Raw genomic sequence first — 54,667 nt, 5'->3', positions numbered from 1 at the left:
ACGTTGTAGTCGTAGTCCCAGGATGTGCGCTGCTCGATGTTCGAGACCACGAGTCCACCGCTCACGTTGGGCACCCAGTAGGCGAACTTCAGCGGCTCGTGCGTCGAGGCCGGGTCGAACGGGGACGTCTGCTCGGTCATGGATTCTCCGGTGGGTGGCGACGCGGCGAGCGCCGGAATCGGATGGGTTCCCGGGAACCTTCCGCCCGTACCCGGCGCGGTGTCAATCGATGTGACCGCGTGTGTCCCGCCGTGACGCCAAGTGTCCATGCATGACGGGTGACGCGCTCAGTTCGCGTCATAAACACCGCTCGCGCGGAGCGAGCGACTACCAAAGGGGGCAACCCGCACGATCCACCGACGAGAGGCGACGACATGACGCGGCACCCGGACCCCGCACTGCAGGACGAGCTTTCGCTCGGCACGGACTACGACGCACTCGCGGAGCGGTTCCGACCGCTGTTCGCCCAGATCGCGACGACGGCGGTGGAGCGCGAGAACGAGCGTCGCCTGCCGCGCGAGGAGATCCGGCTGCTCACCGACGCCGGTTTCGGCGCCGTGCGGGTACCGCGCAAATACGGCGGAGCCGGGGCATCCCTCCCTCAGCTGATCGAACTGCTCACCGAACTCGCGGCCGCCGACTCCAACATCCCGCAGGCCCTGCGCGGCCACTTCGCGTACGTCGAGGACCGCCTCAACCAGCACGCCGTCGCGGACCAGTCGGTCTGGTTCACGAGATTCGTCTCGGGCGAGATCGCCGGGAACGCGTGGACTGAGATCGGCGAGGTCGCGGTGGGCGAGGTGAACACGAAGGTCACGCGCAGAGGCGACGACCTCGTCGTCAACGGCACGAAGTTCTACAGCACCGGCAGCATCTTCGCCGATTGGCTCGACGTGTACGCCGAGTACGAGGGCGTCCCCGTGATCGCGATCGTGCGCGCCGATCAACCCGGCGTGATCGTGCACGACGACTGGGACGGCTTCGGGCAGCGCACGACCGGCAGCGGCACGACGATCATCGACGACGCTCGTGTCGAGCCCGAGGACATCACGGTCTTCTCCGAACGCTTCCGCTACCAGACGGCCTTCTACCAGCTCGTCCATCTCGCCACGCAGGCGGGCATCGTCGAGGCCGCCGCCCGAGAGGTCGCGGCGCACGCGCGCAGCCGCACCCGCGTCTTCAGCCACGGCTCCGCCGGCACCTGGGCTCAGGATCCGCTCGTGCAGCAGACCGTCGGGGTCGCAACCGCTCAGGGGTTCGCGGCGCGGGCCGTCGCCGTGCGGACCGCGGAATCCGCCCAGGCCGCCTACCTCGCACGCTTCGCGGGCGACGCCGACGCCGAGGAACGGGCGAATCAGCGCGCCGAGCTCGAGTCGGCCGAGGGGCAGATCGTCCTCACGCCCCTTTCCCTCGAGGCGACGAGCACGGTCCTCAATGCGCTGAGCGCGTCCGCCGTCTCCGAGACGAAGCGCCTCGATCGGTTCTGGCGAAACGCTCGCGCCGTGTCATCCCACAACCCGGTCATCTTCAAACAGCGCATCGTCGGCGACTGGGCGATCAACGGAACCCCGGTGCCGTACGTGTGGGCCATCGGGCAACAGCGCACACCGAGCTCGCTCATCACAGATTGATAACAGGAATCCCTTGCCACCGTTATCTCGTCGTTATACAGTCATTGCCAGGTAGTTGTTTTGCTGTGGCAGCTACCGACATGTGATTGCAGGACACTCTTGGTGCAAAGGGACAAGGGCCGGCTGGATGCCTCTCCAGCCGGCCCTTACTGCGTGACAAGTCAGACGATGCCGCTCCGGCGACGTCGCATCGTCAGGACGACGCCGAGGGCGAGCAGAGCCGTTCCGACGCTTCCCGCGATCCACAACGGAGCACTCTGACCGCCGGCCGCGGCCAACTCCTCATCGCCGATCGCGGCGGGCCCGCCGCGATCGATCGTGACCGCAGCCCAGCCGACGAGGTCTCCGGCTGCATCGACCACGGCGACGCGATGCGTCCCCGCCTCGAGGCCGCTCGGCAGGGCGAAGGTCGCGGAACCCGCGGCATCCGCCGTCGCCTGTCCGAGGGCTGTCGGAGTCGAGTAGATGAAGCCGTAGTACGTCTGCTCCGCCGTGAGTCCGGAGACGACGATCCGATTACCGCGGACGGATGCCTCGATCTCCCCCTCCGCCGCGGCGGGCAGGTCGTCACCGTTCGCGGCGGGCGCGCTCGGTGCGCCGCCGGTTGCGGGCGGAGTGGGCTCCGGAGCAGGGGTCGGCTGCGGAGCCGGCGTGGGCTCGGGGTCCGGCGTCGGCTCGGGGTCCGGGGTCGGCTCGGGGTCGGGCGTCGGCTCAGGATCCGGAGTGGGCTCGCTGCCACCCTTGCCGATCACGACGGAACCGTCGGCGCGCACGGTCACCTCGGCCGCCATCGCGGCGGCGAGGTTCATCCGCTGCCAGCTCTCCTGCTCACCGACGTCGAGCGGGTTGCCCGAGTCGATCGCGGTCAGCGCGAGCACCTGACGGCGCTGTTCCGGCGTCAACTCCGGGTGAGCCGAGACGAGCAGCTCCTCCGCACCATCGGGCACCACGACGGGAACCCCCTTCGGACCGGTGGCCGGGAATCCGTAGCCCAGGTGCTCCTGGTAGTAGGCGAGCGCCTTGTCGGTCGACAGGTACGGGACGTCCTTCTCGATGCAGTTCGCGAGGGTGTCACCGCAGCCGCGCTCGAGGACGCCGCGCAGCTCGTCGGCGGCTTCGCCCACCAACGACCGCATCGCGGGGTCGGCGAGACGGAGCGCGATGATCTTCTGGCCCATCATCCGGCCGCTGATGACGTCGAGCGGGTAGTGCGCCCCCATCACGATGCGGTTGTTTCCGGCCTCGGCCGTGCGGGCCAGGATCTGCGGCGCGAGCTCGGGCAGCATCTCGGCGAGCGCCGTGCCCTGCCAGTACGCCTGCGATGTGTGACCCGACGGGAACGAGCCGCTCGTGGAACCCCACGCGTCGCCGCCCTCCTTGTCTCGATAGACGAGGTCCTTCGTCTTGTCGAGGCGGAGGTAGGGCCGGTCGTAGTCGAAGAAGTTCTTCGGCGGATTGCTCGATGACGTCGAGCCGAGCTTGCCGCCTGCCTTGCTGAGCAACCATGTGAGCTTGGGAAGCTCGCCGGCTGCCACCGCGTCGGCGTAGATCGCGCCGAGGTTCTCACCGAAGGCGTCGCCCATGCTGACGGACATGTCGTCGTACTGGTCGACGATGGCCCGCTGCACCTGGGCATCGGATGCGGTCCGGTTGATCTCGCTCGTCAGCGCGTCGTTGTAGTCCATGACGGCCGTGTTGCCGCCCGGGCCGCGGTCGGTGCGGAGGCCGTCGAAGACATCCATCATGCGGACCGACCAGTTGTCGGCGCTGGGCGCCTTCGCGTCACCGGTCGACGCGGCGGCGTCCGACGCGTAGGTCGCCGTCTTCTGTTGCTCGGTGAAGCCGGCGGCCGCGAACGCGGGTCCGGCGGTCAGGGTGCAGGCGACGAGGACGCCGAGTCCACCCATCGCCATCCCGGCACGAGTGCCTCGTCGTCTTGTCTGTCTCATCACGCTCACGGGCGCGCCTCGCTTCCATCGGGTGAGCCAGAATGCTTTCCTGCACACGGGAACGGCGCGTGACGTCCGGGTGACCACGAAGCGACGAACCGCGCTCGTCGTGCGGGCACGCGACGATACAGTGGACGCCATGACCGATCGACGCCTCGCCATCGCGGCATGGGAGAGCCTCTTCCGCGCGCAGCACGAGGTTTTGGCCGAGATCTCCCAGGACTTCGATGACGACGACCTCTCCAGCGCGGAGTACGACGTCCTCCTCACCGTGACCCGATGCGACGAGCACACGGCGCGACTTCGCGACGTCACCGCGAACATGCTGATCAGCCAGCCCAGCGTGTCCCGCCTCGTGGATCGGATGGTCGCTCGGGGTCTCGTCGCCAAATGCCCGGACCCTCAAGACGGTCGCGGCGCGATCCTCCGCGCCACGGAGAAGGGCGCGGCGACGTTCCGCCGCATGGCCACTGCTCACGGCCGCACGATCGCCGAGCGGATGTCGGTGCTCACCGACGACGAACTCGCCCAGCTCGAGAAGCTGACGGCGCGTCTGCGCGGAGTGTGACCGTAGACGAATCGCCCCGCATCCGACACGGGATGCGGGGCGATTCGTCAGAGCGGGAGCGCTCCGCCGATCACTGGTCGATCGGCTGCGGCTCGCTCTCGTGGGCCGCGATGGTCGGGGCCGACCCTTCGGCGACGACCTCGACCTTGCGCGGCTTGGCCTTCTCGCTCACCGGGATGGTGACCGTCAGGACGCCGTTGTTGTAGGTCGCGGTGATGGCGTCGGTGTCGATGCCCTGGCCGAGGTTCAACTGGCGCAGGAAGCTCGCGGTCTCGCGCTCGCGCGTGATCCACTTCACCCCGTCGGCAGCGCCCACCGTGCGCTCGGCGCGGATGGTGAGCAGCTGGCCGTCGACGTCGATGTCGACCGAGCCCGGGTCGATGCCCGGCAGGTCGGCATTCAGGACGTAGTGGTCGCCGTCGCGGTACAGGTCCATCGGCATCCGTCGCGGGCCGCGGCGCGTGTCGAAGAGGGTCGACGCGATGCGGTCGAGGTCACGGAACGGGTCGTAGGTTGCCATGATTCTCTCCTTCGATGTTGTTGTCTCAAAGTTGAGCCATAGCGGCTCAAGTAGGTTCAGATTAGCACTCTGCCCCACCGAGTGCCAACGGTTCTCGGACGGCGAACGCCCCCGGCGGCGACGGCCGTAGGCTGGCGACATGAGCGCCTCCGAGACCGCCCCCGAGCCCGCCGACCCGTTCCTCTGGCTGGAGGAGATCGACGGGCCCGAGGCCCGCGCTTGGGCAGCCGAACGGACCGCCGAGACCGAGGCGGCCTTTTCGAGCGACACCCGCAACGAGCTCGAGCGCCGCCTGACCGGCATCCTGCAGGACCCCGATCGACTCGTCGTCCCGAGCCGCCACGGCGATCTCATGTACGACCTGTGGCGGGATGCCGCGAACCCTCGCGGTCTGTGGCGACGGACATCTCGCACGGCCTTCGCGGCGGGTGAGCCGACGTGGGAGGTGCTGCTCGACGTCGATGCGCTCGGCCGGGAGGAGGGTGTCGCCTGGGCGTTCGCCGGGGCGGTTCACGGTCCCGCCGGCACCGGACGTGCGCTCGTGCGGCTGAGCCCGGACGGCGGCGACGCCACCGTCGTGCGCGAGTTCGACCTCGACGCGGGTCGCTTCGTCGACGACACCCCGTTCACCCTGGACGCCGAGAAGACGATGATCGCGTGGGTCGATCGCGACACCCTGCTCGTCGCCACCGCCCTGCACGGAGGCGGCGTAACCGACTCCGGGTATCCGATCAGCGCGCGCGCCTGGCGACGGGGTGAGTCCCTCGCAGACGCGCCGCCCATCGTGACGGGGGTCGCCTCGGACGTCGGCGTGTTCGCGCACGTCGATAGCACGGGCGGCACGGCGACGCCGATCGTGGTCATCGCGCACGACTTCTTCCACTCCGAAGCGTGGGTGTGGGACGGCGGCGAGCCGAGGCTCATCGCCGTGCCGCAGGATGCGAACGTGGATGTGCACGGCGACCTCGTCACTGTCCGGACCACGACCCCGTGGCGCATCGGCGACACGACGCATCCGTCGGGCACCCTCCTCATCGGACCGCTGGAGACCGTCACGGAAGGCGACGGGTCGGACCTGCGCGTCGCCTTCGCCCCGAACGACACGGCGGTGCTCGAGTCCTGGACCTGGACCCGCACGCGCCTCGTCCTGACGATCCTCGATCGCGTGCAGAGCCGGCTCGTGTCACTCGACCCTGAGACGCTCGTCGGTGTCGACCTCGACCTGGGCCTCGGCGACGCCGACCTCTTCAGCGCGAACATCGCCACCGCCGACGACGACGAGGACGACGAGCTGTGGGTGGTCGCTCGCGGCTTCCTCACTCCCCCGACGCTCCTCGTTCTCGAGCCGGGTGCGGAGCCGCGCGTCGTCGATCGCAGCCGCGCCACTTTCGATGCCTCCGGACTCGTCGCCGAGCAGCACTGGGCGACGTCGGCCGATGGTACGCGTGTGCCGTACTTCGAGGTCGGTCCCCGCGAGCGCTCCGGCGCCCTCCCCGTCCTCATGAACGGCTACGGCGGATTCGAGCACGCCCTGACCCCCGAGTACCCGACGATCGTCGGCCCCGCCTGGCTCGAGGCGGGACGCGTCTACGTCGTCGCGAACATCCGCGGCGGCGGCGAGTTCGGACCGGAGTGGCACCTCGCCGCCCTGCGCGAGAACCGCCACCGCGCCTATGAGGACTTCGCCGCTGTCGCCCGCGACCTCGTCGCGCGCGGCGTCTCGACGCCCGACCGCATCGCCTGCCACGGCCGCAGCAACGGCGGCCTGCTCGTCGGCAACATGCTGACGCAGTACCCCGATGACTTCGGCGCGATCGTCTGCGGCGTGCCTCTTCTCGACATGCGGCGGTACACACGGCTGTCGGCGGGTGCCAGTTGGATCGCGGAGTACGGCGACCCCGATGATCCCGCCGACTGGGAGTTCGTGAAGACGTTCTCGCCGTATCACCTCATCGAGCCCGGGCGGCGGTATCCGGCATCCCTCATCTACGCGGCCGCGAGCGACGACCGGGTCGGTCCCGTGCAGGCGCGCAAGATGGCGGCGCGGTTGGCGGACGAGACGGATGCCGAGGTGCACTACCTCGAGCCCATCGAGGGCGGACACTCCGGGGCCATCGACGCGGCGTCGACCGCCGCACTGCACGCGACGATCCACGCATTCCTCGACCGCACGGTGGCGCGCGCCGACTGAGGCCCGCACGCCCGCCCTCTACGCTGGGGGCGGGAGGTCCACCGCATGAGTACCATCGGGGCCGTCGAGGATGACCTCGCGGCGACGCTGTCGACCGTCGCCGAGCGCACGCGGGTCGACGATGCCGCGGCCGAGCGGATCCGTCAGCACCTCCCCGCGCTGCGGGCAGCGCTGTCCCGACGCGGGTCGACCGCGGACCTCGTCGACCTCGTGACGGCGGCGGTCGTCGCGGCGAACGGGCGCTCGCTCGACCTCAAGGTGCACGGCGAGCAGCGCGCCGCGAATGCCGTGCGCACCAGCTCGCGGTTCGCCTTCGGCGCGGCCTGCTATGCCGACCGGTACGCCGGGAACCTGGCCGGGCTCGGCGACGAGATCCCCGCGCTCCGCGAGCTCGGCGTGAGCGTTCTGCACGTGCAGTCGCCGTTCGCCCGCCGCGAGGACGGCACGATCGACCTCCGTCGCTGCGACCCCGGTCTCGGATCGATCGATCGCCTCTCCGACCTGGCGGGCCGGCTTCGGCTTTCAGGGATCTCGCTCGCGGTCGACGTCCCCGCGCGCGACGATCTCGCAAGCCTGGTCGACGATCTCCTCTTCCTCGCCGGGCGCGGTGTCGAGGTCTTCCTCCTCCCGCATCGCGACGCGGTGGACGTCGTCGCCGCCGTGCTGGCGATCGGTGCGCCGGGGGTCGATGTGCTCCCGGCATCCCCCGGTTCCGCTCCGCTCTGGCAGGCGCTCGCCACGGGCGACGCCGCGCCCCTGCAACGCGCGCTCGAGGCACGCGACGGCAGTCTCGACGTCGCCGCGGTGCGGGATGCGGACGCGGTGGTGTGGCGGACGGATGCCGCCGAGCTCACCGCGCGCTACACGGACGGCTCCTCGTTCGGCCGCGGCCTGCCGACGGCGGACGGAGTGGCAGGGACGACCGCGTCGCTCGCCGGGGTCGAGGCCGGCGACCCGCTCGGCGAAGCCCGCGTGATCCTCGCGCACGCGCTCGCATTGAGCGTGCCGGGTCTTCCCGTGCTGTGGCTTGGCGATGAGGTCGGGCAGCTGAACGACCCGACGTTCCGCGACGATCCGGAGCGTCGCGACGACTCGCGGTGGACGCACCGCGGTCAGAAGCCGCGTGATCGCTACGCGCAGCGGACGGATGCCGCCACCTCGGCCGGCCGCATCCACCGCGACCTCACGAAGCTCATCGCCGTCCGGCACACGACGCCCGAGTTCGACGGAACGCATCTGATCGGCTTCGGCGTACCCTCGGCATCCGTCATCGGGTATCAGCGTCCCGGGGACGGGTCGGTCGTGCTGGTGCTCGCGAACGTCGCCGCAGAGCCCGCGCACGTCCCCGCGGTGACGCTGTCGGGTTTCGCGCCCGCGGCGCTCGACCTGGTCGAGGGTGTCGAGATCGGAATCGACGAAGGGCTCACGCTGCCCGCTTGCGGATTCCGCTGGCTGCGCGTGAGCCCTGTCGCCTGAGTCCGGCGGAGGTCAGTCCTCGACGACCGTGACGGTGACCTCGATGTTGCCGCGCGTGGCGTTCGAGTAGGGGCACACCTGGTGTGCGGCGTCGGCGAGTGCCTGCGCCTGGTCGTGCGGGAGGTTCGGGATGACGACCTCGAGCTGCACGGCGAGGCCGAAGCCGCCCTCGCCGTTCGAGCCGATGCTGACGCGCGAGCCGACGCTGGTGTCCTCGAGGGCCACCTTCTGGGCGCGGGCGACGGACTGCAGGGCGCTGTGGAAGCAGGCGGCGTAGCCGGCGGCGAAGAACACCTCGGGGTTCGGGGCACCACCGGCGCCGCCCATCTCCTTGGGAACGCGGACGTCGGTGTCGACGAGACCGTCGACGGTGCGGACGTGTCCGTTGCGGCCGCCTCCGGTTGCGAGTGCTTCTGCGGTGTAGAGAGCTTCCATGATGTCCTTCGGGTCAGGAGGCGATTGCCTCGTCGGTGGTACGCATGACGCGGTTCAGGTCGTGGACCACGTCGAGCAGCATCCGCGCTTTCTCCTCGTCGAGTCCGGTGCAGCGCGCGATCTCCGCGCCGACAACGGACAGCTCCGAGCGGAGCGCACGGCCATCGTCCGTCAGCGAGACCTCCACGACACGGTCGTCGTGAGGGCTGCGCGAACGGGAGACGATGCCGCGCGCCTCGAGGCGCCGGATGAGCGGTGACAGGGTGCCCGAGTCGAGGAGAAGCTCTGCGCCCAGTTCCTTGACCGACCGGGGCTCCTTGTCGCCGAGAGCGACGATGACGAGGTACTGCGGATACGTCAGCTTCCACGGCGCGAGCACGCGCCGATACGCCTGCCCGAAGGCGTGGCTGGCCGAGTACACCCCGAAGCACACCATCTGGTCGATCGCTCGCATACCAATATGGTTGCACGCAATTGAGTTGTGCACAACTTAACCGAAGGTGAACGAACGCCATCGCCATACTGAGGACATGGGGACGACAGATGCCGCAATGGCCGACGCACACGAGCAGGCGGCGACCGTCGGCATCCGCCGTGCAGCTCGGCCGCTGCGATCCGCCCTTGAGCGCGACCCTCACGACGCGGACCTGAGAACCGCGCTGGTGTCGCTCTACCGCGCCAGCGGAGCGCGCGAGCAAGCCGGCCGATACTCCGTCGCCACGCCCGACGCGGACCCCGACGAGGTGTCCGCCTACCTGCGCTGGGCGATCGCTCAGGGAGCCGACGAGGCGCGCGTCCGGCGCCTCAGCCTCCTCGATGACAGCCAGCCGCTGCCGGACGGCTTCGTCGCGGATCTCGCGGCCGGCAGAGTGCGACGCACGCCCGCCGAAGCGTGGGATGCGCGGGGCGGTACCGCGATGTTCGTTTTCGGAGCGCTGATCGTCATCACGCTGGTTGCGACCTTTGCGGCCGTGATCTTCTGGGCACCGGCCGCGCCGTTCATCGCTCATCTCGGGTCACGCCTGTTCGCGCTGGCGTGGGCCGTCGCCTTCGCCTGCTTCACTGTCGCCGACACCCTCCGACACCTGAGGAAGGATGCCGCGTGGAAGGGCGTCGTGTCCGTGGTGCTGTTCGTCTTCGGCGCGGCGGGCCTGGTGAGCCTGTTCACCGGCGGGATCTGAATGACGCGCGTCGTTGTCTTCTCGGGCGGTGCGGATTACGCCGACCCGTGGCATCCGTTCGCCGAAACGAGTGCGATCGTGGCGGAGGTGCTCCGCGAGGAGGGTGACGTCGCGGTCGTCGACACGCTCGACGACCTCGACGCGCGAATCGACGCTGCGGACCTGCTCGTGATCAACGCCGGCGGCGGCACCGCGCCCCATCCTCTGGACGCGCGCCTCGCCAAAATTGTCGCGGGGTACCGCGGGCCGCTTCTCGTCCTGCACGTCGCGGCGACCCTGCTGCCGGAGTACGCGGCGTGGGAGGCGCGCCTCGGCGGACGCTGGGTGCGCGACGTGACCTTCCACCCCGAGCGCGGACCGCTGCGCGTGCGGCCCGTCTCGGCATCCGTGGCGGATCTCGCCGCCCTCGACACCGTCGACGAGGCGTACACGGCACTGCGGGTCTCCCCCGCGGCCGACGTCCTGCTCGTGCACGACGACGCCGACGGGGTCGCGCACCCGATCGCTTGGACGCACGAGAACGACGGATGCCGCGCCGCCTACAGCGCGCTCGGCCACGACGCCGAGGCTTACGGGTCGCCGCTTGCGCCGGAGGTTATCCGGCGGCTCACCCGCTGGCTGCTCGGCTGGCGGGTGGAGAACGAGAGATCATGAGCGTGAAGCAGGAGGCCGTGTACGACCGAGAGGGGCCACGTGATGTCAACAAATGACCGGCGAGCGCTCACCGCTTTCACCGCTTTGATGGTGTTCACCGTGATCGCGTTGCCCGGTTGCGCCTCTCATCTGCCTGCGCCAGGCGCAGTCCCTTCCCCTCGACACTCGGAGTGCGCGGTCGCCGAGAACCCCAATGGGGAGCCGCCGCCCGAGGGTTGTGTCGTCTACGACCCCGAGCAGAACATGGCCGACAACCAGCGCTGGCGTGATCGCGTCGCGATCTCGACTGACGCCCAAACCGCGGGAGATTCGTACGTCGAATCGGTCACGCGCGGCCTGACTGACCTGCGGAACTCCGGCACAGTCACCGCGGAGTCAGTCCAACAGGTCTTTCTTGACGAAGGGTTCTCCGCCCAATCCATTGCGACTCTCGGAGATTCGGGGAACGTAGGTTTCGGAGTGTCCGTCAGTTCCCCCACGAGCCACGAGTTCACCGCGTGCCTCTTTGGGGCGGTCGGACCGGACGGCGTCAGCGTTGATGTCGGCGGCCCCATCATGGACGGTGGCTGCCTCGAGGGCTTAGGAGGGCACTAGGTCGCTCAGCAGTCTCTCAACGGTCGCGCAGCGGGCTATCTCGGCCTATCCGGTGAGGGTTCCCCAGCGTACGTCGCCGTGAAGGAAGACGACGGTCTGATCGCCGCCATTCCATACATCGATCCATGTCGGCGACCCGTACTTGCCGGTGAATTGCGGCTTGCCGGCGGCAGCAGCCTTCGCGGCATCCGAGCGATCGGGCCACGACGGGGTACAACCGCCTCCTCCTCCGCAGCCGCATCCTTCAAATGCGACGCGGGCACCGAGGAGGACAAGCGAGGTTGCTTTGCTTGGAGTTACTTCGGCTTTCGCTCGCCGCAGGAGCACGCCCTCGGGAGTGAAGAAGTCACCATTGAGGTTGAAGGTGCCGAGCCGAACGGCAGCCCGCCTATCAACGGGGGCAGCGTCGAGCAATTCAGTCACATCGGTCGAATCCCGATTGAGCTTGCGCTTGCGACTCTTGGGCATTGCCCGATTTTTGCACGAAAGCCCTCAACCGGTCGTCATGAGGTCGTTGTGCTGGTCGAAGCCTTCGCAGAGGCCTGATGTTCGTCTCGAGTAGCCCGCCCAGGCGATCGCGCGATTGCGGCACGCCCAACGCGCTCCACCCGGCGTCGGTCCAATGCGCGCACGTTCCGGAGCTCTTATTCGCACTGATCAGTTTTCGGCAGACGAGCGGTTGAGACGAAAGCCGCGCATCTACTACCAAGGCCGACCCAGAACGCCGGAGCAACCCGGAGAACAAGAAAAGCCCCGCCGAAGCGGAGCTTTTCTCAGACTGTCTCAACACAGTGTGCGCCCGAAGGGACTCGAACCCCTAACCTTCTGATCCGTAGTCAGATGCTCTATCCATTGAGCTACGGGCGCATGGCCTGTTTCCGGGCCGAGGAACAGCATACGTCACGTCGGGCCCCAATCCGAAATCGAGCCGCTACTCCAGCTCGCCCGGGTCGATCCCGGCGGGATCGGACTCGAGGATCGGCTCGGGTTCGACGCCGCCGTCGCGGAGCGCCTGCTGCTTCGCCACGCTCCGGCGGTGGGCACGGAGCTTCGGCAGGTCGACGAGGCGCAGGGCCTGCATGCGGGCCACCCGCATCCGGTCGTAGTCGGCGTCGAGGTCGGGGCGCGCCGCCGAGATGCGCAACGAGCGATCGATGTTCTTCGAGACCTCGGCCCAGGCGGCATCACGGGCGTCGGCGATGAGCTTGCGCAGCTCGTCCTCGTCATCCGCACGAGCGCGCAGCTCCTTCGCGACGTGCAGGGACTGCTTGCGCCGGCGCCGCAGGTTGCGGACGTCGCGGCTGCGGTAATCGTGCGTGCCGCTCGAGTCCGAGTAGCGGGTGCGCGCCGCTTTGCGCTCGCGCTCGGTGCGGGCGGCATCCGCTTCGGCCTCTTCGGCGAGCGAGACCAGGATGTCGCGGGCATCACCCAGAAAGCGATCCGAATCGAAGTCGTCGCCCTCGACGAGGATGTCGACCAGGATGCGGTTCTTCAACGCCAAACGTGTCGCCGCGGACGCGATGTAGAGCCCCTCGGCGACGACGTCTCGGGTCTTGACCCGCTCATTGTCCGTCACGCTCACCCCTCGCCTCCCAGTCTACCGAGCAAGGGGTATCCGGATGCCGGTCAGTCCAGCGACCGCAGTGCGTGCCCTGCGGGCCCGTCGCCGCGCAGCGGCGGGAACCGCCAGGCGAGCGATGCCATGCCCGTCGGGGCGATGTCGACGTGCAGCGTGTGCGGCGTCTGGATCATGCGCAGCCGCGCGTGCCACGCGCCGTCGGCGTCCACGCCGGCGACGGAACGGAACGGCACCGCGTCGAGGCCGCCGGCCGGAGCCGGCCACTCCCCCGCGGCCCAGTCGCCGCGGCCGACCGGCAGCTCGACGTCGACTCCGCCACCGACAAAGCGGATGGTCCAGCCGTCACCGGTCTCGACGACCTCGACCCGCTCTGCACCCGGTACGGGGCCGCCGCTCGTGAAGGGTCCGGGCGGGTAGGCGGTCGCATCCACGTCGAAGGTGCCCGCGAACCCGGCACCGCTGTCGTCGGGCACGGGGAGCGCCAGCGACGACAGCCGCTCGGCGAGCGCGGCATCCGCGTCGGTCGTTCCGGGCCCGGCCATCGCGGGGCGCAGGTGCGCGGTGATGAGGCTCAGAAGGGTCTGCATGTCGATCGTCTCGGCCGTCGTGATGATGACGGCATCCTCTTCGGGCCACACGATGATGAACTGCCCGTACGCTCCGTCACCGCGGAACCCGTGCCGATTCATCCAGTACTGAAAGCCGTACCCCTGCTGCCAGTCGATCGGGTCGGGTGCTCCCGGACCGCGATGGGCCGTGTCGTTCTGCATCTGCGTCGAGGTGGCGGTCGCGACCCACTCGGGGCCGAGGATCTGCTCGCCCTGCCAGCGCCCCTTGTCGAGCATGAGCTGACCGGTCTTGGCGAGCGACTCGGTGAAGACGTGGATGCCGCTGAAGCCCATCTCGACCTCGCCCAGCATCATCCACTGCGCCTCATGGATGCCGAGGGGCTCGAGCAGACGCGGGCGCAGGTAGTCGAGGATCGTGCCGCCGGTCGTCTTCGCGACGAGTCGGCCGACGCCGTAGATCGTGGGCTGGTTGTAGGCGAACACGCTCCCCGGTTCACGGTCGGGTGCGACGCGGAAGAAACCGCCCAGCAGGTCGCCGCCCACCTCACGTGAGGCGGCAGCGGCGCGGTCGAGGGCCTCGCCCTCATGGCCGCTCGACATCGAGAGGGCGTGCCGCACGAGGTAGCGGCGGTACCTCTCGTCGAGGTCGTCGGGGACGAGCTCGCGGAAGTGATCGACCATCACGTCGTCGAGCCCGAAACGCCCCTCCGAGATCGCCAGGCCCGCCGCGGCCGAGGTGAACGTCTTCGACAGCGAGTAAACGAGATGCTTCAGGTCGGGCGCGAACGGCGCCCACCACCCCTCGGCGATGACGTGTCCGTGGCGCACGACCATAAGGCTGTGCATCTCGGTGTCGGTCTGCCCGATCGCATCGATCAGGCGGTCGACGCCGGCGGCATCCACCCCCTGCTCTGACGGAGTGGACCGGGGCAGGGAGGAGGACGTCGGCGTCATGCCGCCATCCTAGGGACGACCGCTATCAGAGGGCGGAGATGCGCCAGGATGCCGCGAACGTCGCGCCGGGCGCCAGCACGAGCAGTCCCGCGTCGTAGTCGTAGGCGCTCGCGTTGAACGCGTCGGGCGCGCACGTCATCGGCTCGACGGCGAGGCCCTTCCGGTGGCCCGGATGGGCTGCTCCGGCAGGCTTGTCTGCGGTGTGCACCTGCACCCACGGGCACTCGGGCCCCCAGGTGACCGCGACGCCGACGCCCGACGGGTCGGTGACGCGGACCGTGGCGGTGCCGTCGGCATCCGCCTCGATCCCGGTGAAGGCGTGGTCGAGCTCGACGTCGCCGAGGACGCGCGGCGCACGACGGTCGAAGCGGTCCGGCTCGTAGTCGGTGACCGCGTGCACGGCGACGGGGCTGAGACGGTCGGGTGTCACCTCGAGGACGGATGCCGCGGGCAGCGCGAGCGTCCACTCGTCCAGCGGCGCGGGGCCGGCCACCACGTAGGGGTGCGGGCCGGTGCCGAAGGGCGCGGGCTTCGTGCCGAGGTTGCGCGCCCGGACGGTCTGGGTGAGGCCGTCGGCGGCGAGCGCGAACGTCGTTTCGACGCGCACCCGCCACGGGTAGCCGGCCTGGGGCTCGATGACCGCGGCGAGCGTCACGCTGTCATCGGAGCGCTCGACCTCGGCGAACTCGAGCCAGGCGACGAGCCCGTGGAGGGCGTGCGAGCGGTTCGGCTCGGTCAGGGCGGTGACGAACTCCTCGCCGCCGAACGTGTAGGTGCCGTCGACGATGCGGTTCGGCCAGGGCGCGAGGGTCGCACCTCGGAAGTCGGGCCGCACCTGGTCGGCCTCGAACGGGACCACGAGATCGCGGCCGTCGTGGCGCAGCTCGCGGAGCGTCGCCCCGACCGAGGCGACGACGGCGTCGTAGGCGCCGGAGCGCAGCGAGAACTGGACGCCCGAGAGCGGGGCGGGGGCTGAGGTCACGGGCGGAGCATCACTTTCAGGGCGGCGCGGTCATCCATCAGGCGGTAGCCGTCGGCGGCCTCGCCGAGGCCCAGCTCGCGATCGAAGACGGCCCCGGGGTCGACTGTACCGTCGAGCACGCCCGGCAGGAGACGGTCGATGTACGCGCGCACCGGAGCCACGCCGCCGGTGACGGTGACGTTCTTCTCGAACTGCTTCCGCTGGAGCGGAGCGTCGGTGTACTGCGGAGCGCCGACGCGCGACATCGTGCCGCCCGGGCGGACCGCACCGAGGGCCTGCTCGTAGGCCGGGAGGTGGCCGACGGCGTCGATGACGACGTGCGCGCCGAACCCGCCGGTGAGGTCGCGGACGGCGGCGATGCCCTCCTCGCCCCGCTCCGCGACGACGTCCGTCGCGCCGTAGCGGCGGCCGAGGTCAGTGCGCGCCTCGTGGCGCCCCATGAGGATGATGCGCTCAGCGCCGAGCTGTCGCGCCGACAGGACGGCGAGCAGGCCCACCGCGCCGTCACCGATGACCACCACGTCCTTGCCCGGTGCGGCGCCGCCGGTCACCGCGGCGTGCCAGCCGGTGCCGTACACGTCGCTCAGGGTGAGGAGCCCCGGCATCCGCTCATCGTCCTCGGCGACATCCACGCGGTACAGCGTGCCGTCGGCGAAGGGGGCGCGGCGCCGTTCGGCCTGCGCGCCGCCAGCGCCCGTGGGCTTCGTGGTCCCCGCCTTCACGCACGACGTCTGCAGACCCGCTCGGCAGAACTCGCACTCCCCGCACGAGAAGACGAACGGCACGATGACGACATCGCCCGGCGTCACGGTGCGGACGTCCGCGCCGACCTCTTCGACGACGCCGATCATCTCGTGCCCCATCGACCGGCCCGCGTCGCTCGGCTGCATGGAGTGGTACGGATGCAGGTCGCTGCCGCACACGCACGCCACGACGGTGCGGAGCACGGCGTCGGTGGGCTGTTCGATCCGGGGTTCGGGGGCGTCGACCACGCGAACGTCGCCGGGGCCGTACATGTAAGCAGCTCGCATCCTCCGATTCAACTACGGATGCCGCGCCGGCGGGCTGTGCGAGTCTGTCGCCATGACCGCTGTCCACGATGTCGCGATCGTCGGTGCGGGGCTCGCCGGGCTTCGCGCCGCGACCCTGCTCACCCGTGCCGGACGCGACGTCGTCGTGCTCGAGGCGCAGGACGACGTCGGGGGCCGGCAGCGCACCGATCTGGTCGACGGGTTCCTGCTCGACCGCGGGTTCCAGGTGATCAACCCCGGGTACGACGCGCTCGCCCGCGCGGTCGATCCCGCGGATCTCGATCTGCGTTCGTTCCCGGTCGGGGTGCGCGTCGTGCGCGGCGCCCGGTCGGACGTCCTCGCCCACCCCCTGCGGCACCCCGGGATGCTGCCCGCCACGATCGCGGGCGCCCTGTCGGGTCTCGTGGCGCCGGCGGACGTCGCAGGCGCGGTGCGGTGGCTGCTGCCCGCGCTCGTGCGACCGGCATCCGTCTCCGACGGACCCGATGCAACCCTTCACGAGGCGTGGGACCGCGCCGGGCTGAACGGTCCCCTGCGACAGTCGGTCCTCGCGCCGTTCCTGACCGGAGTGCTCGCCGACGACGGCGCCGCGACCTCGGCGGCCTATGCAACCCTGATCGCGCGATTGTTCGCACTCGGGCGGCCGGGCGTTCCGGCGGCCGGCGTCGCCGTGCTGCCGCGACGGCTCGCCGAGCTCGCCCGCGCGGCCGGGGCGGAGATCCGGCTGTCGCATCCGGTCGACGGAGTGACGGTGCGTGGCGACCGGGTCGAGCTCGACGGCGTCGTATCGGCGCGCGAGGTGATCGTCGCGGTGGGCGGCGAGCACCTGTCGCGGCTGACGGGCGAACCGGCACCGCCGATGCGCGGGCTGCAGACGTGGTGGTTCGGAACGGGGGCGGAGGCACCGGCATCCGCTCTGCTCACGGTCGACGGCGAGCGCTCCGGGCCGATTGTGAACAGCGTCGTGATGTCGCGCACCGCTCCGGGCTACGCGCCCGCGGGGCGGCACCTCGTGGCGGCGAGCTGCCTGCTGCGGGATGCCGCCGACGAGGCGGCCGTGCGCCGGCAGCTCGCGCGGATGTGGGGCGGCGAGGCCGCGTCGTGGGAGCTGCTTCGACGCGACGATATCCCGCACGCGCTGCCCGCACTCGCGCCGCCGATGCGGCGCGAGTCCCCGGTGAGACTGTCGGAGCGCGTGATCGTCGCGGGGGATCACCGCGAGACGCCGTCGATCGCGGGCGCGCTCGTGTCAGGCGAGCGGGCGGCTGCGGCAGTGCTCGGTCAGGGCTGATCGCCGGTCGCGACGGGGCGGTCGGGGTGGTTCGACCATTGGCTCCACGAACCGCCGTACAGCGCCGCGTCGATGCCGGCGAGGCTCAGCGCGAACGCCGCCTGCGCGGCCGACACCCCCGAGCCGCAGCTCACGCCGACGGTCGTGTCGCCCGTGACCCCGAGCGCCTCGTACCGCGCACGCAGCTCATCCGGGGAGCGGAACCGTCCGCGGTCGTCGACGTTCCCGCCGGTCGGCGCGTTCACCGCGCCCGGGATGTGACCGGCGCGCGGGTCCATCGGTTCGACGTCGCCCCGGTATCGCTCAGGTGCGCGGACGTCGAACAGGATGCCGGTGGCCGGCAGCTCCGCCGCCTCGTCGATGTCGAGGCGGGTCAGGTGTCCGGGGGTGAGGGCGACGTCGCCGCGGGCGGCGTGCACGGGTCCGGATTCGAGCGGCAGTCCGGCGTCGCGCCAGGCCTGCAGGCCGCCGTCGAGGACGCGGACGTCGGAGACGCCGGCATCCGCCAGCACCCACCAGGCACGGGCGGCACCGAACGTCTGCCAGTCGTCGTAGACGACGACGGTGTCGCCGCGGTCGATTCCCCAGCGGCGTGCCGCGGTCTGCAGGTCGGCGATCTCGGGCAGCGGATGCCTCCCGTCCTCCGGTGCTCCATGGGCGGCCAGTTCGTCGTCGAGGCTCACGTACACCGCCGTTGGGACGTGACCCGCCTCGTAATCGCTGCGGCCATCGGGTCGGTCGAGACGCCACCGGACGTCGAGGACCGTCAGCGGAGCGGCATCCCGGATCAGGTCGTCGAGCTCTGCGGGGGTGATCAGTCGCGCACGCGTCATGCCCCCGACTGTACGACGGACGGGCTGCGGCGGGGGCGCTGCGGCGGGTGCGCGGCCTCCCACCCCCCTCGAGGGGTCGCAGATGGTCGCCCAGCGCCAGGCGGGGTGACCATCCGCGACCTCTCGACGGCGCCGAACACGACGATGCCGGGACCCCGAAGAGGGGCCCCGGCATGTGTCAGGGGTGCGGGATCACCGCATGCGGGCGATCAGTTGCCCAGAACGCCGTCGACGAGGTCGTTCACGCTCGAAGAGACGTCGCCGACCGTGTTGTCGACGTCGCTCGTGATGTCCTTCACGAGGTCACCGGTCTTCGACGAGACGTCGGTCTGGGGCGCGACGTCCGTGTTCGGCGAGACGTTCGTGTCGTTACCCGAGCCGACGTCGTTGCCGTTGCCGACCTCGTTGCCCGAGCCGACGGGGGCGTCGACCGAGGTCTCGTTGCCCGAGCCGATGGGCGCGTCGACGCTGTTGCCCGACCCGATGGGGGCGTCGTTGCCGGAGCCGATGTCGCCGACGGAGAGGTCACCGGTGGAGACGTCGCCCAGCAGCTGGCTGTCGAGGAGCGACGAGACCGACGCCGCGAGGTCGTTGTTGGCGTTGAGGAAGTCAGTGAAGCCCTCCGCCGCCGTGGTGGTCGTGGTGGTGTCCTCGCTCTGCGCGGCGTTCGCCGGAAGGGCGAATCCCGCGGTGAGGGCGACGGCCGCGAGGCCGGTCGAGCCGAGGACGATGGTCCGCTTCAGGTTGGTACGCATGGGGTGTTTTCCTTCCTTCAGTGCGGCTTTCGCACGATGAGTTGTCCGGACACCCCCCGAGATCGGATTGGAACGGATGCCGCCGGAGCCGCCGATCGGAGGGTGATCGGCTCGTGTCTCCCGCGTGTTTCCGGGCGACGAGCGGCATCCTGAACGTTTCTTATGAGGCACCCCGCGGCCCGACGCAAGCGGCATCCATTCCTCACGGATGACCGCCGTTCGCGTCGGCTCGAGGCGTCGCAGATGGTCGCGTCGCGAGAGATGGGGCGACCATCTGCGACGGCTCGGCGTCGGGTCAGGGGCGCAGCGCGTCGGGCGTGACGCCCAGGAGCGCGGCGAGCGCGCGGCGGGTGAGGTCGGTGCGCGACGGATCCGCGCGCCAGCGGACGAGACCTTGCGCACCGAGGCCGTCGATGATCGCGAGCAGGTGCCAGGCGATCGCGTCGGCGTCGACGGCGCCGAACTCGCCGCGCTCGCGACCGCGATCGATCTCGGCGGCGAGCGCGCGCTGCCACGCGTCCATCTCGGCGCGGACCCGCACGGCGAGCTCCTCGTTGCGGGTGCCGAGCGCCCATCCCTGCACCCACACAAGTGTGACCTCGTTCGGCTCGTCACCGAAGACGGTGTCGAGCAGGATGCCGAGGCGCGTCGACGCGGCATCCGTCACCCGCATCGCGGCCCGCACCGCGCGCAGCTCCTCGGCGACGACGGCGCCGAAGGCCTCGGCGACGAGCGCGTCCATGCCGTCGGCGTGGTGCGCGACCAGCCCGGGCGCCACACCGACGCGGGCGGCGACGGCGCGCAGCGTGACGGCGTCGAGACCGTCGGCGAGCGCGATCTCGCGGGCGGCGAGGGCGATCTCCTCGCGCCGCTCGGCGGGGGTCTTCCGCGCCCGGCGGACGGTTGACGTCTCGGTCATCTCCTCGGTAGCCTCCCCCTTGTTGATCAAACGATCAATAAGCTACCCGACACCCGAGGGAGGCACCATGGCCTGGCGGATGCCGAGCGAGACCGCAGCTCACGAGCGCACCTGGATGGCCTTCCCCCGAGAGGGCTTCACCCTCGGCGACACCGCCGCCGCCCGCGACGAGGGCTACGCCACCTGGACGGCCGTCGCCGCCGCGGTGGCGCGGTTCGAGCCGGTGACGATGGTCGTCGACCCGACCGAACTCACCCGCGCGCGGCGCATGCTCCCGGGCGACGTGACCATCGTCGAGGCCCCCGTCGACGAGTTCTGGATGCGGGACCACGGCCCCACCTTCGTCGTCGATGACGAGCGCCCCGGCGTCCTCGGCGCCGTCGACTGGATCTTCAACGGCTGGGGAGCACCCGACTGGGCCGAATGGCAGAAGTCGGCGGCTCACGCACGGCTCATCGCCGGCGAGGTCGGGGCCGAGCTGATCTCGTCCGACATCGTGAACGAGGGCGGCGGCATCCACGTCGACGGCGAGGGCACGGTGCTGCTCACCGAGACCGTGCAGCTCGACCCGCGCCGCAACCCCACCGCCGACCGCGCCCGCATCGAGGCCGAGATGGCCCGCACGATCGGCGCGACGCGCGCCGTGTGGCTCAGCCGCGGCCTCACCCGCGACTACGACGACCTCGGCACCAACGGGCACGTCGATATCGTCGCGACGATCCCCTCGCCCGGCCGCATCCTGCTCCACGACCAGCGCGACGCGTCGCACCCCGACCACGCCGTCACCGCGCAGCTGCGCGCAGAGCTCGAGGATCAGACGGATGCCGCCGGCCGCCGCTTCGAGATCGTCGCCCTCCCGGCCCCCGAGACCCTGACCGACGCCCACGGCCCCGTGGACTGGAGCTACGTCAACCACCTCGTGGTGAACGGCGGCGTCATCGCCTGCGGGTTCGGCGAGGAGCACGCCGATGCGCAGGCGCGGGCGATCCTCGCGGAGGCCTACCCGGGGCGCGAGGTCGTCACGGTCGACGCCCGTCCGCTGTTCGATCGCGGCGGCGGCATCCACTGCATCACGCAGCAGCAGCCGGCGGTGACCCGGTGATCGACGTCGTCGAGGCGACGATCGCCGAGTTGCGGGCGGAGCTGGAGTCGGGCGAGACGACCGCAGTCGACCTCGTCGACGCCTACCTCGCCCGCATCGACGCGTACGACGGGCCCGACACCGGGACCGCGCTGAACGCCGTCGTGGTGCGAAACCCCGACGCGCGCGCCGAGGCCGCGGCATCCGACGGGCGTCGCGCGAGCGGCGAGACCCTCGGGCCGCTCGACGGCATCCCGTACACGGCGAAGGACAGCTACCTCGCGCGGGGGCTGACCGCCGCGGCCGGCTCCCCCGCCTTCGCCGACCTCGTCGCGCAGCGCGACGCGTTCACGATCGAGCGGCTGCGCGCCGGCGGGGCGATCTGCCTCGGGCTCACGAACATGCCGCCGATGGCCAATGGCGGCATGCAGCGCGGCGTCTACGGCCGCGCTGAGAGCCCGTACAACGCGGACTGGCTGACCGCGCCGTTCGCCAGCGGCTCGTCGAACGGCTCGGGCACCGCGACGGCCGCGAGCTTCGCCGCGTTCGGCCTCGGCGAGGAGACCTGGTCGTCGGGACGCGGGCCGGCGTCGAACAACGCGCTCTGCGCCTACACGCCCTCGCGCGGCGTCATCTCGGTGCGCGGCAACTGGCCGCTCGTCCCGACGATGGACGTCGTCGTCCCGCACGCCCGCACGATGGCCGACCTGCTCGAGGTGCTCGACGTCATCGTCGCCGACGACACCGAGACGCGCGGGGACTTCTGGCGCGTGCAGCCGTGGGTCGGACTCCCCGCCGCGTCGACTGTGCGACCCCCGTCGTACCCGGCGCTCGCGAAGGGCGCGACGCTCGCGGGAGTGCGGATCGGCATTCCCCGCATGTACGTGAACGCCGATCCGGATGCCGGCACCGGCACCGGCATCGGGGGCCCGACCGGCGGACGCATCGAGACCCGGGCGTCGGTCCTGGAGCTCTGGCGCGCGGCGCGTGCCGACCTCGAGGCTGCCGGCGCGACCGTCATCGAGGTCGACTTCCCCGTCGTGAGCAACTACGAGGGCGACCGCGCCGGCGCATCGACGATCCGCGATCGCCTGCCCGAGGGGTACCTGCACCGCGAGATCGTCGACCTGTCGGCGTGGGCGTGGGAGGACTTCCTCGACGCGAACGGCGACCCGGCGCTTTCGAGCCTCGCAGGCGTCGACGGCGCGACGATCTTCCCGTCTCCGCCCGGCGCCCTCACCGACCGCTACACCGGGTTCGACGACGACATCGCCGAGTACCCCGACTGGGTGCGCGCCCACCCCGGCGCAACCCTCGCAGACATGCCCGAACTGGCCGACGGCCTCCGCGCCCTCGAAGACGTCCGCCGCTCCGATCTCGAGGAGTGGATGGATGCCGCCTGCCTGGACGCCGTGGTGTTCCCCGCCGTCGCCGACGTGGGCGCCGCCGACATGGACGTGAACCCGGCCTCCGCCGACCTCGGATGGCGCAACGGGGTGTGGATCGCGAACGGCAACCTCGCGATCCGGCACCTCGGCATCCCGACCGTCACCGTCCCGATGGGCACGATGACCGACACCCGGATGCCGGTGGGCCTCACCATCGCCGGGCGCGCCTACGACGATTCCGCCCTGCTGCGCCTCGGCGTAGCCTTCGAACGTCTGGGCACCCGCCGGACCGCACCCCCGCGCACACCCCCGCTCCCCCGCAGCACCTCGGAGAACCGATGACCCAGCCCGCCCGCATGCACGACGTGACCGACGAGACCCGTCAGATCGTCGACCTCGTCCTCGACTACTCCCGCCAGCGACTGCTCACCGACGAAAACCCGCTCGACAAGCCGCTGCCCCCGGCTGAGCTCGCTCGCCTTGCCGGGGTGACGATCAGCGAGCAGGGCATCGGTGCGCGCAAGGCCCTCGGGGTCTTCGAGCACGTGCTCGCCCCGGCCTGCATCACGACCGACGACCCGCGCTACCTGTCGTTCATCCCCAGCGCGCCGTCGAAGGCCGCCGCCGCGTTCGACCTCGTCGTCTCAGCGAGCGCGCTCTACGGCGGATCCTGGCTCGAAGGCGCGGGCGCCGTCCACGCCGAGAACGAGGTGCTCCGCTGGCTGGCGAACGAGTTCGGCCTGCCCGCGACCGCCGGTGGCGTGTTCGTGCAGGGCGGGACGCTCGGCAACCTGTCGGCACTCGTCGCCGCGCGGGAGACCGCCCGGGAGCGCGGCATCCGTCCCGACCGCTGGCGCGTCGTCTGCTCCGCCGAGGCGCACTCCTCGATCGCCTCGGCGGCCCGCGTCATGGACGTCGAGGTCGTCCCGGTCGCGCCGGACGCCGGCGGCGTGCTGCGCGGCGACGCCGTGCGTGCGGCGCTCGAGGAGCACGGCGACAGCGTGTTCGCCGTCGTCGCGACGGCCGGGTCGACGAACTTCGGGATCGTCGACGACATCGCCTCGGTCGCCGGGGCGACCCGGGAGTTCGGCGTGTGGCTGCACGTCGACGGCGCCTACGGGCTCGCGGCCGCCCTCTCTCCCGAGGCGCGGCCCTACTTCGCGGGGCTGGAACACGCGGACTCACTCATCGTCGACCCGCACAAGTGGCTGTTCGCGCCGTTCGACGCGTGCGCACTGCTCTACCGCGATCCGGAGCTCGGCCGCCGCGCGCACACGCAGCACGCCGAGTACCTCGACACCCTCACGGAGACGAGCGACTGGAGCCCGTCGGACTTCGCCGCGCACCTGACGCGCCGAGCCCGTGGTCTGCCGCTGTGGTTCTCGCTCGCGACGTACGGCGCCGAGGTCTACCGCGAGGCGATCACGTCGTCGATCACGCTCGCCGAGCGCATCGCCGCCGAGATCGAGTCGCGCAACGAGTTCGAGCTCGTGCGACGTCCGCAGCTGAGCGTCGTCGTCTTCGAACGGCGCGGCTGGTCGAAGGACGACTACACCGCCTGGTCGAACCGCCTGCTCGACGACCAGCACGCGTTCGTCACGCCGTCGAGCCACGCGGGCCGCACCAACGCCCGCTTCGCGATCCTGAACCCCCGCACGACGTTCGAGGACCTCGTCGGGATTCTCGACACGATGCGCTGAGCGGGTCGCCCCGGCTCACGCGATCACGTTGCGTCGCGTGAGCTCCGGCTCCCGCGGCGGCACGAGCCAGTTGACTGCTGCGATCCCCAGCGGCAGCGCGGCGGCGAGAGCCCCCAGCAGCCACCACGGGATGTCGGCGAGGCTGAGCGGCTCGTACCCGGTCTGCGATTGCAGCCAGAACCCGACGGGCGGAAGAATGCCCGCCGCCGCCCCCGCGAACGTGCCGAACCCCGCTATCACGAGGCCCTGCCACAGTCCGATGCGACGACGGAGCCCCGGCGTTCCGCCGACCGCGGCGAGCGTCGCGTCGTCGGGGCGCCGTTCGAAGCGCGCGAGACCGAGGGCGACGGCGCTCGCGCCGAGGACGAGGACGGCAACGGCCGCAAGCAGGGGCACGAGCCAGACGGCAGGGCTCGAGGGGCCTGTCTCCCGCCAGAGTGAGACCTGATACTCGTCGGTGTCGAGACTCCCCGAGAGGGCATTCAGCCGGTCCTGAGAGTTCATGTCCGCTCCCTCGGGGAAGAGGGCGAGCACGCGGAGAGGCACGGCCGCGACCCCCCACTCCGCCGCCGTCGCGGGCGCGATGGCGGCGACGACGTTCTGGTGCGGTGCTGCAACGGTGATCGCCGGCGCCGTCCGCTCCCACCTCGGGTCGACCCCCGCTTCATCCGCCCAGACGTTGCTGGGAAGTGCGCCTTCGTAGGCATCGCGGGCGCTCCAGGCGCCGACCTCGACCTCCCCATCCGTGACGTAACGGCCTTCAGCAACGACAACGGCGCCAGCAGCGTAGGCGGCGAGCTCCTCCTCGCTGAGGGTAATCCCCATCGCGACCTCGAGATCGTCCGGGGCCACGACCGACAGGTTGTCGGTCGCATTACCGGAGTAGAAGAACTCTCGAGAAGCCTCCTCGTCCGTAGACACGAGAGACCGCTCCGGAGCGATGAGCATCACGTGCTCTTGGTCGACCGGGAAGTCGTCGGCGGACATGGCGAGGTAGACGGGTTGCTCCCCGCTCACGACACCGATCGCCGTCGCTCCCGAGGATGAGAAGAGCCGGTCGACGGCCTCCGCCGCGCCCTGCGCGTCCGCCGACCCCAGGAAGGGCTTTTCCATCGACGAGATGTCCGCGACGACGGTCCCGACGGGGGCGCTGTAGCCGTAGTTCCGCGCCGACTGCTCGGCCGACATCATCCCCATCGACACAGCGAACACGCCGACGAACACCGTGGCACCTATTGCGGCGAACGCCGGGACGGTCCGCGCGCCGTTGGCGACGGCATCCCGCGAGGCCAGCCGTGCAGCGAGCCCGACGCGGGAGAGCAGGCGTGAGGCGAGCCACAGCAGCCACCTACCTGACACGAGGATGCCGACCTGGGCGAGGATCGGCCCGCCGACGATTCCCACGATGGGGATCCATCGCAGCGGCGAGTCCCCCGGAATGGTGTCGCTGATCGTGATAGCGCCCGCAGCGACGCCCGAGACGATGGTGACCGCGATGCCGACGAGGATCAGCAGGGATCCCCACAGCGGTCGCGCGACCGTCACCTTCATCGGGCGACGCGCCCCCCGCAGCGCGGAGATCGTGTCGGATCTGCCTACCGTCCGCGCCGGCATCCACGCCGACGCCGAACCGACGAGGACGGCGAACACCAGCACCCCCACCAGGAGCAGCCAGGGCACGTGGAACCCCCAGAACGCCGTCGCTGATCCGTTGGCCAGGAGCGGCATGAGGATCGCCGAGCCACCCACACCCACCGCGAGGCCCGCACCGCCCGCGATGAGACCGAGGACCGCCCCCTGGAACAGCACGATGCGGCGCAGGTCGCGGGGCTCGGCACCGACGCTCGCCGCGATCGCGAGAGCGCGTTGCTGGCGGCGCGCGCTGACGGCGAAGGCCGCACCGGCGAGCATGACGACCATGTAGCCCGCCGCCAAGCCACCTCCGCCGATGCCCGCCGCGAGGGCGAGCTCGCGCTGCTGAGCGAGCTCTGCGGAGGTCGGGATGGAGTAGTCGTCGAACGGCTGATCGAACGGTGGCGGGTTCAGGACGAACTCTCGCGCGTAGACGCCGAAGCCGGCCGCGTTCAGCGCGCTCAGCAGATCCCTGTCGATGTCGGCATCCGGCAGGAACGAACGGATCGGGCTGTACCTGTCCGCGTCGAAGAAGGCGAGCACGGGATCGGCGTCACTCGCGGTGGCTTCGTCGAAGGTCCCCGTGACGGTGAACTGCTCGCCGTCCCTGAGCGACAAGGTCCCGCCGATGGTGAGTCCCGCACGCTCGAGCACGGCGGGGGTCACCAGGACCTCGCCGTCGCTCGTCGGTGCCCGCCCGTCGATCAGCGTGTACGCGCCCTCGAACCGCTCGTCCGTGACATCGCCCGCGACGGCACGGGCACGGGCGACGCCGTCGATTGTCTCGATGCGCTCTTCCCCGAACGACACCGGCACGGTCTCCGTGCCCGGAGCGAGCACGGGCGCCGGGTCGGCAGCCGGATCGGGTTCCGTTGACCCGTCGGACCCGCCCCACTGCGACTCGTTGCCGTACTCGTAAGGGTCTTCCGGGTCCTGCCAGAAGCCGGCATCGGCCGCCCAGAGCGGCTCGACCCACGCAGACATGCGCCCGAGTTCGACGTTCACCCGCTCCGCAGGGGTGGAGAACGTGCTCGACACCATCACGGCCACCCCCGCCATGCCGGCGATCGGCAGGGCGATGAGCGACATGATCAGCAGCGACGACACCCACGCGCGGCGCACCTGACGCCGCGCGATGCGCGCAGACACCCGCAGACGCGCCGTGCGCGACGGCTTCGGTCGTTCGGCGCGACGCCGCGCCCCGGCATCCGCTCGGGGCCGGTCCTGCACCGCGGTCATCGCGCGTCCGACAAGAGCGCGTCGGCGCCGCGGCGCTGGGACTCGTCGACGATGCGGCCGTCGCGGAGGAACACGATGCGGTCCGCCCAGGCGGCGTGGCGTGGTTCGTGTGTGACGAGGATGCCGGCGGCCCCCTGGTCGACGCGGTGCCGGATCATCTTCATGACCGCCTCACCGGTCACCGAGTCGAGCGCGCCCGTCGGTTCGTCGGCGAGGATCAGCCGGCGCCCGCCGACCACGGCGCGCGCGATCGCGACGCGCTGTTGCTGCCCGCCCGACAGGTCGTCTGGGTACGCGTCGAGCTTGTCCTCGAGACCGACCGAGGCGAGGGCATCCCGACCCGCACGGCGCGCCACCCGGGCTCGGAAGCCGTCGAGCTCCAGGGGCAGCGTCACGTTCTCGACGGCCGTGAGGGTCGGGATGAGATTGAAGTCCTGGAAGACGAATCCCAGGGAGCGCCGCCGGAGCTGCGCGAGATCGCGACGTGTCGCCGTCGAGAGGTAGGTCCCCTCGACGACGACTTCGCCGCTGGTGGGCTTCTGCAACCCGCCCGCGATCGACAGGAGCGTGGATTTGCCCGAACCGGACGCTCCCATGATCGCGACGAGCTCACCCTTGTCGACCGTCAGATCGACGCCCGACAGTGCTGAGACGCTCGTCTCGCCCTCGCCGTACTGCTGCGTGACCCCCACCAGCTGCAGAACGGCGGCGCTCATCCGACGACCGCCTCGGTGTTGCTCGCCTCGGATTTGGCGGGCCTCCCCCGTTTGGGAGTCTCTGTGGACAGCTCGAGCCCCATCGTACGATGCGGATGCCGCGCGAGCCGCTGCTCGGTGTGGTCGAGCCATCGTGCTTCGGCCTCGGCGGCGAAGATCATCGAGTCCACGACGAGTGACCAGGCGAGCTCTTCGGGGCCATCCGGGTTGGCCCCGGCGTATTTGGCCCGGTTGAGCTCCTGGAGTTGGCGCAGCGACGCGGAGCGCTGTCGCTGGATGACGGCGCCCAGGTCGACGCCCGGCAGGGTCGCGGCGACGGCGAGCTTGATGGCGAGCTCGTCGCGCGTTCCCTGGGCACGCTCGACGGGAGCGTCGAGCCAGGCCTGCACCTCAGCGGATCCGGCATCCGTGATCTGCCAGTACACGTGACCCTGCTCGTCGACGTCACCCTTCTCGACGAGGCCGTCGCGCTCGAGCCGGTCGAGCGTGTTGTAGATCTGACCCACGTTGAGGGGCCAGGTGGACCCGGTGCGGCGGTCGAACTCCGCGCGCAGCTGGTAGCCGTAGCAGGGACCCTGATCCAGGATCGCCAGCAGGCTCTGTCGTACCGACATCGGAACTCCTTGCTGCATACCGAGTATGTGTTTTCTGAGTATATGCATACCGGGCAACGCCGCCGCAACACCGTCTCGTCCTACGCTGGAGGAATGGTCGAACGAGCCGACGACGACCCCCGCCTGACCGCAGCGCGCTACCGCGTCGAGAAAGCGGCGCAGGACAACGGCGAGGAGCAACCCGCCGAACCCGAGCGCCACGCGGGCACCCCGACCGGCACGGAACGCGCGATGTACGTCGAGACCGCGATCCAGCAGGCGATCCGCCGCGGCGAGTTCGACGACCTGCCGGGAGCGGGCAAGCCCCTCGAGGGACTCGGCGGCTCGCACGACCCGGATTGGTGGATCAAGCGCAAGATCCAGACCGAGCAGCTCAGCGGACTCGGTCCGCCCGCCCTCCGCCTGCGCATCGAGCACGCCGAGTTCGAGGACCGCGTCGACGCCCTCCACCGCGAGGAGGACGTCCGCGAGTACACCGCCGACTTCTCGCGCCGCGTCGTCGAGGCGCGCCGGCAGCTGCAGGGCGGACCGCCCGTCGTCACCCCGACGCGCGACCCCGACGCCGAGGTCGCGGCGTGGCGGGAACGGCGCGCGGCGCGGGCCGCGGCATCCGATCCTCCCGCCGCACCCCAGACGAAGCGTCGGCGCTGGCGGCGGCGGTAGGGCTCAGCCGATCGCCGAGCGCCACTCGGCGAGCAGGCGCGCGATCGTACGGGTCTCATCCCACGGGACCTCCGGCGCCTCGGCGCGTCCCTCGCGGAGCGCGCGGATCGTCGCGTCCGCCTCGGCCGCCATCGGCTGCACCGTCGGCACCTCGATCTCCTCGCGCGTGCCGTCGGTCCGGATGAGGGTCGCCGCCTCGGTGCTGTCGGTGCGGCTCCCCCACACATTCGGGATCTCGATGGTCGCGTCGCGCCCGACGATGCGCGTCAGACGCGGCAGGTCGTGCACGATCGCCGTGCGGATGTTCGCCGACGCACCGCCCAGATCGACGGATGCCGCCGCGCTCACGTCTACGCCGGTCTCGCCGATCGTGCCCGCCGCCGCCTGCACCGTCAGCCCCGCGAGGTCGCGTCCTGTCCAGGCCGCGACTCCGACGACGAGCGACAGCGGGTAGCAGCCGACGTCGAGGATCGCCCCTCCCGCCGTCGCGGGGTCGAACAGCCGCCCCGTCTGGGAGCCGGCGGCGAAGCCGAGCGACGACTCGATCTCGACGAGGTCGCCGAGCGCGCCGCCGCCGACGATCTCCCGCAGCCGGTCGGCGAACGGGCCGAAGCGGTACTTGAACGCCTCGACGAGAGGGAGTCCCGCCTCGTGCGCGGCGCGGACTGCGGCATCCGTCTCCTCCGGCGAGACGCCGAGCGGCTTCTCGCAGAGGACGGCCTTGCCGGCGGCGAGCGCCCGGTGGACGAGCTCGGTGTGCGTCGTGTGGACCGTGCCGATGTAGACCGCGTCGATGTCGTCGCGGTCGAGGATCTCGTCGTAGGTGCCGACGACGGCAGCCCCGTGGGCCGCGGCGAACTCCTCCGCCCGCGCGACGTCGCGCGCACCGACCGCGTGGAGGCGTCCGAGCTCCGAGTCGGGGAGCGCGTGGGCGAAGTCGCCGCTGATCGCTCCGGCACCGAGGATGGCCCAACGTGCGTGTGTCATCCGGCCACGCTATCGCCCGCGCCGCGGACCGAATGCAGGTTCAGCAGCGCTTCGGATGCCGGATGGGACCCGATGGCACCGTTCTCCCTGCACTCGGCACGCGCAGCGCCGTGGCGCCGCGGCCGTCAGGCCTCGAGCGCCTGCGCGATGTCGGCGAGCAGGTCGTCGATGTCCTCGATGCCGACCGACAACCGAACGACCTCGACCGGCACGGCCGCCTCGGTGCCGCGCACCGAGGCGTGCGTCATCGCGTCGGGGTAGTTCACGAGCGACTCGACGCCGCCGAGCGACTCGGCCAGCGTGAACAGCCGCAGCGACTCGGCGAAGCGACGCGCCGCCTCGCCCGACTCGAGGGCGAGCGACACGATTCCGCCGAAGCCCGACATCTGGCGTGCGGCGAGCTCGTGCCCGGGGTGCGAGGCGAGGCCCGGGTAGTAGACCTGCGCGACCCGGTCGTGTCCTTCGAGGAAGGATGCCACGGCCAGACCGTTCTCGCTGTGGCGCTGCATGCGCACCGCGAGCGTCTTGATGCCGCGCGTCGTGAGCCATGCGTCGAGCGGGCCCGACACGGCACCGACGGCGAACTGGAGGAAGCCGATCTTCTCGGCGAGCGCGTCGTCGTTCAGCACGAGGGCGCCACCGACCACGTCGGAGTGGCCGCCGAGGTACTTCGTGGTCGAGTGCACGACGACGTCGGCCCCGAACGAGAGGGGGCGCTGCAGCGCGGGCGTCGCGAAGGTGTTGTCGACGACGACGAGCGCGCCGGCGGAGTGGCCGACCTCGGCGAGGCCGTCGATGTCGGTGATGCGCAGCAGCGGGTTGGACGGCGTCTCGACCCAGAGGATGCGCGGCGTCTTCTCGGCGACCGCGGAGCGGACGGCGTCGAGGTCGCTCATGTCGACGACGCGGAGCGTCACGCCCCAGTCGCTGAGGACCCGCGAGATCAGGCGGAAGGTGCCGCCGTACACGTCGTTCCCGAGAAGCACCTCGTCCCCCGGACGCAGCACGGCGCGCAGCAGGGCGTCCTCGGCCGCGAGGCCAGAGGCGAACGACAGAGCGTGCGCGCCGCCTTCGATCGCCGCGAGCTGGGTCTGCAGCGCCGTGCGGGTCGGGTTGCCGCTGCGGCCGTACTCGTACCCGCCGCGAAGGCCGCCGATGCCGTCCTGGGCGTAGGTCGTCGAGAAGTGGACGGGGGGAATGACGGCGCCGGTGGCCTCGTCGGGCTCTTGACCTGCGTGGACGGCGAGGCTCGCGAAGCCGCGAGCGGAGGACTGTGCACTCATGCGAGGCTCCCGGTGGTCTCGGATTCGGTGGCGACGGAGAAGCCGTGGTCGGTCATCCAGTCGTCGTCGTAGATCTTGCTGAGGTAGCCGCGACCGTGGTCGGGCAGGATCACGACCAGGACGGCATCGGCGGGCAGGTCGCGGGCGACGCGCAGGGCCGCCACGACCGCCATGCCCGAGGATCCGCCGACGAGCAGTCCCTCCTCGCGTGCCAACCGACGCGTCATCGCGAACGCCTCGGCGTCTCCCACCCGCTCGTACGCGTCGACGACCGTCGGGTCGAAGGTCGCGGGCATGAAGTCCTCGCCGACGCCCTCGACGAGATAGCCGTGGACGTCGCCGCCCGAGTAGATCGACCCCTCCGGGTCGGCTCCCACGACGGTGACCTGTCCGGACGAGGCCTCTTTGAGGAACCGTCCCGTGCCGCTGATGGTGCCGCCCGTACCGACGCCGGCGACGAAGTGGGTCACCGTGCCGTCGGTGTCGCGCCAGATCTCGGGGCCGGTCGTCTCGTAGTGACCGCGCGGCCCATTGTGGTTGGCGAACTGATTGGGCTTGAACGCACCGGGAATGGATGCCGCGAGTCGATCCGACACGCTGTAGTAGGAGTCGGGGTGCTCGGGCGGCACGCTCGTGGCCGTCATGACGACCTCGGCGCCGTATGCCTTGAGCACGGCGACCTTCTCGCCGGCGAACTTGTCGGGGACGACGAAGATCATCCGGTAGCCGCGCTGCTGAGCGATGAGGGCGAGGCCGACGCCGGTGTTGCCGCTCGTCGGCTCGACGATCGTGCCACCGGGCTTGAGGTGGCCGTCGCGCTCCGCAGCATCGATGATGTTCCGCGCGATGCGGTCCTTCGCGGAGCTGCCGGGGTTGAAGTACTCGACCTTCGCGAGCACCGTGGCGGCGATGCCTTCGGTGACCGCATTCAAGCGGACGAGCGGGGTGTTGCCGACGAGATCGGCGATGGAGCTGGCGTAACGCACGTAGTTCTTCCTGACGGGATGCCGCACTCGCAGAGGTGCGGTCGCTGTGTGGGGTCGCGGATGTCGCCGGGGAACCGGCGGTCAGCGACGACAACAGCGAAGAGTCAGCACCCGACCAGAATAGCGGACGCCCGGCATCCGCGGCGGTCGTCATCTGCCGCAACAGAAGGAAAGGTTCGGACACATGACCCTCGCCGCCGCTGCGCGAACGTAGGTTCGTCGTATGACTTCCCCCGCACACGCCGCGCCGGATGACCGGGCCGTCTCCGGGTTCTCGGAGTCGCTGTCCCCCGACGAGTTCAAAGCCGTGTTCCGCGGCCACCCGGGTGGCGTCGCGGTCATCACCGCCGACGCTGGGGACGGTCCCGTCGCACTCACCGCGACGTCGGTGTCGTCCATCAGTGCCGACCCGCCCCTTCTCATCTTCTCGGTGTCCGCCCAGTCGTCTGCCGCGCCCGTCCTGGCCGCAGCCGAGACCGTCGTCGTCCATCTCCTCGACATGGACGACCTCCGGGTCGCCGAGGTGGGCGCCACGAGCGGGATCGACCGCTTCGCCGAGCTCCCCTGGTCACGCCTCGTGACGGGCGAGCCGGTGTACAACGGGGTCCGCGCATGGGTGCGGTGCGCCGTCATCGATCGGATGGATGCCGGCGGTTCCACCGTCATCGCTGCACACGCCGTCCAGGCGAACATCTCGCGCGAGTCGTCGGCGCCGCTCGTCTACCACAACCGGACGTGGCACCGACTAGGACCTGACACCGCCATCTGAGCAGGCGTCACCGCAGGCCTCAGGACCGGCGGGCGAGCTCCTCTAGGGCTGCGGCGATCCGGCGGATCGTCTCTGCGGTGGTCGCCGCGTCCTTCTCGTCGAGGCTGTCGATCACGGATACGACCGCCGCGTGGTGGGCGCCGTACACCTCGTCGACGAGATCGTTCGCGGATTCGGTCGGCAGAAGATAGTGAGCGCGGCGGTCGGTGGGGTGCTGCTCGCGCAGGACGTAACCCTTACCGACGAGACGCTCGATCACGTTGGTCACCGTCGCGCTCGAGGTGCCGAGCATCACGATGAGGTCTTTCGGGCTGATCTCACGCTCTTCGCGGCGGGCCTGCACCAGGTAACGGAGTGCGGTCAGATCGATGCCACCGAGACCGGAGATGCGCTGCGAACGATCCGCCTGCACCTGTTCGGCGTGACGGAGCTCGAGGATCGCACTGCTCAGTTGCCGGCCTGCCTCGGATCGAGGCTCAGCGGCGTAGAGGTGGGTGTGCTCGTGCCGAACGATGGACTGAGGCATGTCAACTCCTCGGCTCGTGAAGATTCTTCGACATCATCCGACTGCCGCCCGAGCCTCGGCCGCATCCGGATACGTTCCCACGAGACGCCTGGCGTGATCTCGGGCGATCCAACCGGAGCGGCTCTTCTCTACGGTTCCTACGAACCGTCCATGGGTGTTGCCGACCCAGAAGCCCTTCTCCACTTCGTGCCACGTCGCGGTCTCCTCACTGACGTCCACGGAGCTGAACAAGTCGAGCACCTCCATCGGCTTCACCACCTTACATGTCTAAGTCTGTGACAGTTCGTGTCCTTGTTGAAATCAATGATAGACATGACTTGTGAAATCTACTAGATGTATTGTTTAGCTAGTAATTCAGGAACGGATCGATGACACCCACACCCGCACACCCCATCCCAGCGCCCTTCGCGGCGATCGGCGTCGCCCTCATCGCCGAGCCGCGCACGGATCTGCGGGCGCGCATCCTCGATGCGCTCACGCGACAGCGCCCGCACCGCACGACGGCACGGGCCGTCGGCCACTGACCCCCACTCACCCGCACCCACACCAGGAGAACGTCATGGGAAGCCTCTACTACGGGAACGTCGAATCCCCCATCGTCATGCCCGACCGCATCCTCGCCCACCTCGCTGCCATCGCGACGACCAAGCTGCGCCGGAGTGAGAGCTTCGTCGTCTCCTGGAAGGGAACCGGCGAGGACGGCGAGGGCCGCACCACGCTGTGGTTCCAGCCCGCGATCCCGCTGCGCTTCGTATACGAGCAGTCGGCAGCGATCGCTCTGAACCCGGCGACGCTGCGCGAGATGGCCGATCAGGCGACCTCCAACGGCGGACTCGTCCTCGACGCCGATCTCGACATCCCCGAGATCTCCGCCGCACGACCCGAGTCCCGCCGTCCGGTCGCAGCGGCATGAGCCACCCCGACCTCATCGACGAGGCCGACGCCTACGAGGACGCGCTCGCCGCGGACTTCACCGAGCGATTCGGTACTCCGCCGCTGCTGGTGTGAACCCCGCCTCGGCCCACGACTCGTGCCGCCCCATCCACCGCCCCCCACGGTGTCGATGGGGCGGCATGTTCTTTCTGCGAGTGGATGCCGGGCCTCAGGCGCCGGCGTCCGCCTCTCCCGCGTCCGCGGGCTCCGGAACCAGGTGGAGGCCGGCGGGCGAGTTCGCGGCGTACATGAGGGCCTCCGACCACGCGCGGTTGATGCGCGACTGCCGGCTGCCGTAGTACTTGAAAACAAGCGATGCGTGCGGGTGGAGCCACACCGAGGTGCGGCCTTCGCCGATGCTCTTGTCGTCGCGCCACGTGAAGTGGAACGACTCTCCGCGACGGAGCTTGTTGCCGATCACCTGCTGCAGATGCGCCAGCGTGCGGTCTTCGAAGTCCACCTTGATGGAATCCTCATAGATGAACTTGCCCACAGCGGCTCCTCGTCTTGTCATCTCGGGCTCGAGACGACGCCCTCCCATTATGGTGTCCCCATGGGCTTGATCTACTACGGCGGCTCGGCGATGCCCATCCGCATCGACGACCGAGCGCTCGCTCATCTGAAGGTCGTGATCGCGACCAAGCTTCGCCGTGCGGAGAGTTTCACGGTCTCCTGGTCGCACCCGGACGACTCACCGGCCGGGCGCACCACCATCTGGCTGCACCCCGCGATCCCACTCCGGTTCGTCTTCGACGAGGCAGAACCCCCGACGCTCGACCGCGAATGGATAGAGGAACTCGCGGCATCCGCCAGCTCTTCCGGGGGCATCCAGCTCACCGCGCGCATGTTCGAGGACGACGCGAAGCGCACGACAGCGGAATGACGGCGGTGACGGCCTCAGCCGTCACCGCCGTTCAGTCGCTGGCGCGCTGCCCCGGGGTCACCGGGGGGTGCGGTTCTCCGCGCTGATCATCCATGCGAACTGCTCGAGGCTCTCGAGGATGCTGTGCAGGATGTCCGCGCTCGTGGGGTCCTCGTCGTCGACCTCGTCGTGAACCTCGCGGCACGTGCCGATGACGGCCTCGAGGCGTTCGGTGACCAAATCGATGACCTCAGCGGTCAGCACTTCGCCGTGGGGGAACTCGGGCAGCGTGGTCGTCTCGGCGACCGTGTCGCTGCGACCGTCGGGCACGGCGTGGAGCGCCCGCATCCGCTCGGCGACCGTGTCGCTGAACTCGCGCGCCGCGTCGATGATCTCGTCGAGCTGGAGATGCGTGTCGCGGAAGTTCTTGCCGACGACGTTCCAGTGGGCCTGCTTGCCCTGGATCGCCAGTTCGAGGAGGTCGACGAGGACCGCCTGCAGGTTGTCGCTCAGCTTCTTCGAGGCGGTGAAGCCGCGCTCGGCGTTCTGCTCGTCGGTCAGCTGCGCTCCCGACTTGGCGGGGCGGCGCTTGTTGCGGGTGGCGGGCTTCGTCTGCGTGGTCGTCATGGGACACACCCTTCTGTCGCGGAACGTGGTGGTTCCACGCTAGATCGGCGGCACGGGGGTCGTCAGCGGGTTGCGCGACCCCTGCACCGGTGATAATTCGGAGTCTGAATCAGGCCTGGACGCGGGCGACGGCGGCGGCCATCTCGTCGTCGGAGAGGTCGATCCCCGCGTCCTTCAACCGCTGCGCGAGCACGCTCGCGCCATCGAGCCCGTCCTGGCCGGCGAGGTCCGCGCGCGTCTGGACCACGATGCCGTCGAGCTTCTGCGTGGCATCCGCGGGATTCTGCGACATGGCGGGCTCGGACTGGACCGCTTCGCCGGGACGACCGGCATCCTGTGGATCACTCATGACGCCAGTGTGCGCGCAGGCGCGCGCAGCGGTCATCCCCTTGACCGGTGCCGGAGGGGTGGATATGCCTCAGTGGAGGCGAGGCCGGTCGGGATGGATGGTCGGACCGTTCCACAGCGGCGCGACGCCCTCGTGCTCCGTGTCCTCGAACGCAGCGACGTGTCCCTGTACGGGGGTCTCGCGAGGTTCCGGCACGGGGATGACGGCGATGGGCACACCAGGGGTGATGAACAGGTACGCCGGGCTGGCGCTTCCTTCACCGTCGTTGACGGCGAGCCAGTGCTGGCCATCGCGAGCGCCGTCCTGGATCTCGCGATGCACGTCCTCGAGGGTCCGGTCGCCGACGCTGTACCACTGGCCGCCGTAGGAGATGTCGATGCGGGTCATCGCGTCCTTTCGACTTCCGTCGGATTTCCGGCATCCAGCTTCCGGCCTCTCCGGCCGCGTGTCACCTTCTTGACAGGCCACGGGGCTCGGGCTTAGGGCTGCCTCACAAGGCCGCGAGGGGCGGCCGATGAGCGATCGGCTTCGGCTTACGGCGCCGCGAGGCACAGGCGGCGAGGTGTTGGGCGGCGCCGACCAGCAACTCGTCCATCCCACGGAACCACGCGGTTCCGGCACCGCCGTGGACCCATGTGACGTCGTAGCCGCCGCGCTCGGATTCTTCGACGTAGGCGAGCACGCTCGCGGCGTCGGAACGGGCGACGCGCGTGTCGCAGAGTCGCCAGGTCGTGGGAGACAGCGACTCCAACGTCAAGTGTGGGACGGGGTCCGCGCTCATGATGCACCTCCGAGGTGACGCGAGCAGCGATCGACGATGACCACTGCAGGGCGGGGCGTGTATGACCCTCACCATCTCCCCACTGAGCGCGGGATCTGAGGGGCTTGACACCGCGCGGGAGCAGAGTTAGCCGCGGCGAATCGACTAGCAGACGGCGACTCTAGCAGTCAATACCCCCGCGGCGATTCCTTCGCGCACGTACGGTGATAATCGCAAGGTAAGTAGGCGAACGGTCGAGACGTGAGGTGTTCGGGTCACCGATCCTCTCCCACGCTTATGACAGGCCCCGGCGATCGGGCTTATCGCCGGGGCCTCACCTTTGCAAGGGGCTCGGACCGGTCCGGCCGGCGACGTAGGTTCGCCGGAACGAGAGGAGAACTCATGACCGATCACCAGGCCGTTCCCGACTCGGAGGCCCCCATCCCCAGCGGCGACCTGCCCGACGAGGACCCGATCGAAGCGGTGTCGCAGGCTGCGGCAGACGATGAGGCCGTCCCGATCGAGCAGGTGGAGCCAGGCGTCGACCCCGACTCCGCGGACTCGAGCAGGGCACTGAACCGCACGGACGACTGAACCGACCGCGACTCTGAAGGCCGCACCTCCCCCGGGTGCGGCCTTCGTCGTGTCAGCTGATAGCGACGCTCTGGGCGTACTGGTTGGCGCGGGTCGCGACGTCGTCGATGTAACGGGTCAGCGGGTTATACGTGAACACGGCATCCCGCCAGGCGGTCTCGGTCACCAGCGGCCCCTGGCGGCAGAGATAGCGAGCCGCCGCGAGCGCGGCGTCGTCGATCTGGCTCGGATCCCGGGTGCCGTCGGCGTCGCCGTCCGCGCCCCATCGCCGCCAGGTCTCGGGAATGAACTGCAGCGGGCCGACCGCGCGATCCCACCGGTCGTCGCCGTCGAGGTCACCGCCGTCGCTGTCTTCGATGGCCGCGACCCCGTCGCCGGTCAGGCGGGGCCCGAGGATGCGCGGTGACACGAGGCCGTCGTCGCCCAGTCGCGCGCCGCCGTAGGAGCCGTGCCGGGACTCCACCCACCCGATCCCGGCGAGAGTGTTCCAGGCGATGGCGCACGAGGGCTGCTCGTGCGCGACGGTGAGATCGGCTGCCGCGTAGGCGATGACGGCGCGACGCGGGATGCCGGTGGCATCCGAGACCCGCGACGCCCAGGCGCCGTCGACGAGGTCGACGGCGGGCGCACGCGACGGGTCCGCTCCTGCGACGGCGACCGCCGGCGGCGGGGCGTCGGCCCACCGCGAGGACACCGGCGGTAGCGGGGTTCCCTGCGGCTCGGACGGCGTCGTCACCGGGGGTAGACAGGCGGCGAGGAGGATGACGATCGTGGCCGGTGCGACGCCGATCCCGACGGCGAGCGCCGCGGTTCGTCGCCTCGCGGCGCGCGTCGCGGAACGCGTGCGGCGTGCCGCCATGTGCGCCTCCCCGATTCGATGCCGGATCAACGCTAACCCGCCTCCGTCGGCGCGCATCGCACATGACCGAAGGCACCCTCGAGGTGACGCCTCAGAGGGTCTCCACGGAGCCCGTGGACACGTCGTCCGCGGGTTCGGACATGATGAACAGCCCGCCCGTCGAGTTCGCGGCGTACGCCAGCTTCTCGAGCCACGTTCGATTCATGGCCGGCGCGCGCGAGCCGTAGTACTTGAAGTCGAGGTCGGCGGACGGATGGATCCAGACGGATCGTCGTCCGTCGCCGACGCTCACGTCATCACGCCATGTGAAGAAGAAGGATTCGCCGCGGCGGAGCTTGTTGCCGATGACGACCTGCAGGTGCGCCAGCGCCCTGTCCTCGACTTCGGTCTTCACCTGGCTGCTGTAATTGAATCGGCCCATGGGGCGGCCCTCCGGCCGAGAAGCCCTCTACCGACCGCGAACACATCGCGTGGGCGGTGCTGCGGATCCGCGGGGCAGCGCTCCTCCGTTGAAGAGCCACGTTCCTCGCTCGAACCGCCGGGCACAACCCCGGACCCGCTCGCACACCGGTCCCGATGTCGTCCCGGGCGTGTCGGGGGCGGCGCGGTCAGCGGCGGGATGCCGGGACGAGAGCCGCGCGGGCGATCCGGAACACGACGACGGCGGCCACGACCCACGGCGCCAGAACGAGGATCGGATCCAGCCAGGCGTGCTTCATGTCGACGCGGCGTCGGCCGAACCGCGACGCGATCGGGCGCCTCCCGCGTTCACCGAACACCCCGGACTGGGTGATCGGGTCGTCGGGATGCCGCGAGAACAGTGATTTCACGTGCGCGCCGGCCGACTCGACGCGGTCACCGAGGATCAGCAGCATCCAGTGCGGGGTCTGCCCCTCGCTGTAGCGCGCGTACGCGATGCGTCGGATGGCGCCCGAGAGACCGTGGAGCGGCTGCGCGGTGCCGAAGACCGGCGTGAGGCGTCGGTGCTCGATCGAGCGCTCGCGCCCCGCGCCCTCCGGCTGCTGCTCGGGGATGTCCCAGTGCGCGCCCGTCTCGATCCCCGGCTGCTCGCGCGGGAACGCGGGGCGGTCCGCCGGATCGAGGTCCGCGCCCCACCCGGGGATGCGGCGACGGAGCTCGTCGGGATCGGGGGTCTGGCCGGGCTTGTCTGCGGTGTACGGCATGGTTCCTCCTCGGGTGCCGCTCAGGCGCCGAACGTGACGACGGGCTTGACGATGCCGTCGAGTTTCGACGAGAACACGTGGTAGCCCTCGGCGATGTCGTCGAGGTCGAAGCGATGGGTGATGAGGTCGCGCGGGGCGATGTGGCCCGCACGGATGTGGTCGAGCAGCCGCGGCCACTGCCGCTTCACCGGCGCCTGGTTGGCGCGGATCGTGAGCCCCTTGTTCATCGCATCGCCGAACTTGATCGCGCTGAACAGCGGACCGTAGGCGCCCATGACCGAGACGGTGCCGCCCTTGCGGACCGCGTCGATCGCCCAGTTGAGCGCGACGGGCGAACCGCCCTGGAGCTTGAGCTTCGCGGCGGTGACGTGCTGCAGGACGTGCCCGTCAGCCTCCGCGCCGACGGCCTCGATGACCGCGTCGGCGCCGAGCCCGTCGGTCATCTTCTTCAGCGTCAGCACGATGTCGTCGACCTCGCCGAAGTGCACCGTCTCGGCGAACGCGAATTCGCGCGCCTTCTGCAGGCGGTAGTCGAGGTGGTCGACGACGATGACGCGCCCGGCCCCCATCAGCCAGCTCGAGCGAGCGGCAGCGAGACCGACGGGGCCCGCGCCCAGCACGACGACGGTGTCCCCCTCGACGATGTCGGCGAGCTGCGATCCGAAGTAGCCCGTCGAGAACGCGTCGGTGAGCAGCAGAGCGTCCTCCGAGGCGATGTCGTCGGGGATGACCTGCGGCCCGACGTCGGCGAACGGCACGCGCACGAGCTCGGCCTGGCCGCCGTCGAACCCGCCGGTCGAGTGGGAGTACCCGTAGATCCCGCCGATCGCGGTCGCGTTGGCATTGACGTTGTGGCAGTTCGAGTACAGGCCCCGGGCGCAGAAGAAGCAGGAGCCGCAGTAGATGTTGAAGGGGACCATGACGCGGTCACCGGGCTTGAGGTTCTGCACCGACGACCCGACCTCCTCGACCCACCCGATGAACTCGTGCCCGAAGGTGTGCCCGACACGCGTGTCGGGCATCATGCCGTGATACAGGTGCAGGTCGGAACCGCAGATCGACGCCAGCTCGACGCGCACGATGGCGTCGTTCGGGTGCGCGATCACGGGGTCGGGCTTGCGGTCGACGCGGATCTTGTACGGTCCGCGATAGGTCATCGCCTTCATCGATCCTCCTCAGGTTCCGGGCGAGCCTGGCCGGAGGAGTCCGGAGGAGGGAGGGGGTTGCGCGTGCGGAGGGGACGTGTCAGTCCCGGATCGAAGCCCCCAGCTCGAAGCGGTAACCCATGCCCGCCTCGGTGAGGATGTGCCGCGGCTGCGTCGGATCCTCCTCGAGTTTGCGACGCAGCTGCGACACGTACAGCCGGAGGTATCCGGTGTCGCTCACGTGCTCGCTCCCCCAGATGGACGTGAGGATCGTCTGCCGGGTGACGAGCTTGCCGGGGTTGCGCAGCAGGATCTCGAGCAGCTGCCATTCCGTCGGGGTCAGTCGGACGCGCTCGGTGTGATCGCCCGTCGTCTTCGTGACGCTGCGCGCGGCGAGGTCGACCGAGATGGCACCGAACTCGGTGACGGGGTCGGGCTCCTGCTGCGGCGCCCGACGGGTGAGCGCGCGGATGCGCGCCAGGAGCTCATCGATCGAGAAGGGCTTCGTGACGTAGTCGTCGGCACCGGCGTCGAGCGCGTCGACCTTGTCGGCGGCTCCGGTACGCCCCGACACGACGAGGATCGGCGCCTCGGACCAGCCGCGGATCGCGTGGATCACCTCGATACCGTCGAGCTGCGGCATCCCGAGATCGAGCAGGAAGATGTCGGGGTGGTGATCCACTGCGGCCGAGATCGCCTGCGCGCCGTCGGCTGCCGTGAACACCTCGTAGCCGCGCGCGGCGAGGGTGATGCGCAAGGCCCGGACGATCTGCGGGTCGTCATCCGCGATGAGGATCCTCACGCGTGCTCCTCCTCATCGGCGACCGGCAACGAGACCACCATCGTCAGTCCCCCTCCCGGGGTGTCCTCGGGGGTGAGCGTACCGCCCATCCCCTCCACGAACCCCTTCGAGAGAGCGAGACCGAGCCCGAGCCCGGTGCTGTTGTCGGTGTCGCCGAGACGCTGGAAGGGAACGAAGACGTCGTCGCGCCGCTCGGCGGGAATGCCCGGGCCGTGGTCGATGATCCGGATCTCGACGGCCCGGCCGAAGCTGCTCGTCGCGACGCGGACCTTGCGCCCCTCGGGCGAGTGCCGCAGGGCGTTCGCGAGGAGGTTCACCACGACGCGCTGCAGGAGCACGGGGTCGGCGAGGACGGCGGCATCCGGTTCGAGATGGATGTCGACGGACGCGGGTCCCGCATCCAACTCCTCGAGCGCGGGGAGGATCGCGTCGGCCGGATCGATCGCGAGGAGCGAGACGGCGAGCGCGCCCGCCTGCAGGCGGCTGACGTCGAGGAGGTCCGTGACGAGCGACGCGAGCGTGCCGAGGGATTCGTCGGCGGTCTGCAGAAGCTCGTCGCGGTCTCGGTCGCTGTACGTGCCGCTGCGCAGGCCGCCGACGGCGGCGGTCGCGGCCGCGAGGGGGCGGCGCAGGTCGTGACTGAGGGCGGACAGCAGTGCGCTCCGCACCCGGTCGGACGCCTCGAGGGGCGCGAGTCCGCTCGCGACCTCGGCGAGGTCCTGGCGTTGCAGCGCGGCATCGAGCTGCGAGACGATCGCGGCGAGGATGCGGCGCTCGGACGACGGCAGGTCGTGCCCGTGCAGCTCGAGCACCGCTCGGTCACCGACCGGCATCGCGGTGTGCCGCCCGTCGCGCAACGGCTCTCCGCTCGATGCGAGCGTCGTCTCGCCCGAGACCAGCCGGACGCCGGCCAGCCGGAACGCCTCTCGGGTCCACTCGACGAGCGCCTCGATCGCGCCCCCGCCGCGGAGGACGCTGCCGGCGACCGTCTGCAGGAGTTCCGCCTCGGCCGCTGCGCGTCGCGCGACCCGCGTCGTCCGGGCGGCGCGGTCGACGACGACGCTCACGAGGATGCCGGTGATCACGTAGAGCGCGAGGGCGAGCACTTCGCGCGGGGATTTGACCTGCACCGTGTAGAGGGGCTCGACGAAGAAGAAGTTGAGGGTCACACCGCTGAGGACCGCAGCCCACAGAGCCGGCCACAATCCACCGATGAGGGCGACCACGACGACGAGCAGCTGATAGCTGAGGACGTCGCTCGTGATCGACTCGGTCGATCGGAAGGCGACCAGAAGCCACGTCAGCAGCGGCCCCCCGAGGAACGCGAGCGCGAAGCCCGCGATCCGTCGACGCATCGACAGGGCGCCACCGAGCCGTGGCAGCGCGAACCGCCCGCCCGCGGCGGAGTGGGTGACGATGTGGACGTCGATGTCGCCGGATTCGCGGATGACGGTCGCGCCGATGCCCGGGCCGGTGACGAGGGCCGCGAGACGGCTGCGGCGGCTCACTCCGAGGACGAGTTGCGTCGCATTGACCGATCGCGCGAACTCGACGAGGGCGGTGGGCACGTCGTCCCCCACGACCTGGTGGAAAGTGCCGCCCAGCTTCTCGACGAGGGCGCGCTGCTCGGCGAGGGCGCCCGGGTCGGCGCTGCGCAGCCCGTCGTTGCTCGTGACGTGCACGGCGATCAGCTGACCGCCCGCCGATCTCGCCGCGATGCGGGCGCCGCGGCGCAGCAGCGTCTCGCCTTCGGGGCCACCCGTGAGGGTGACGACCACCCGCTCGCGCGCCTCCCACCGGCTGTCGATGCCGTGCTCGGCGCGGTAGGACGTGAGCGCCTGATCCACCTCGTCGGCGAGCCACAGGAGGGCGAGTTCGCGAAGGGCTGTGAGGTTGCCGAGGCGGAAGTAGTTGGAGAGGGCGGCATCCACCCGCTCCGCCGGGTAGACGAGGCCTCCCGCCAGCCGATCCCGGAGGGCCTGCGGGGCGAGGTCCACCACCTCCACCTGATCGGCCGCGCGGAGGACCTCGTCAGGGACCGTCTCGCGCTGCGGGGCTCCGGTGATCTGCTCGACCACGTCGTTGAGCGATTCGATGTGCTGGATGTTGACGGTCGAGATGACCGAGATGCCGGCATCCAGCAGCTGCCGAACGTCCTCCCAGCGCTTCTCGTTCGCCGACCCAGGGGCGTTGGTGTGAGCGAGCTCGTCGACGAGGGCGACATCCGGATGCCGCGCGATCACCGCGGCGAGGTCCACCTCGGTCAGTGTGACGCCGCGGTGGGTAACCTCGCGTCGGGGAACCTGCTCGAGCCCGTCCGTCATGCGCGCCGTGGCCGCGCGACCGTGGGTCTCGACGACCGCGATGACGACGTCGGTTCCCTCCCCCGCGAGGCGCCTGCCCTCTTCGAGCATCGCGTAGGTCTTCCCGACACCGGGGGCGGCGCCCAGCAGCACGCGCAAGCGCCCCCGTCCACCCACTGTCAGCCTCCTAGCCGGTCGAGGGCGAGATTGAGCTCCACGACGTTCACGGTCGGGTCGCCGAGGTACCCGAGATCGGGTCCCCGGGTGTGCTCCGCGACGAGTCCGCGAACCTCCGACGCCGGGAGCTTCCGGGCCGCGGCGACGCGCTCGACCTGGATCGAAGCGTACGCGGGGCTGATGTCGGGGTCGAGTCCGGATGCCGAGGCGGTCACCGCGTCGGCGGGAACGGCGGACTCGGCGACGCCCTCGCGCGCGGCGACGGCCTCCCTGCGCTCCCGGATCGCGGCGACGAGGTCTGCGTTCTCGGGACCCAGGTTCGAGCCCGATGACGCCCCGGCGTCGTAGCCGTCACCGGCCGCGGAGGGCCGCGACTGGAAGTACCGCGGGAGCGCGGCACCGTCGGCATCCGTGAACGACTGACCGATCAGCGACGAGCCGACGACCTCCCCCGAGGCGCTTCGCAGGAGGGAGCCGTTCGCCTGTCCGGGCAGGGCGACCTGTCCGACGAGGGTGATGAGCGCCGTGTAGCCCACGCCGAGGACCACGGTCAGGACGGCCATGGCGCGGACGGCGACGATGACGGTGCGCCCGGTGGCGCGGGAGGAGCTGTTCATGACGGGATGTCCTTGGTTCAGAAGCCGGGGATGAGGCGGACGAGGAGGTCGATCAGCCAGATGCCGAGGAAGGGGGCGACGACACCGCCGAGACCGTAGACGGCGAGGTTGCGACCGAGGATCGACGAGGCGCCGCCCGCCCGGTAGCGCACGCCGCGGAGGGCGAGCGGGATGAGGACGACGATGATGAGCGCGTTGAAGATGATCGCCGACAGCACCGCGGATGCCGGTGAGTGCAGGCCCATGATGTTGAGCGCCCCGAGCTGGGGGAAGACACCCATGAACATCGCCGGGATGATGGCGAAGTACTTGGCGATGTCGTTCGCGATCGAGAACGTCGTGAGAGCGCCGCGCGTGATGAGCAGCTGCTTGCCGATGCGGACGATGTCGATGAGCTTGGTCGGGTCGGAGTCGAGGTCGACCATGTTGCCGGCCTCCTTCGCGGCCGATGTGCCCGAGTTCATCGCGACGCCCACGTCCGCCTGCGCGAGCGCGGGCGCGTCGTTCGTGCCGTCACCGGTCATCGCGACGAGGTTGCCGCCCTCCTGCTCGGTGCGGATGTAGGCGAGCTTGTCCTCGGGGGTCGCCTCGGCGAGGAAGTCGTCGACACCGGCCTCCTTCGCGATCGCCGCGGCGGTCAACGGGTTGTCGCCCGTGATCATGACCGTCCGGATGCCCATGGAGCGGAGCTCGGCGAAGCGCTCGCTGAGCCCGTCCTTGACGACGTCCTTCAGGTGCACGACGCCGAGCACGCGCCCGGCACCGGCGGCATCCTTCGTCGCCACCACCAGCGGGGTTCCGCCCGACTGCGAGATCTCCTCGGTGCGTGCGGTCAGATCTTCCCGGATGCCGTCGGGCAACGGCGTGCCACCGTGCTCGAGCCAGCCGATGATCGCGGAGCCGGCGCCCTTGCGGATCGATGAGCCGTCCGGCAGGTCGAGACCGCTCATGCGGGTCTGCGCCGTGAACGGGACTATGACGCCCTGGGTCTGGCCGGTCACGTCGATGCCGCGGCGGGTGGCCAGATCGACGATCGAGCTGCCCTCGGGTGTCGGGTCGGCAAGGGACGACAACGCCGCCGCCCGGGTGAGCTCGGCCTGCGCCATCCCGGCCAGCGGGACGAACTCGGACGCCTGGCGGTTGCCGTAGGTGATCGTGCCCGTCTTGTCGAGGAGCAGGGTGGTCACGTCTCCCGCCGCCTCGACCGCTCGCCCCGACATGGCCAGCACGTTCCGCTGCACGAGCCGGTCCATGCCGGCGATGCCGATCGCCGACAGGAGCGCGCCGATCGTCGTCGGGATGAGGCACACGAGGAGCGCTACGAGGACGGGGATACTGACCGGTGCCGCCGCGTACGAGGCGACCGGGTTCAGAATGAGCGCGACGACCACGAAGATGATCGACAGGCTCGCCAGCAGGATGTTCAGCGCGATCTCGTTCGGCGTCTTCTGGCGTGCGGCACCCTCGACGAGCGCGATCATCCGGTCGACGAAGGTCTCGCCGGGCTTCGACGTGATGCGAACGACGATGCGGTCCGAGAGCACCCGGGTACCGCCCGTGACGGCGCTGCGGTCACCGCCGGATTCGCGGATGACGGGGGCCGACTCTCCCGTGATCGCGGACTCGTCCACCGAGGCGATGCCGTGGACCACGTCGCCGTCACCGGGGATGAGATCGCCGGCCGCGACGACGACCACGTCGCCGAGGGTAAGATCCGCCGACGAGACGTCGTCGATCGCGACGCGGTCGGCCGCGGCATCTGCCTGCTCGTCGTAGCCGGACACGCGATGGGCGACCGTGCTCGTGCGGGTCTTGCGGAGTGTCTCTGCCTGCGCCTTGCCACGACCCTCGGCGACGGACTCGGCCACGTTCGCGAAGACGACCGTCAGCCACAGCCAGACGGCGATCACCGCCGTGAATGGTGCGGGAACCGGGCTGCCGCCGGAGTCGCCGGGGCCGCCCAGGAAGGGTTCCGCGATCGCGAGGACGGTTGTCAGCACGGCACCGACCCAGACGATGAACATCACGGGGTTGCGCCACTGGGCGCGCGGGTCGAGCTTGCGCAGCGCACCCGGAAGGGCGGCCGCGATCGCGGCGCCGTCGATGCCGCGGCGGGGAGCCGGAGCCGGGGCGACGGGTTGGAGAGTGGGGGTGAACATGTCAGATCAGTCCTTCTGCCAGGGGACCCAGCGCGAGTACGGGGAAGTAGGTGAGGGCGGTCACGATGACGATCACGCCGATGAGCAGGCCGACGAACAGCGGACGGTGCGTCGGGAGCGTGCCCGCCGTGGCCGGCACCTTGTCCTGCGCCGCGAACGATCCGGCGAGGGCGAGGACGAGCACGATCGGCAGGAACCGGCCGAGCAGCATCGCGACACCGAGCGCCGTGTTCAGCCACGGGGTGTTCGCGGTGAGGCCCGCGAACGCCGATCCGTTGTTGTTCGCGGCGGAGGTGAAGGCATAGAGCACCTCGCTGAATCCGTGGATGCCGGGGTTCCAGATCGAGGTCGTCGTGACGTCCTCGCGGACCGCGGGGATCGCGAAGCTCAGGGCCGTGCCGACGAGGACCAGGATCGGGGTGACGAGGATGTAGATGCTGGCGAGCTTGATCTCGCGCGGACCGATCTTCTTGCCCAGGTACTCCGGCGTGCGGCCGACGAGGAGTCCCGCGATGAAGACCGCGAGGACCGCCATGACGAGCATGCCGTAGAGGCCCGATCCGACACCGCCGGGGGCGAGCTCGCCGAGCATCATGTTGAGCATCGGCATCATGCCGCCGAGCGCCGTGAAGGAGTCGTGCATCGAGTTGACGGCACCGGTGGAGGTGAGGGTGCTCGTCGAGCCGAAGATGGTCGACCCGATGATCCCGAACCGCACATCTTTGCCCTCGAGGGCGGCACCGGCGAGCGCGGGCGCGGTGCCGCGCCCCGCCAGCTCGAACGCCGTGAGGATCGCCGTCGAGGCGAGGAAGAGGACGCCCATCGCGCCGAGGATCGCGTAACCCTGACGCCTGTCGCCCAGCATCGTGCCGAAAGTCCGCGGCAGCGAGAACGGGATGATCAGCATGAGGACGATCTCGAACAGGTTCGTCCAGCCCGTCGGGTTCTCGAACGGGTGCGCCGAGTTCGCGTTGAAGAAGCCGCCGCCGTTGGTGCCGAGGAGCTTGATCGCCTCCTGCGATGCGACCGGACCGCCGGGGATGCTCTGGGCGGCACCGCTCACGGTGGTGACGTCGGTGAAGCCGTTCAGGTTCTGGACGACGCCGCCCGCGAGGAGCACGACCGCGGCGATGACCGACAGCGGCAGAAGCAGGCGGACCGTGCCGCGCGTCAGATCGACCCAGAAGTTGCCGATCGTGCCGCTGCGGCGATACGCGAGGCCCCGCACGAGGGCGATCGCGACGGCCAGGCCGACGGCCGCCGATACGAAGTTCTGGACCGCGAGCGCCGCGAACTGCACCGTATATCCGAGGGTCAGCTCGGGCGAGTACGACTGCCAGTTCGTGTTCGTCACGAACGAGACGGCCGTGTTGAAGGACAGCGCCTCGCTCGGCGCGGGAAGGCCCAGCGACCACGGCAGCCACTGCTGGATGCGCTGCAGCAGGTAGACCGTCAGGACACCGACGAGCGAGAACGCGAGGACGCTGCGTGCGTAGGCCTGCCACGTCTGAGCGGATGCCGGGTCGACGCCGATCAGCCGGTACAGGCCGCGTTCTGCGCGAGCATCCTTCGACGACGTGTAGACCCAGGCCATGTAGTCGCCCACGGGGCGGTACGCGACGGCGAGGATGAGCGCCAGCGTCGCGAGCATGAGGACAGCGGGGAGCCACGCCATCAGAACTTCTCCGGCTTCACGAGAGCGACGAAGAGGTAGACGAGGCCGGCGACGCCGAGGACGGCGGCGACGATGTCGAAGACGCTCACAGCCGGTCCACCGCCTTGGCGAACAGACCGATGATCACGAACAGGGCGAGCACGCCCAGGACGTAGACGATGTCGAGCACGAGGGAGGCTCCGATTTCGAGGGACGCGGGCCCTGATCGGGCCGGCACGCCGGTGGGGCGCATCCCTGATGGAACACCTCGGCGACATCCCCTCCCGCTGCGCTCACGGAATCCATACGCCCGCGGCGGCACTCCTCACGGGATCCTCACACCGGCGGCGATGGGCGCAGCGCGCGCACGAGCCACGCCGGCCGCGCGTACAGCCCCGGAACGGCCCGCGTCAGGCGGTGCACGAGAAGGCATCCGGCGATCGTGAGGGCCGTCATCACCGGAGCGAGCACGTCGGTGAAGACACCGGCGTCGCGAGGGAACACCGTGTTGACGACGGCGTAGACGAGCAGCAGGACGTACCAGTGCAGCAGGTAGACGGGCAGGGTGTTGCGCCCGAGCGCGGACACCCACGCGAAGCCTCGGAGCGTGGAGATCTGACGCGCGACCAGGCACCCGGCCGCGACCGCCAGCAGCCCCAGGACGAGCCGCACACCGACGATGTCGAGCAGGGAGAACTTCGCCACGACAGCCGCCCCGGCGCCGAAGCCGACGACGGCCGCGACCGCCCACCAGATCCCGGTGGAGGCCACGGCCGGCCGGACCCAGGCCGAGATCTGCACCGCCAGCAGGAAGAAGACGAGGTGGTACAGCGTCTTGTCGATCTCCAGCGTCCCCGTGGTCGGCAGGCCCGAGGCGAAGACGAGACTGACGACCGTCGCGCCGCCGAGGCCGATCGCCGGCGGAAGGCGGACGGCGAACCACGCCACGACGAAATGCACGATCAGCGCCCAGATGAACCATGTGGCAGGGGTGGGCAGGACGGGGATCAGGAGCAGGGCGAGCGCCGGCGGCCGGTCGGTTGCGCCGGTGAGCGGCAGATACAGGACGGCGATGACCGCGACGATCGACCAGATGACGTAGATCCAGGTCAGGTGCGAGATGCGCTCGCGCAACAGCACTGCGAGCGGTCGGCGGAGGACCTTACCGGCGAACAGACCCGCCGTGAAGAAGAACAGCGGCAAGCGGAAGGCGTCGAGCAGGCCGACGAACGGTCCCCAATGACCGGTAGCGCCGCTGCCGGCATGGTTGAAGACGGTGTGCAGGAACACCACCATGATGATGGCGATCGCCTTGGCGGCATCCACCCATTCGACTCGTGCGACGCGCGTCGCGTTCGCCTCGTCGGCCGGCGCGTGCGCCACCGTGCGTCCCCAAGATCTGTGCATTGTCCGGCTCCCCAGCCCGAAGTCAGCCGAGGAGATCGACTGCGACAGTTGTCCGCCAGCGTAGCGAGGATCGTGCCGTCGCGCTCGCGAAGCTCAGCCGAGGCGGATGCCGGCCGAATCGAGCGCACGGACGGCGACGTCGAGCACGGCGGCACTGTGATCCAGGCGACGGTCCCGCTCGGCGATGTCGTGCTCGGCGATCATCCGGACGAACGACCGGAACTCCGCCACCATCCGGTGCGGATCGTCGTCGAGCGCGATGCGCTCGTGCGTTCCGTCCCGCAGCTGCAGCTCGACGGCCGGCACCTCGTTGGGCGGCCCGTCGAAGACCATCGTGCCCTCGGTGCCCTGGATCTTGGTCCGCGAGGGTCCGGGCGAATCCTTGGCGGCCACGCACACGGCCGTCAGATCGCCGTAGCCGAGGACCGTCACGCCCGAGGTGTCGACGCCGCGTTCCATCCGCGGCGTGTACGCCACCGTCGCGGGGGCGCCGAGGAGTCCGACCACGAGGTGCAGCGTGTAGATGCCGAGGTCCATCAGTGCACCGCCGCCCGCCGCCGGATCGAAGGCCGGTGCGATCGTCCCGGTGCGGAACGCGTCGTAGCGCGAGGAGTACTGCGAGTACTCGCACTGCACGAGCCGCAGCTCACCGAGGCGGGGCAGGTTCTCGCGCATCCACTCGACGTTCGCGAGGTACTGGTTGCTGATCGCTTCGACGAGGATGAGGTCACGCTCCGCGGCGAGAGCGCGGAGTTCCGCGAGCTCCTCGAGCCGGAGCACGAACGGCTTCTCGCAGATCACGTTCTTGCCTGCGAGCAGGGCACGACGGGCGACGTCCGCGTGCAGGGCGTTCGGCAGCGCGACCCACACCGTGTCGACACGGGCGTCGGCGAGGCATCCGTCGAGATCGGTGAAGACGAGGGGGATGCCGTGGGTCGACGCCACGTCGTCGAGGTTGGCACGGCTGGACTCGCGACCGACGATCGCCGCCACGGTCAGCCCGGGGACGCCGGAGGCGTGCGGGAGGAACTCGGCGACGATCTTTCCCGCGCCGACGACAGCGAGGTTCACGTCAGACGGCCAGCCCGATGGCGAGCAGGACCACTCCGACCAGGGGCGCGCTCAGCTGGATGAGCGCCGCGCGCGCCTTCGAGCGATCCGAGAGGAGCAGTACGAGCCCCGCCGCGACCATCGAGCCCGCCCCGACGAACACGAGGGTGGCGCCGATGGCCGTCGACCCGGTGGCGACGAACACGATGCCGAGGAAGACCGCGATCGCGAGGAACAGGTTGTAGAAGCCCTGGTTGAAGGCGAGCGGCTTCGTGACGTCGACCGTCGCGTCCGTCGTCCCGAAGGTGCGCCGCGCGGCGGGCCCGGTCCAGGCGATCGACTCGAGGAAGAAGATGTAGACGTGGATGGCGGCGCCGAGCGCCGCGAACACCAACCCGGCGATGATCATGGCGCCATCCTCTCAGACCACGCGCGAAGCGCCAGGGCGGGACGTGCCGGAGCACGATCGAACGACGCGGGGCCCGCTCCCGGCCCTTCAGCCGAACAGGGGTGCCACCGGGGTGTCGAGGTTCGCTCCGCCTCGGTAGCGCGTGGCGATGTGGTTTTCGGGCAGCAGCGGTCCGCGCTCGAACAGACGCTCCCGCAGCGTCGGGCCACCTTCCAGCAACCGGCCGCGTCGCCGCAGCTCGGGCACGACGAGTTCCGCGAAGTCTCGAGCGGTGTCGAAGGAGTGGTACTGCCGGAGGTTGATGCCGTCGATGCCGTCCTCGTCGAGCCACCGCTCGATCTCGTCGGCGACGACCGTCGGTGTGCCCGCGACGAAGAAGCGGCCCTCGCGTCCCGTGGCTATCCCGTCCAGAAGCTGTCCGATCGTCGTGTCGGGTCCGGCGGTCGGCACGGAGCCTGCGGCGACGCCCACCTGCGCCAGGGCGTCGGTGACGAGTGTCTCTCGGGAGAACGCGGTCGGGTCGAACGGGAACCCGGCGTGGGCGAGGATGCCGTCGACGCTCGTGTTCTCGCGGTACGTCCGCCACTTGTCGGCCGCCTCCTCCTCGGTGCGACCGACGACGACACCCGCCTGCACGATGAAGCGGAGGTCGCCCTGGCCGCGCCCGTGGCGTGCGGCCGCCGCGCGCATCTGCTCGACGTTGCGGATGAAGTCCGCCGTCGAGCGCCCGCCGGTGAAGACGAGCTCCGCGTGGCGACCGGCGAACTCGATGCCGGCGGGCGACCCGGTCGCTTGGTAGAGGACGGGAGTGCGCTGCGGCGAGGGCTGGCTCAGATGAGGACCCGCGACGCGGAAGTTCTCCCCGGAGTGGTCGATGTACCGGACCTTCGACGGGTCCGTGTACGTTCGGGTCGCGGCATCCGCGATGACGGCGCCGTCATCCCAGGAGCCCTCCCACAGCTTGTAGACGACGTCGAGGAACTCGTCGGCGATCGCGTAACGGCGATCGTGCGGGATCTCGTCGGCCAGCCCGAAGTTGCGGGCCGCGTTCGGCAGGTACGAGGTCACGATGTTCCAGCCCACCCGGCCACGGGTGAGGTGGTCGAGGGTCGACATGCGGCGGGCGAACGAGAACGGCGGCTCGTAGCTCGTCGAGAACGTGACGCCGAAGCCCAATCGCTCGGTGACGGCGGCCATCGCCGGGATGACGAGGAGCGGGTCGTTCGAGGGGATCTGCAACCCTTCACGGATCGCGGTCTCGGGGCCGCCCCGGAAGACGTCGTAGGCACCGACCACGTCGGCGAGGAAGACACCGTCGAATCCGCCGTGCTCGAGGATCTGCGCGAGCTCGATCCAATACGAGATGTCGTTGATCCGGTGCCGGTTGTTGCCCGGCAGCGACCACAGCCCGTGCGTGATGTGGCTGACCGTGTTCATCTCGAAGAGATTGAGGATGAGCTTTTTGCGCTCCGCCATGCGGGTCCTTTCTGGAGACGTCGGGGTTCTCTGCGGAGTCAGGCTTCGCCTGTGCTCCACCACCCGGGCACGGGGGTGTCGTTGAGCAGCAGGTCGCCGAGAGCGCGCGCCTTGAAGGCGAGCGGGTTGTGGGATGCCAGGGTTCGGGCGTTCCGCCAGTGCCGGTCCAGCGCGAGGTCGGTGTCGACGGCGCTCGCCCCGCCGACCTCGAAGAGCAGAGTAGCCGCCTCGAGCACGGCCGGGAGGACGACGAGTTGCGCGCGGGCGGTCGCCGTCTCGACGGGGGCGATCACCTCGCGGAGCGCCTCTCCCGAGACACCGGCCGATTGCGCCGCGACCGACTCGTCGAGTCCTGCGACGGCGGCGGTGAGTGCGGCATCCGCCGTGAACGACAGCGCCGACAGTCGACCGACGATCTCCTGCACGAGCGGATCCTCGCGGGCCGACGCCGCCGACGCATGACTGTAGGTGCGGGTGCGTTTCTGGACGAACGCCACGGCGTCGTCGACGATCGCCCGCCCGATGCCCGCGGCGGCCGCCAGTAGGACCAGCTGGACGAACGCCCCGCCGTGCGACGGACCGGCGACGACCCGGCGGGCGACGGCATCCTCGTCGATGACGACCGAGCGGAAGACGGTCGTCCCGCTGCCGGTCAGTCGCTGGCCGAAGCCGCGCCAGTCGTCGATGACGTCGACGCCCTCGGCCGTCGCCGGGACGAGCGCAGCGACGAGGGCGCCCTCGTCGTCCTGCGCGGCGACCGACACGAGATCGGCGAAGAGTGTCCCGGTGCTGTAGTACTTCGTGCCGTCCAGGCGGAGCCCGTCGCCCGAAGCGGTCACCGTCGTGGACAGCGAGCCGACCTTCGCCCCCGAGCGCTCGTGGGTCGCGTTGCCGATGATGGCGCCGTCCGCGACGAGGGTGAGCCTGCGGGATCGCTCGGCGGACGGCGTCGCGAGCACCGTCCGGTCGACGAACGAGAAGTGCGAGCGCAGCAGCTGCGCGAGATTCGGATCGCGACGGCCCAGCTCGGCGAGGAGGGCGAACAGCACCGACGGCGGCTCACCGCCTCCGCCGAACTCCTCGGGCACCGTGACCCGGGTGAACCCCGCGCGCCGGAGCAGCGCGACCTCCTCGTGCGGCAGTCTCCGCGCGAGTTCTCGGGCGACGGCATCCCGCCCCACCTCGTCGAAGACGGGCGCGAAACGTGCCACGGCGTCGGTGATGCGGGTCATGCGAGCGCAGCCTCAGCCGGCCGTGCGGGCTCGGCGCCCGGTGCCTGCCACTCCGGCAGCGTCCCGGTCAGAGCGACCTGGCCGAGCGCACGCGTGCGCTGGATCACCGGGTTGTGCGAGGCGATCGTGCGGACGTTGCGCCAGTGCCGGTCGAGTGCGCGTCCCGTCCCGACCGCCGACGCCCCGCCGACCTCGAACAGGCGCGTCGTCGCGTCGAGGACGAGGCGGGGCACGAGCTCCTGCAGACGGAAGACCTCGAACTGGATCTCACGCATCTCGGCCGCGGTCGCCCGACGATCGGATGCCGCACCCAGGTCGGCGGCGACCGACAGCACCAGCCGTCGCGTCGTCGCCGCCACGACGTCGAGCTCG

At 70.3% G+C, this 54,667-nt stretch carries 59 protein-coding genes and 1 tRNA gene (2 of these 60 cut by a window edge); 16 read left to right on the top strand and 44 right to left on the bottom strand.

Annotated elements, in window-relative coordinates:
• Positions 1–140, bottom strand: the 5' portion of a protein-coding gene (sfnG, locus tag ABCU91_RS05230; RefSeq protein WP_406922634.1) for a dimethylsulfone monooxygenase SfnG. It extends 1,009 nt beyond the left edge of the window; only the first 140 of its 1,149 coding nucleotides appear in the window; the start codon lies at positions 138–140; its stop codon lies beyond the left edge, outside the window.
• A gap of 234 nt (positions 141–374) precedes the next feature.
• Here sfnG and ABCU91_RS05225 point away from each other — a divergent pair, with 234 nt between their 5' ends.
• Positions 375–1,631, top strand: coding sequence for an acyl-CoA dehydrogenase family protein (locus ABCU91_RS05225; RefSeq protein ID WP_413355055.1), 1,257 nt, complete (start codon positions 375–377; stop codon positions 1,629–1,631).
• Positions 1,632–1,792: 161 nt separating this feature from the next.
• On the opposite strand, the gene ABCU91_RS05220 is transcribed toward ABCU91_RS05225, so the two are convergent.
• Positions 1,793–3,544 carry an acid phosphatase gene (locus tag ABCU91_RS05220; RefSeq protein ID WP_413355054.1) on the bottom strand — a complete coding sequence of 584 codons (1,752 nt, stop codon included), beginning with the start codon at positions 3,542–3,544 and terminating at the stop codon, positions 1,793–1,795.
• Between the two features lie 175 nt (positions 3,545–3,719).
• On the opposite strand from ABCU91_RS05220, the gene ABCU91_RS05215 reads away from it, so the two are divergent.
• Positions 3,720–4,148 (top strand): MarR family winged helix-turn-helix transcriptional regulator, encoded by a 429-nt coding sequence (locus ABCU91_RS05215; RefSeq protein WP_091359351.1) that lies wholly within the window; start codon positions 3,720–3,722, stop codon positions 4,146–4,148.
• Positions 4,149–4,218: 70 nt separating this feature from the next.
• Here the strand turns inward: ABCU91_RS05215 and ABCU91_RS05210 are convergent, their stop codons facing one another.
• Positions 4,219–4,668 (bottom strand): Hsp20/alpha crystallin family protein, encoded by a 450-nt coding sequence (locus ABCU91_RS05210; protein ID WP_413355053.1) that lies wholly within the window; start codon positions 4,666–4,668, stop codon positions 4,219–4,221.
• 139 nt (positions 4,669–4,807) lie between these two features.
• On the opposite strand from ABCU91_RS05210, the gene ABCU91_RS05205 reads away from it, so the two are divergent.
• Together ABCU91_RS05205 and ABCU91_RS05200 are read left to right on the top strand one after the other, a co-directional pair.
• Positions 4,808–6,859 carry a prolyl oligopeptidase family serine peptidase gene (locus ABCU91_RS05205; protein ID WP_413355052.1) on the top strand — a complete coding sequence of 684 codons (2,052 nt, stop codon included), beginning with the start codon at positions 4,808–4,810 and terminating at the stop codon, positions 6,857–6,859.
• A 45-nt stretch (positions 6,860–6,904) separates the two neighbouring features.
• Entirely contained in the window at positions 6,905–8,335 is a 1,431-nt protein-coding gene (locus ABCU91_RS05200) for a hypothetical protein (protein ID WP_413355051.1), read from the top strand.
• 12 nt (positions 8,336–8,347) lie between these two features.
• Here the strand turns inward: ABCU91_RS05200 and ABCU91_RS05195 are convergent, their stop codons facing one another.
• Both ABCU91_RS05195 and ABCU91_RS05190 read right to left on the bottom strand, forming a co-directional pair.
• Complete coding sequence (locus tag ABCU91_RS05195) at positions 8,348–8,770, bottom strand: organic hydroperoxide resistance protein (RefSeq protein WP_413355050.1); 423 nt, start codon at positions 8,768–8,770, stop codon at positions 8,348–8,350.
• A gap of 13 nt (positions 8,771–8,783) precedes the next feature.
• Positions 8,784–9,206, bottom strand: a complete 423-nt coding sequence (locus tag ABCU91_RS05190; protein ID WP_413355379.1) for a MarR family winged helix-turn-helix transcriptional regulator — start codon at positions 9,204–9,206, stop codon at positions 8,784–8,786.
• A gap of 94 nt (positions 9,207–9,300) precedes the next feature.
• On the opposite strand from ABCU91_RS05190, the gene ABCU91_RS05185 reads away from it, so the two are divergent.
• Both ABCU91_RS05185 and ABCU91_RS05180 read left to right on the top strand, forming a co-directional pair.
• A complete protein-coding gene (locus ABCU91_RS05185) occupies positions 9,301–9,951 on the top strand; it encodes a DUF6584 family protein (protein ID WP_413355049.1) in 651 nt (216 codons plus the stop codon).
• The gene (locus tag ABCU91_RS05180; protein WP_413355048.1) at positions 9,952–10,605 is read left to right on the top strand and encodes a ThuA domain-containing protein; all 654 of its coding nucleotides are present in this window, start codon (positions 9,952–9,954) and stop codon (positions 10,603–10,605) included.
• Between the two features lie 639 nt (positions 10,606–11,244).
• Here ABCU91_RS05180 and ABCU91_RS05175 read toward each other — a convergent pair.
• The 6 genes from ABCU91_RS05175 to ABCU91_RS05150 all read right to left on the bottom strand — a co-directional run bounded on the left by ABCU91_RS05175 (position 11,245) and on the right by ABCU91_RS05150 (position 16,314).
• Complete coding sequence (locus ABCU91_RS05175) at positions 11,245–11,667, bottom strand: hypothetical protein (RefSeq protein WP_413355047.1); 423 nt, start codon at positions 11,665–11,667, stop codon at positions 11,245–11,247.
• Positions 11,668–11,993: 326 nt separating this feature from the next.
• Positions 11,994–12,066 (bottom strand) — tRNA-Arg (locus ABCU91_RS05170).
• Between the two features lie 64 nt (positions 12,067–12,130).
• Entirely contained in the window at positions 12,131–12,775 is a 645-nt protein-coding gene (locus ABCU91_RS05165; RefSeq protein ID WP_413355046.1) for an asparagine synthase, read from the bottom strand.
• A gap of 50 nt (positions 12,776–12,825) precedes the next feature.
• Positions 12,826–14,301, bottom strand: coding sequence for a serine hydrolase domain-containing protein (locus ABCU91_RS05160; RefSeq protein WP_413355045.1), 1,476 nt, complete (start codon positions 14,299–14,301; stop codon positions 12,826–12,828).
• Positions 14,302–14,326: 25 nt separating this feature from the next.
• Positions 14,327–15,283: an aldose 1-epimerase family protein gene (locus ABCU91_RS05155; protein WP_413355044.1), complete on the bottom strand. Its 957-nt coding sequence runs from the start codon at positions 15,281–15,283 to the stop codon at positions 14,327–14,329.
• Complete coding sequence (locus ABCU91_RS05150) at positions 15,280–16,314, bottom strand: zinc-binding dehydrogenase (protein ID WP_413355043.1); 1,035 nt, start codon at positions 16,312–16,314, stop codon at positions 15,280–15,282. Before ABCU91_RS05150 ends, ABCU91_RS05155 begins: the two co-directional genes overlap by 4 nt.
• 52 nt (positions 16,315–16,366) lie before the next feature.
• On the opposite strand from ABCU91_RS05150, the gene ABCU91_RS05145 reads away from it, so the two are divergent.
• The gene (locus ABCU91_RS05145) at positions 16,367–17,605 is read left to right on the top strand and encodes an NAD(P)/FAD-dependent oxidoreductase (RefSeq protein WP_413355042.1); all 1,239 of its coding nucleotides are present in this window, start codon (positions 16,367–16,369) and stop codon (positions 17,603–17,605) included.
• On the opposite strand, the gene ABCU91_RS05140 is transcribed toward ABCU91_RS05145, so the two are convergent.
• The 3 genes from ABCU91_RS05140 to ABCU91_RS05130 form a co-directional block, all read right to left on the bottom strand.
• A complete protein-coding gene (locus ABCU91_RS05140) occupies positions 17,596–18,438 on the bottom strand; it encodes a sulfurtransferase (protein WP_413355041.1) in 843 nt (280 codons plus the stop codon). The two genes, ABCU91_RS05145 and ABCU91_RS05140, sit on opposite strands and share 10 nt — an antisense overlap.
• Before the next feature lie 209 nt (positions 18,439–18,647).
• Positions 18,648–19,193 carry a hypothetical protein gene (locus ABCU91_RS05135; RefSeq protein ID WP_413355040.1) on the bottom strand — a complete coding sequence of 182 codons (546 nt, stop codon included), beginning with the start codon at positions 19,191–19,193 and terminating at the stop codon, positions 18,648–18,650.
• Between the two features lie 295 nt (positions 19,194–19,488).
• Positions 19,489–20,112, bottom strand: coding sequence for a TetR/AcrR family transcriptional regulator (locus tag ABCU91_RS05130; protein ID WP_413355039.1), 624 nt, complete (start codon positions 20,110–20,112; stop codon positions 19,489–19,491).
• 67 nt (positions 20,113–20,179) lie between these two features.
• Here ABCU91_RS05130 and ABCU91_RS05125 point away from each other — a divergent pair, with 67 nt between their 5' ends.
• Genes ABCU91_RS05125 through ABCU91_RS05115 form a run of 3 tightly spaced genes read left to right on the top strand, consistent with a single transcriptional unit; the run spans position 20,180 to position 24,281 of the window.
• Complete coding sequence (locus ABCU91_RS05125) at positions 20,180–21,214, top strand: agmatine deiminase family protein (RefSeq protein ID WP_413355038.1); 1,035 nt, start codon at positions 20,180–20,182, stop codon at positions 21,212–21,214.
• A complete protein-coding gene (locus tag ABCU91_RS05120) occupies positions 21,211–22,923 on the top strand; it encodes an amidase (RefSeq protein WP_413355037.1) in 1,713 nt (570 codons plus the stop codon). The genes ABCU91_RS05125 and ABCU91_RS05120 overlap by 4 nt, the downstream gene beginning before the upstream one ends.
• The gene (locus ABCU91_RS05115) at positions 22,920–24,281 is read left to right on the top strand and encodes a pyridoxal phosphate-dependent decarboxylase family protein (protein ID WP_413355036.1); all 1,362 of its coding nucleotides are present in this window, start codon (positions 22,920–22,922) and stop codon (positions 24,279–24,281) included. The genes ABCU91_RS05120 and ABCU91_RS05115 overlap by 4 nt, the downstream gene beginning before the upstream one ends.
• Before the next feature lie 15 nt (positions 24,282–24,296).
• Here ABCU91_RS05115 and ABCU91_RS05110 read toward each other — a convergent pair whose 3' ends face one another.
• From ABCU91_RS05110 to ABCU91_RS05100, 3 genes are read right to left on the bottom strand one after another with little or no spacing between them, the layout of a single operon-like run.
• Entirely contained in the window at positions 24,297–27,152 is a 2,856-nt protein-coding gene (locus ABCU91_RS05110; protein ID WP_413355035.1) for an FtsX-like permease family protein, read from the bottom strand.
• Entirely contained in the window at positions 27,149–27,868 is a 720-nt protein-coding gene (locus tag ABCU91_RS05105; RefSeq protein ID WP_413355034.1) for an ABC transporter ATP-binding protein, read from the bottom strand. The genes ABCU91_RS05110 and ABCU91_RS05105 overlap by 4 nt, the downstream gene beginning before the upstream one ends.
• Complete coding sequence (locus tag ABCU91_RS05100) at positions 27,865–28,482, bottom strand: PadR family transcriptional regulator (RefSeq protein ID WP_091351671.1); 618 nt, start codon at positions 28,480–28,482, stop codon at positions 27,865–27,867. Before ABCU91_RS05100 ends, ABCU91_RS05105 begins: the two co-directional genes overlap by 4 nt.
• 93 nt (positions 28,483–28,575) lie before the next feature.
• On the opposite strand from ABCU91_RS05100, the gene ABCU91_RS05095 reads away from it, so the two are divergent.
• Positions 28,576–29,145: a DUF1992 domain-containing protein gene (locus ABCU91_RS05095; protein ID WP_413355033.1), complete on the top strand. Its 570-nt coding sequence runs from the start codon at positions 28,576–28,578 to the stop codon at positions 29,143–29,145.
• 3 nt (positions 29,146–29,148) lie between these two features.
• Here ABCU91_RS05095 and ABCU91_RS05090 read toward each other — a convergent pair whose 3' ends face one another.
• The 3 genes from ABCU91_RS05090 to ABCU91_RS05080 all read right to left on the bottom strand — a co-directional run bounded on the left by ABCU91_RS05090 (position 29,149) and on the right by ABCU91_RS05080 (position 32,401).
• Positions 29,149–30,132 (bottom strand): Gfo/Idh/MocA family protein, encoded by a 984-nt coding sequence (locus ABCU91_RS05090; protein WP_413355032.1) that lies wholly within the window; start codon positions 30,130–30,132, stop codon positions 29,149–29,151.
• A gap of 125 nt (positions 30,133–30,257) precedes the next feature.
• Positions 30,258–31,415, bottom strand: a complete 1,158-nt coding sequence (locus tag ABCU91_RS05085) for a cystathionine gamma-synthase (RefSeq protein ID WP_413355031.1) — start codon at positions 31,413–31,415, stop codon at positions 30,258–30,260.
• Complete coding sequence (locus ABCU91_RS05080) at positions 31,412–32,401, bottom strand: pyridoxal-phosphate dependent enzyme (RefSeq protein ID WP_413355030.1); 990 nt, start codon at positions 32,399–32,401, stop codon at positions 31,412–31,414. The genes ABCU91_RS05085 and ABCU91_RS05080 overlap by 4 nt, the downstream gene beginning before the upstream one ends.
• A gap of 223 nt (positions 32,402–32,624) precedes the next feature.
• Here ABCU91_RS05080 and ABCU91_RS05075 point away from each other — a divergent pair, with 223 nt between their 5' ends.
• Positions 32,625–33,170 carry a flavin reductase family protein gene (locus tag ABCU91_RS05075; protein ID WP_413355029.1) on the top strand — a complete coding sequence of 182 codons (546 nt, stop codon included), beginning with the start codon at positions 32,625–32,627 and terminating at the stop codon, positions 33,168–33,170.
• A 19-nt stretch (positions 33,171–33,189) separates the two neighbouring features.
• Here ABCU91_RS05075 and ABCU91_RS05070 read toward each other — a convergent pair whose 3' ends face one another.
• Positions 33,190–33,696: a MarR family winged helix-turn-helix transcriptional regulator gene (locus ABCU91_RS05070; RefSeq protein ID WP_406922678.1), complete on the bottom strand. Its 507-nt coding sequence runs from the start codon at positions 33,694–33,696 to the stop codon at positions 33,190–33,192.
• A 33-nt stretch (positions 33,697–33,729) separates the two neighbouring features.
• Positions 33,730–33,954 carry a hypothetical protein gene (locus tag ABCU91_RS05065; protein ID WP_091351664.1) on the bottom strand — a complete coding sequence of 75 codons (225 nt, stop codon included), beginning with the start codon at positions 33,952–33,954 and terminating at the stop codon, positions 33,730–33,732.
• 110 nt (positions 33,955–34,064) lie between these two features.
• On the opposite strand from ABCU91_RS05065, the gene ABCU91_RS05060 reads away from it, so the two are divergent.
• Entirely contained in the window at positions 34,065–34,220 is a 156-nt protein-coding gene (locus tag ABCU91_RS05060; protein ID WP_413355028.1) for a hypothetical protein, read from the top strand.
• Between the two features lie 35 nt (positions 34,221–34,255).
• On the top strand, positions 34,256–34,609 hold the full coding sequence (locus ABCU91_RS05055) for a hypothetical protein (RefSeq protein WP_091351663.1): 354 nt from the start codon (positions 34,256–34,258) through the stop codon (positions 34,607–34,609).
• A gap of 189 nt (positions 34,610–34,798) precedes the next feature.
• Here the strand turns inward: ABCU91_RS05055 and ABCU91_RS05050 are convergent, their stop codons facing one another.
• Entirely contained in the window at positions 34,799–35,122 is a 324-nt protein-coding gene (locus ABCU91_RS05050) for an ATP-dependent DNA ligase (protein WP_065571547.1), read from the bottom strand.
• A gap of 60 nt (positions 35,123–35,182) precedes the next feature.
• Here ABCU91_RS05050 and ABCU91_RS05045 point away from each other — a divergent pair, with 60 nt between their 5' ends.
• Positions 35,183–35,512: a hypothetical protein gene (locus tag ABCU91_RS05045; protein WP_406922680.1), complete on the top strand. Its 330-nt coding sequence runs from the start codon at positions 35,183–35,185 to the stop codon at positions 35,510–35,512.
• A gap of 57 nt (positions 35,513–35,569) precedes the next feature.
• Here ABCU91_RS05045 and ABCU91_RS05040 read toward each other — a convergent pair whose 3' ends face one another.
• From ABCU91_RS05040 to ABCU91_RS05025, 4 genes are all read right to left on the bottom strand, one after another.
• Positions 35,570–36,118: a Dps family protein gene (locus tag ABCU91_RS05040; RefSeq protein WP_406922681.1), complete on the bottom strand. Its 549-nt coding sequence runs from the start codon at positions 36,116–36,118 to the stop codon at positions 35,570–35,572.
• 109 nt (positions 36,119–36,227) lie between these two features.
• Entirely contained in the window at positions 36,228–36,467 is a 240-nt protein-coding gene (locus tag ABCU91_RS05035) for a hypothetical protein (RefSeq protein WP_406922682.1), read from the bottom strand.
• Between the two features lie 69 nt (positions 36,468–36,536).
• A complete protein-coding gene (locus tag ABCU91_RS05030; protein ID WP_413355027.1) occupies positions 36,537–36,854 on the bottom strand; it encodes a hypothetical protein in 318 nt (105 codons plus the stop codon).
• A gap of 103 nt (positions 36,855–36,957) precedes the next feature.
• Positions 36,958–37,248: a hypothetical protein gene (locus ABCU91_RS05025; RefSeq protein ID WP_406922684.1), complete on the bottom strand. Its 291-nt coding sequence runs from the start codon at positions 37,246–37,248 to the stop codon at positions 36,958–36,960.
• Between the two features lie 381 nt (positions 37,249–37,629).
• Between ABCU91_RS05025 and ABCU91_RS05020 the strand changes: the two genes are divergently transcribed.
• Positions 37,630–37,821, top strand: a complete 192-nt coding sequence (locus ABCU91_RS05020) for a hypothetical protein (protein WP_413355026.1) — start codon at positions 37,630–37,632, stop codon at positions 37,819–37,821.
• Positions 37,822–37,873: 52 nt separating this feature from the next.
• Here ABCU91_RS05020 and ABCU91_RS05015 read toward each other — a convergent pair whose 3' ends face one another.
• From ABCU91_RS05015 to ABCU91_RS04935, 17 genes are all read right to left on the bottom strand, one after another.
• Positions 37,874–38,680: a lytic transglycosylase domain-containing protein gene (locus ABCU91_RS05015; protein WP_413355025.1), complete on the bottom strand. Its 807-nt coding sequence runs from the start codon at positions 38,678–38,680 to the stop codon at positions 37,874–37,876.
• 91 nt (positions 38,681–38,771) lie between these two features.
• A complete protein-coding gene (locus ABCU91_RS05010) occupies positions 38,772–39,101 on the bottom strand; it encodes an ATP-dependent DNA ligase (protein ID WP_413355024.1) in 330 nt (109 codons plus the stop codon).
• Positions 39,102–39,288: 187 nt separating this feature from the next.
• The gene (locus ABCU91_RS05005; protein ID WP_413355023.1) at positions 39,289–39,864 is read right to left on the bottom strand and encodes a hypothetical protein; all 576 of its coding nucleotides are present in this window, start codon (positions 39,862–39,864) and stop codon (positions 39,289–39,291) included.
• 20 nt (positions 39,865–39,884) lie between these two features.
• Entirely contained in the window at positions 39,885–41,030 is a 1,146-nt protein-coding gene (locus ABCU91_RS05000) for a zinc-dependent alcohol dehydrogenase (RefSeq protein ID WP_406922689.1), read from the bottom strand.
• A gap of 79 nt (positions 41,031–41,109) precedes the next feature.
• The gene (locus ABCU91_RS04995) at positions 41,110–41,811 is read right to left on the bottom strand and encodes a response regulator (RefSeq protein WP_406922690.1); all 702 of its coding nucleotides are present in this window, start codon (positions 41,809–41,811) and stop codon (positions 41,110–41,112) included.
• The gene (locus tag ABCU91_RS04990; RefSeq protein WP_413355022.1) at positions 41,808–44,291 is read right to left on the bottom strand and encodes an ATP-binding protein; all 2,484 of its coding nucleotides are present in this window, start codon (positions 44,289–44,291) and stop codon (positions 41,808–41,810) included. The genes ABCU91_RS04995 and ABCU91_RS04990 overlap by 4 nt, the downstream gene beginning before the upstream one ends.
• 2 nt (positions 44,292–44,293) lie before the next feature.
• The gene (kdpC, locus tag ABCU91_RS04985) at positions 44,294–44,908 is read right to left on the bottom strand and encodes a K(+)-transporting ATPase subunit C (RefSeq protein ID WP_413355021.1); all 615 of its coding nucleotides are present in this window, start codon (positions 44,906–44,908) and stop codon (positions 44,294–44,296) included.
• 17 nt (positions 44,909–44,925) lie between these two features.
• The gene (gene kdpB / locus ABCU91_RS04980; RefSeq protein WP_413355020.1) at positions 44,926–47,067 is read right to left on the bottom strand and encodes a potassium-transporting ATPase subunit KdpB; all 2,142 of its coding nucleotides are present in this window, start codon (positions 47,065–47,067) and stop codon (positions 44,926–44,928) included.
• Position 47,068: 1 nt separating this feature from the next.
• Complete coding sequence (gene kdpA / locus ABCU91_RS04975; protein WP_413355378.1) at positions 47,069–48,718, bottom strand: potassium-transporting ATPase subunit KdpA; 1,650 nt, start codon at positions 48,716–48,718, stop codon at positions 47,069–47,071.
• A 23-nt stretch (positions 48,719–48,741) separates the two neighbouring features.
• A complete protein-coding gene (gene kdpF, locus ABCU91_RS04970) occupies positions 48,742–48,831 on the bottom strand; it encodes a K(+)-transporting ATPase subunit F (protein ID WP_413355019.1) in 90 nt (29 codons plus the stop codon).
• Positions 48,828–48,974, bottom strand: coding sequence for a hypothetical protein (locus ABCU91_RS04965; protein ID WP_018185559.1), 147 nt, complete (start codon positions 48,972–48,974; stop codon positions 48,828–48,830). The genes kdpF and ABCU91_RS04965 overlap by 4 nt, the downstream gene beginning before the upstream one ends.
• 83 nt (positions 48,975–49,057) lie before the next feature.
• Entirely contained in the window at positions 49,058–50,104 is a 1,047-nt protein-coding gene (locus tag ABCU91_RS04960; protein WP_413355018.1) for an acyltransferase family protein, read from the bottom strand.
• Between the two features lie 117 nt (positions 50,105–50,221).
• On the bottom strand, positions 50,222–51,199 hold the full coding sequence (locus tag ABCU91_RS04955) for a Gfo/Idh/MocA family protein (RefSeq protein WP_413355017.1): 978 nt from the start codon (positions 51,197–51,199) through the stop codon (positions 50,222–50,224).
• A gap of 1 nt (position 51,200) precedes the next feature.
• Positions 51,201–51,587, bottom strand: coding sequence for a DUF1304 domain-containing protein (locus ABCU91_RS04950; RefSeq protein WP_406922697.1), 387 nt, complete (start codon positions 51,585–51,587; stop codon positions 51,201–51,203).
• Positions 51,588–51,674: 87 nt separating this feature from the next.
• A complete protein-coding gene (locus ABCU91_RS04945; RefSeq protein ID WP_133398662.1) occupies positions 51,675–53,063 on the bottom strand; it encodes an NtaA/DmoA family FMN-dependent monooxygenase in 1,389 nt (462 codons plus the stop codon).
• A 38-nt stretch (positions 53,064–53,101) separates the two neighbouring features.
• Positions 53,102–54,295, bottom strand: a complete 1,194-nt coding sequence (locus ABCU91_RS04940) for an acyl-CoA dehydrogenase family protein (protein ID WP_413355016.1) — start codon at positions 54,293–54,295, stop codon at positions 53,102–53,104.
• Positions 54,292–54,667, bottom strand: partial view of a hypothetical protein gene (locus ABCU91_RS04935; RefSeq protein WP_413355015.1) — the 3' end only. The gene runs 806 nt beyond the window's last position; the window shows 376 of its 1,182 coding nt (coding positions 807–1,182); its start codon lies beyond the right edge, outside the window; its stop codon occupies positions 54,292–54,294. Before ABCU91_RS04935 ends, ABCU91_RS04940 begins: the two co-directional genes overlap by 4 nt.

Origin of the sequence: Microbacterium phoenicis (assembly GCF_047302325.1) — a bacterium.
Classification (GTDB): Bacteria; Actinomycetota; Actinomycetes; order Actinomycetales; family Microbacteriaceae; genus Microbacterium.
The sequence above is the reverse complement of the archived record's forward strand: the minus strand, read 5'-3'. Positions and strand labels throughout refer to the sequence as shown.

Excerpts from the sequence above, each read along its gene's own strand:
- ABCU91_RS05225 (WP_413355055.1), top strand. The coding sequence starts at position 375 with ATGACGCGGCACCCGGACCCCGCACTGCAGGACGAGCTTTCGCTCGGC.
- ABCU91_RS05220 (WP_413355054.1), bottom strand. The coding sequence starts at position 3,544 with ATGGCGATGGGTGGACTCGGCGTCCTCGTCGCCTGCACCCTGACCGCC.
- ABCU91_RS05215 (WP_091359351.1), top strand. The coding sequence starts at position 3,720 with ATGACCGATCGACGCCTCGCCATCGCGGCATGGGAGAGCCTCTTCCGC.
- ABCU91_RS05210 (WP_413355053.1), bottom strand. The coding sequence starts at position 4,668 with ATGGCAACCTACGACCCGTTCCGTGACCTCGACCGCATCGCGTCGACC.
- ABCU91_RS05205 (WP_413355052.1), top strand. The coding sequence starts at position 4,808 with ATGAGCGCCTCCGAGACCGCCCCCGAGCCCGCCGACCCGTTCCTCTGG.
- ABCU91_RS05200 (WP_413355051.1), top strand. The coding sequence starts at position 6,905 with ATGAGTACCATCGGGGCCGTCGAGGATGACCTCGCGGCGACGCTGTCG.
- ABCU91_RS05195 (WP_413355050.1), bottom strand. The coding sequence starts at position 8,770 with ATGGAAGCTCTCTACACCGCAGAAGCACTCGCAACCGGAGGCGGCCGC.
- ABCU91_RS05190 (WP_413355379.1), bottom strand. The coding sequence starts at position 9,206 with ATGGTGTGCTTCGGGGTGTACTCGGCCAGCCACGCCTTCGGGCAGGCG.
- ABCU91_RS05185 (WP_413355049.1), top strand. The coding sequence starts at position 9,301 with ATGGGGACGACAGATGCCGCAATGGCCGACGCACACGAGCAGGCGGCG.
- ABCU91_RS05180 (WP_413355048.1), top strand. The coding sequence starts at position 9,952 with ATGACGCGCGTCGTTGTCTTCTCGGGCGGTGCGGATTACGCCGACCCG.
- ABCU91_RS05175 (WP_413355047.1), bottom strand. The coding sequence starts at position 11,667 with ATGCCCAAGAGTCGCAAGCGCAAGCTCAATCGGGATTCGACCGATGTG.
- ABCU91_RS05160 (WP_413355045.1), bottom strand. The coding sequence starts at position 14,301 with ATGACGCCGACGTCCTCCTCCCTGCCCCGGTCCACTCCGTCAGAGCAG.
- ABCU91_RS05150 (WP_413355043.1), bottom strand. The coding sequence starts at position 16,314 with ATGCGAGCTGCTTACATGTACGGCCCCGGCGACGTTCGCGTGGTCGAC.
- ABCU91_RS05145 (WP_413355042.1), top strand. The coding sequence starts at position 16,367 with ATGACCGCTGTCCACGATGTCGCGATCGTCGGTGCGGGGCTCGCCGGG.
- ABCU91_RS05140 (WP_413355041.1), bottom strand. The coding sequence starts at position 18,438 with ATGACGCGTGCGCGACTGATCACCCCCGCAGAGCTCGACGACCTGATC.
- ABCU91_RS05135 (WP_413355040.1), bottom strand. The coding sequence starts at position 19,193 with ATGCGTACCAACCTGAAGCGGACCATCGTCCTCGGCTCGACCGGCCTC.
- ABCU91_RS05130 (WP_413355039.1), bottom strand. The coding sequence starts at position 20,112 with ATGACCGAGACGTCAACCGTCCGCCGGGCGCGGAAGACCCCCGCCGAG.
- ABCU91_RS05125 (WP_413355038.1), top strand. The coding sequence starts at position 20,180 with ATGGCCTGGCGGATGCCGAGCGAGACCGCAGCTCACGAGCGCACCTGG.
- ABCU91_RS05115 (WP_413355036.1), top strand. The coding sequence starts at position 22,920 with ATGACCCAGCCCGCCCGCATGCACGACGTGACCGACGAGACCCGTCAG.
- ABCU91_RS05110 (WP_413355035.1), bottom strand. The coding sequence starts at position 27,152 with ATGACCGCGGTGCAGGACCGGCCCCGAGCGGATGCCGGGGCGCGGCGT.
- ABCU91_RS05105 (WP_413355034.1), bottom strand. The coding sequence starts at position 27,868 with ATGAGCGCCGCCGTTCTGCAGCTGGTGGGGGTCACGCAGCAGTACGGC.
- ABCU91_RS05100 (WP_091351671.1), bottom strand. The coding sequence starts at position 28,482 with ATGTCGGTACGACAGAGCCTGCTGGCGATCCTGGATCAGGGTCCCTGC.
- ABCU91_RS05095 (WP_413355033.1), top strand. The coding sequence starts at position 28,576 with ATGGTCGAACGAGCCGACGACGACCCCCGCCTGACCGCAGCGCGCTAC.
- ABCU91_RS05090 (WP_413355032.1), bottom strand. The coding sequence starts at position 30,132 with ATGACACACGCACGTTGGGCCATCCTCGGTGCCGGAGCGATCAGCGGC.
- ABCU91_RS05085 (WP_413355031.1), bottom strand. The coding sequence starts at position 31,415 with ATGAGTGCACAGTCCTCCGCTCGCGGCTTCGCGAGCCTCGCCGTCCAC.
- ABCU91_RS05075 (WP_413355029.1), top strand. The coding sequence starts at position 32,625 with ATGACTTCCCCCGCACACGCCGCGCCGGATGACCGGGCCGTCTCCGGG.
- ABCU91_RS05070 (WP_406922678.1), bottom strand. The coding sequence starts at position 33,696 with ATGCCTCAGTCCATCGTTCGGCACGAGCACACCCACCTCTACGCCGCT.
- ABCU91_RS05060 (WP_413355028.1), top strand. The coding sequence starts at position 34,065 with ATGACACCCACACCCGCACACCCCATCCCAGCGCCCTTCGCGGCGATC.
- ABCU91_RS05055 (WP_091351663.1), top strand. The coding sequence starts at position 34,256 with ATGGGAAGCCTCTACTACGGGAACGTCGAATCCCCCATCGTCATGCCC.
- ABCU91_RS05045 (WP_406922680.1), top strand. The coding sequence starts at position 35,183 with ATGGGCTTGATCTACTACGGCGGCTCGGCGATGCCCATCCGCATCGAC.
- ABCU91_RS05040 (WP_406922681.1), bottom strand. The coding sequence starts at position 36,118 with ATGACGACCACGCAGACGAAGCCCGCCACCCGCAACAAGCGCCGCCCC.
- ABCU91_RS05035 (WP_406922682.1), bottom strand. The coding sequence starts at position 36,467 with ATGAGTGATCCACAGGATGCCGGTCGTCCCGGCGAAGCGGTCCAGTCC.
- ABCU91_RS05030 (WP_413355027.1), bottom strand. The coding sequence starts at position 36,854 with ATGACCCGCATCGACATCTCCTACGGCGGCCAGTGGTACAGCGTCGGC.
- ABCU91_RS05025 (WP_406922684.1), bottom strand. The coding sequence starts at position 37,248 with ATGAGCGCGGACCCCGTCCCACACTTGACGTTGGAGTCGCTGTCTCCC.
- ABCU91_RS05020 (WP_413355026.1), top strand. The coding sequence starts at position 37,630 with ATGACCGATCACCAGGCCGTTCCCGACTCGGAGGCCCCCATCCCCAGC.
- ABCU91_RS05015 (WP_413355025.1), bottom strand. The coding sequence starts at position 38,680 with ATGGCGGCACGCCGCACGCGTTCCGCGACGCGCGCCGCGAGGCGACGA.
- ABCU91_RS05010 (WP_413355024.1), bottom strand. The coding sequence starts at position 39,101 with ATGGGCCGATTCAATTACAGCAGCCAGGTGAAGACCGAAGTCGAGGAC.
- ABCU91_RS05005 (WP_413355023.1), bottom strand. The coding sequence starts at position 39,864 with ATGCCGTACACCGCAGACAAGCCCGGCCAGACCCCCGATCCCGACGAG.
- ABCU91_RS05000 (WP_406922689.1), bottom strand. The coding sequence starts at position 41,030 with ATGAAGGCGATGACCTATCGCGGACCGTACAAGATCCGCGTCGACCGC.
- kdpC (WP_413355021.1), bottom strand. The coding sequence starts at position 44,908 with ATGAACAGCTCCTCCCGCGCCACCGGGCGCACCGTCATCGTCGCCGTC.
- kdpB (WP_413355020.1), bottom strand. The coding sequence starts at position 47,067 with ATGTTCACCCCCACTCTCCAACCCGTCGCCCCGGCTCCGGCTCCCCGC.
- kdpA (WP_413355378.1), bottom strand. The coding sequence starts at position 48,718 with ATGCTCGCGACGCTGGCGCTCATCCTCGCCGTCGCGTACCGCCCCGTG.
- ABCU91_RS04965 (WP_018185559.1), bottom strand. The coding sequence starts at position 48,974 with ATGCGCCCCACCGGCGTGCCGGCCCGATCAGGGCCCGCGTCCCTCGAA.
- ABCU91_RS04950 (WP_406922697.1), bottom strand. The coding sequence starts at position 51,587 with ATGATCATCGCCGGGTTGGTGTTCGCGGCGCTCGGCGCCGCCATCCAC.
- ABCU91_RS04945 (WP_133398662.1), bottom strand. The coding sequence starts at position 53,063 with ATGGCGGAGCGCAAAAAGCTCATCCTCAATCTCTTCGAGATGAACACG.
- ABCU91_RS04940 (WP_413355016.1), bottom strand. The coding sequence starts at position 54,295 with ATGACCCGCATCACCGACGCCGTGGCACGTTTCGCGCCCGTCTTCGAC.